At 44.4% G+C, this 55,026-nt stretch carries 64 protein-coding genes and 2 pseudogenes; 51 read left to right on the top strand and 15 right to left on the bottom strand.

Annotated elements, in window-relative coordinates:
• The first annotated feature begins 158 nt into the window (after window positions 1-158).
• Both APB76_RS09385 and motX read left to right on the top strand, forming a co-directional pair.
• Window positions 159-1,475, top strand: coding sequence for an adenylosuccinate synthase (locus APB76_RS09385; RefSeq protein ID WP_054962916.1), 1,317 nt, complete (start codon window positions 159-161; stop codon window positions 1,473-1,475).
• A 228-nt stretch (window positions 1,476-1,703) separates the two neighbouring features.
• Window positions 1,704-2,342, top strand: coding sequence for a flagellar protein MotX (motX, locus tag APB76_RS09380; RefSeq protein ID WP_049844269.1), 639 nt, complete (start codon window positions 1,704-1,706; stop codon window positions 2,340-2,342).
• Window positions 2,343-2,441: 99 nt separating this feature from the next.
• Here motX and APB76_RS09375 read toward each other — a convergent pair whose 3' ends face one another.
• On the bottom strand, window positions 2,442-3,851 hold the full coding sequence (locus APB76_RS09375; protein ID WP_054962917.1) for an amidohydrolase: 1,410 nt from the start codon (window positions 3,849-3,851) through the stop codon (window positions 2,442-2,444).
• 254 nt (window positions 3,852-4,105) lie between these two features.
• On the opposite strand from APB76_RS09375, the gene rnr reads away from it, so the two are divergent.
• The 30 genes from rnr (at window position 4,106) to rplQ (ending at window position 21,539) form a co-directional block, all read left to right on the top strand.
• The gene (gene rnr / locus APB76_RS09370) at window positions 4,106-6,559 is read left to right on the top strand and encodes a ribonuclease R (protein ID WP_054962918.1); all 2,454 of its coding nucleotides are present in this window, start codon (window positions 4,106-4,108) and stop codon (window positions 6,557-6,559) included.
• Window positions 6,560-6,580: 21 nt separating this feature from the next.
• Window positions 6,581-7,318 (top strand): 23S rRNA (guanosine(2251)-2'-O)-methyltransferase RlmB, encoded by a 738-nt coding sequence (gene rlmB / locus APB76_RS09365; RefSeq protein ID WP_054962919.1) that lies wholly within the window; start codon window positions 6,581-6,583, stop codon window positions 7,316-7,318.
• Window positions 7,319-7,880: 562 nt separating this feature from the next.
• Window positions 7,881-8,192: a 30S ribosomal protein S10 gene (gene rpsJ, locus APB76_RS09360; protein WP_004410492.1), complete on the top strand. Its 312-nt coding sequence runs from the start codon at window positions 7,881-7,883 to the stop codon at window positions 8,190-8,192.
• 14 nt (window positions 8,193-8,206) lie between these two features.
• Window positions 8,207-8,836 carry a 50S ribosomal protein L3 gene (gene rplC / locus APB76_RS09355; protein ID WP_049844273.1) on the top strand — a complete coding sequence of 210 codons (630 nt, stop codon included), beginning with the start codon at window positions 8,207-8,209 and terminating at the stop codon, window positions 8,834-8,836.
• A 17-nt stretch (window positions 8,837-8,853) separates the two neighbouring features.
• On the top strand, window positions 8,854-9,456 hold the full coding sequence (rplD, locus tag APB76_RS09350) for a 50S ribosomal protein L4 (protein ID WP_054962920.1): 603 nt from the start codon (window positions 8,854-8,856) through the stop codon (window positions 9,454-9,456).
• The gene (rplW, locus tag APB76_RS09345; protein ID WP_004398471.1) at window positions 9,453-9,755 is read left to right on the top strand and encodes a 50S ribosomal protein L23; all 303 of its coding nucleotides are present in this window, start codon (window positions 9,453-9,455) and stop codon (window positions 9,753-9,755) included. The genes rplD and rplW overlap by 4 nt, the downstream gene beginning before the upstream one ends.
• A 15-nt stretch (window positions 9,756-9,770) precedes the next feature.
• Window positions 9,771-10,595 carry a 50S ribosomal protein L2 gene (gene rplB / locus APB76_RS09340; protein WP_004410474.1) on the top strand — a complete coding sequence of 275 codons (825 nt, stop codon included), beginning with the start codon at window positions 9,771-9,773 and terminating at the stop codon, window positions 10,593-10,595.
• 21 nt (window positions 10,596-10,616) lie between these two features.
• Window positions 10,617-10,895 (top strand): 30S ribosomal protein S19, encoded by a 279-nt coding sequence (rpsS, locus tag APB76_RS09335; protein WP_004745876.1) that lies wholly within the window; start codon window positions 10,617-10,619, stop codon window positions 10,893-10,895.
• Window positions 10,896-10,905: 10 nt separating this feature from the next.
• A complete protein-coding gene (gene rplV, locus APB76_RS09330) occupies window positions 10,906-11,238 on the top strand; it encodes a 50S ribosomal protein L22 (protein WP_038175171.1) in 333 nt (110 codons plus the stop codon).
• A gap of 17 nt (window positions 11,239-11,255) precedes the next feature.
• On the top strand, window positions 11,256-11,954 hold the full coding sequence (gene rpsC / locus APB76_RS09325; RefSeq protein WP_004410461.1) for a 30S ribosomal protein S3: 699 nt from the start codon (window positions 11,256-11,258) through the stop codon (window positions 11,952-11,954).
• 11 nt (window positions 11,955-11,965) lie between these two features.
• Window positions 11,966-12,376 carry a 50S ribosomal protein L16 gene (gene rplP, locus APB76_RS09320; protein WP_004410459.1) on the top strand — a complete coding sequence of 137 codons (411 nt, stop codon included), beginning with the start codon at window positions 11,966-11,968 and terminating at the stop codon, window positions 12,374-12,376.
• Window positions 12,376-12,567 (top strand): 50S ribosomal protein L29, encoded by a 192-nt coding sequence (rpmC, locus tag APB76_RS09315; protein WP_004410456.1) that lies wholly within the window; start codon window positions 12,376-12,378, stop codon window positions 12,565-12,567. The genes rplP and rpmC overlap by 1 nt, the downstream gene beginning before the upstream one ends.
• Window positions 12,567-12,821 (top strand): 30S ribosomal protein S17, encoded by a 255-nt coding sequence (gene rpsQ / locus APB76_RS09310; RefSeq protein ID WP_006963213.1) that lies wholly within the window; start codon window positions 12,567-12,569, stop codon window positions 12,819-12,821. The genes rpmC and rpsQ overlap by 1 nt, the downstream gene beginning before the upstream one ends.
• Window positions 12,822-12,985: 164 nt before the next feature.
• On the top strand, window positions 12,986-13,357 hold the full coding sequence (rplN, locus tag APB76_RS09305; RefSeq protein WP_004745883.1) for a 50S ribosomal protein L14: 372 nt from the start codon (window positions 12,986-12,988) through the stop codon (window positions 13,355-13,357).
• 13 nt (window positions 13,358-13,370) lie between these two features.
• A complete protein-coding gene (rplX, locus tag APB76_RS09300) occupies window positions 13,371-13,688 on the top strand; it encodes a 50S ribosomal protein L24 (protein WP_004745885.1) in 318 nt (105 codons plus the stop codon).
• A gap of 23 nt (window positions 13,689-13,711) precedes the next feature.
• Window positions 13,712-14,251, top strand: coding sequence for a 50S ribosomal protein L5 (gene rplE / locus APB76_RS09295; RefSeq protein ID WP_004410443.1), 540 nt, complete (start codon window positions 13,712-13,714; stop codon window positions 14,249-14,251).
• 17 nt (window positions 14,252-14,268) lie between these two features.
• The gene (rpsN, locus tag APB76_RS09290) at window positions 14,269-14,574 is read left to right on the top strand and encodes a 30S ribosomal protein S14 (protein ID WP_004745888.1); all 306 of its coding nucleotides are present in this window, start codon (window positions 14,269-14,271) and stop codon (window positions 14,572-14,574) included.
• 29 nt (window positions 14,575-14,603) lie between these two features.
• A complete protein-coding gene (rpsH, locus tag APB76_RS09285) occupies window positions 14,604-14,996 on the top strand; it encodes a 30S ribosomal protein S8 (protein ID WP_049844274.1) in 393 nt (130 codons plus the stop codon).
• Window positions 14,997-15,008: 12 nt separating this feature from the next.
• Window positions 15,009-15,542, top strand: coding sequence for a 50S ribosomal protein L6 (gene rplF / locus APB76_RS09280; protein ID WP_049844275.1), 534 nt, complete (start codon window positions 15,009-15,011; stop codon window positions 15,540-15,542).
• Window positions 15,543-15,551: 9 nt separating this feature from the next.
• On the top strand, window positions 15,552-15,905 hold the full coding sequence (rplR, locus tag APB76_RS09275; RefSeq protein ID WP_049844276.1) for a 50S ribosomal protein L18: 354 nt from the start codon (window positions 15,552-15,554) through the stop codon (window positions 15,903-15,905).
• 14 nt (window positions 15,906-15,919) lie between these two features.
• Window positions 15,920-16,423, top strand: coding sequence for a 30S ribosomal protein S5 (gene rpsE / locus APB76_RS09270; protein ID WP_004745894.1), 504 nt, complete (start codon window positions 15,920-15,922; stop codon window positions 16,421-16,423).
• A gap of 7 nt (window positions 16,424-16,430) precedes the next feature.
• Window positions 16,431-16,607 carry a 50S ribosomal protein L30 gene (gene rpmD / locus APB76_RS09265; protein ID WP_004410429.1) on the top strand — a complete coding sequence of 59 codons (177 nt, stop codon included), beginning with the start codon at window positions 16,431-16,433 and terminating at the stop codon, window positions 16,605-16,607.
• Between the two features lie 5 nt (window positions 16,608-16,612).
• Window positions 16,613-17,047 (top strand): 50S ribosomal protein L15, encoded by a 435-nt coding sequence (gene rplO / locus APB76_RS09260; protein WP_004745896.1) that lies wholly within the window; start codon window positions 16,613-16,615, stop codon window positions 17,045-17,047.
• A 20-nt stretch (window positions 17,048-17,067) separates the two neighbouring features.
• On the top strand, window positions 17,068-18,402 hold the full coding sequence (secY, locus tag APB76_RS09255; protein WP_049844277.1) for a preprotein translocase subunit SecY: 1,335 nt from the start codon (window positions 17,068-17,070) through the stop codon (window positions 18,400-18,402).
• A gap of 39 nt (window positions 18,403-18,441) precedes the next feature.
• On the top strand, window positions 18,442-18,555 hold the full coding sequence (gene rpmJ / locus APB76_RS09250; RefSeq protein WP_000868186.1) for a 50S ribosomal protein L36: 114 nt from the start codon (window positions 18,442-18,444) through the stop codon (window positions 18,553-18,555).
• Between the two features lie 148 nt (window positions 18,556-18,703).
• Window positions 18,704-19,060 carry a 30S ribosomal protein S13 gene (rpsM, locus tag APB76_RS09245; protein ID WP_005435100.1) on the top strand — a complete coding sequence of 119 codons (357 nt, stop codon included), beginning with the start codon at window positions 18,704-18,706 and terminating at the stop codon, window positions 19,058-19,060.
• An 18-nt stretch (window positions 19,061-19,078) separates the two neighbouring features.
• Window positions 19,079-19,468, top strand: a complete 390-nt coding sequence (gene rpsK, locus APB76_RS09240) for a 30S ribosomal protein S11 (protein WP_001118870.1) — start codon at window positions 19,079-19,081, stop codon at window positions 19,466-19,468.
• A gap of 27 nt (window positions 19,469-19,495) precedes the next feature.
• Window positions 19,496-20,116 (top strand): 30S ribosomal protein S4, encoded by a 621-nt coding sequence (rpsD, locus tag APB76_RS09235; RefSeq protein WP_045974704.1) that lies wholly within the window; start codon window positions 19,496-19,498, stop codon window positions 20,114-20,116.
• Window positions 20,117-20,140: 24 nt separating this feature from the next.
• Window positions 20,141-21,133, top strand: coding sequence for a DNA-directed RNA polymerase subunit alpha (locus APB76_RS09230; protein ID WP_049844278.1), 993 nt, complete (start codon window positions 20,141-20,143; stop codon window positions 21,131-21,133).
• A 25-nt stretch (window positions 21,134-21,158) separates the two neighbouring features.
• Window positions 21,159-21,539: a 50S ribosomal protein L17 gene (rplQ, locus tag APB76_RS09225; protein WP_054962921.1), complete on the top strand. Its 381-nt coding sequence runs from the start codon at window positions 21,159-21,161 to the stop codon at window positions 21,537-21,539.
• Window positions 21,540-21,829: 290 nt separating this feature from the next.
• Here rplQ and APB76_RS09220 read toward each other — a convergent pair whose 3' ends face one another.
• Both APB76_RS09220 and APB76_RS09215 read right to left on the bottom strand, forming a co-directional pair.
• Window positions 21,830-22,327: a DUF2780 domain-containing protein gene (locus APB76_RS09220; protein WP_054962922.1), complete on the bottom strand. Its 498-nt coding sequence runs from the start codon at window positions 22,325-22,327 to the stop codon at window positions 21,830-21,832.
• Window positions 22,328-22,435: 108 nt separating this feature from the next.
• Window positions 22,436-23,056, bottom strand: a complete 621-nt coding sequence (locus APB76_RS09215) for an FKBP-type peptidyl-prolyl cis-trans isomerase (protein ID WP_049844280.1) — start codon at window positions 23,054-23,056, stop codon at window positions 22,436-22,438.
• A 228-nt stretch (window positions 23,057-23,284) separates the two neighbouring features.
• On the opposite strand from APB76_RS09215, the gene APB76_RS09210 reads away from it, so the two are divergent.
• Window positions 23,285-23,857: a LysM-like peptidoglycan-binding domain-containing protein gene (locus APB76_RS09210; RefSeq protein WP_054962923.1), complete on the top strand. Its 573-nt coding sequence runs from the start codon at window positions 23,285-23,287 to the stop codon at window positions 23,855-23,857.
• Here APB76_RS09210 and APB76_RS09205 read toward each other — a convergent pair.
• The 4 genes from APB76_RS09205 to cpdB all read right to left on the bottom strand — a co-directional run bounded on the left by APB76_RS09205 (window position 23,803) and on the right by cpdB (window position 27,868).
• Complete coding sequence (locus tag APB76_RS09205; protein ID WP_074181702.1) at window positions 23,803-24,711, bottom strand: DMT family transporter; 909 nt, start codon at window positions 24,709-24,711, stop codon at window positions 23,803-23,805. The two genes, APB76_RS09210 and APB76_RS09205, sit on opposite strands and share 55 nt — an antisense overlap.
• Before the next feature lie 2 nt (window positions 24,712-24,713).
• Entirely contained in the window at window positions 24,714-25,166 is a 453-nt protein-coding gene (locus APB76_RS09200) for a GNAT family N-acetyltransferase (protein WP_054962924.1), read from the bottom strand.
• 70 nt (window positions 25,167-25,236) lie between these two features.
• Complete coding sequence (locus APB76_RS09195) at window positions 25,237-25,800, bottom strand: Crp/Fnr family transcriptional regulator (protein WP_049844283.1); 564 nt, start codon at window positions 25,798-25,800, stop codon at window positions 25,237-25,239.
• A 106-nt stretch (window positions 25,801-25,906) separates the two neighbouring features.
• Complete coding sequence (gene cpdB, locus APB76_RS09190) at window positions 25,907-27,868, bottom strand: 2',3'-cyclic-nucleotide 2'-phosphodiesterase (protein ID WP_054962925.1); 1,962 nt, start codon at window positions 27,866-27,868, stop codon at window positions 25,907-25,909.
• A gap of 262 nt (window positions 27,869-28,130) precedes the next feature.
• On the opposite strand from cpdB, the gene cobA reads away from it, so the two are divergent.
• From cobA to cysC, 5 genes are read left to right on the top strand one after another with little or no spacing between them, the layout of a single operon-like run.
• Window positions 28,131-29,000, top strand: a complete 870-nt coding sequence (gene cobA, locus APB76_RS09185) for a uroporphyrinogen-III C-methyltransferase (protein WP_054962926.1) — start codon at window positions 28,131-28,133, stop codon at window positions 28,998-29,000.
• A gap of 54 nt (window positions 29,001-29,054) precedes the next feature.
• A complete protein-coding gene (cysD, locus tag APB76_RS09180) occupies window positions 29,055-29,963 on the top strand; it encodes a sulfate adenylyltransferase subunit CysD (RefSeq protein ID WP_049844286.1) in 909 nt (302 codons plus the stop codon).
• 20 nt (window positions 29,964-29,983) lie between these two features.
• The gene (gene cysN, locus APB76_RS09175) at window positions 29,984-31,411 is read left to right on the top strand and encodes a sulfate adenylyltransferase subunit CysN (RefSeq protein WP_054962927.1); all 1,428 of its coding nucleotides are present in this window, start codon (window positions 29,984-29,986) and stop codon (window positions 31,409-31,411) included.
• A 24-nt stretch (window positions 31,412-31,435) separates the two neighbouring features.
• The gene (locus APB76_RS09170; RefSeq protein ID WP_054962928.1) at window positions 31,436-33,160 is read left to right on the top strand and encodes an SLC13 family permease; all 1,725 of its coding nucleotides are present in this window, start codon (window positions 31,436-31,438) and stop codon (window positions 33,158-33,160) included.
• A gap of 12 nt (window positions 33,161-33,172) precedes the next feature.
• Window positions 33,173-33,790 (top strand): adenylyl-sulfate kinase, encoded by a 618-nt coding sequence (gene cysC, locus APB76_RS09165; protein WP_054962929.1) that lies wholly within the window; start codon window positions 33,173-33,175, stop codon window positions 33,788-33,790.
• Between the two features lie 62 nt (window positions 33,791-33,852).
• Here cysC and APB76_RS09160 read toward each other — a convergent pair whose 3' ends face one another.
• The 4 genes from APB76_RS09160 to APB76_RS09145 all read right to left on the bottom strand — a co-directional run bounded on the left by APB76_RS09160 (window position 33,853) and on the right by APB76_RS09145 (window position 39,631).
• Window positions 33,853-34,314 (bottom strand): chemotaxis protein CheX, encoded by a 462-nt coding sequence (locus APB76_RS09160; protein ID WP_004748296.1) that lies wholly within the window; start codon window positions 34,312-34,314, stop codon window positions 33,853-33,855.
• A gap of 17 nt (window positions 34,315-34,331) precedes the next feature.
• Window positions 34,332-34,796, bottom strand: a complete 465-nt coding sequence (gene zur, locus APB76_RS09155) for a zinc uptake transcriptional repressor Zur (protein ID WP_049844290.1) — start codon at window positions 34,794-34,796, stop codon at window positions 34,332-34,334.
• 178 nt (window positions 34,797-34,974) lie between these two features.
• Window positions 34,975-38,574, bottom strand: a complete 3,600-nt coding sequence (locus APB76_RS09150) for a response regulator (protein ID WP_054962930.1) — start codon at window positions 38,572-38,574, stop codon at window positions 34,975-34,977.
• 19 nt (window positions 38,575-38,593) lie between these two features.
• Entirely contained in the window at window positions 38,594-39,631 is a 1,038-nt protein-coding gene (locus tag APB76_RS09145; protein ID WP_049844292.1) for an HD-GYP domain-containing protein, read from the bottom strand.
• A gap of 546 nt (window positions 39,632-40,177) precedes the next feature.
• Here APB76_RS09145 and APB76_RS09140 point away from each other — a divergent pair.
• The 4 genes from APB76_RS09140 to APB76_RS09125 all read left to right on the top strand — a co-directional run bounded on the left by APB76_RS09140 (window position 40,178) and on the right by APB76_RS09125 (window position 42,470).
• Complete coding sequence (locus APB76_RS09140) at window positions 40,178-40,390, top strand: hypothetical protein (RefSeq protein WP_049844293.1); 213 nt, start codon at window positions 40,178-40,180, stop codon at window positions 40,388-40,390.
• A 49-nt stretch (window positions 40,391-40,439) separates the two neighbouring features.
• On the top strand, window positions 40,440-41,426 hold the full coding sequence (locus APB76_RS09135) for a hypothetical protein (protein ID WP_049844294.1): 987 nt from the start codon (window positions 40,440-40,442) through the stop codon (window positions 41,424-41,426).
• Between the two features lie 197 nt (window positions 41,427-41,623).
• Window positions 41,624-42,034, top strand: a complete 411-nt coding sequence (locus tag APB76_RS09130; RefSeq protein ID WP_235431314.1) for a hypothetical protein — start codon at window positions 41,624-41,626, stop codon at window positions 42,032-42,034.
• Entirely contained in the window at window positions 42,018-42,470 is a 453-nt protein-coding gene (locus APB76_RS09125; RefSeq protein ID WP_049844296.1) for a hypothetical protein, read from the top strand. Before APB76_RS09130 ends, APB76_RS09125 begins: the two co-directional genes overlap by 17 nt.
• A 103-nt stretch (window positions 42,471-42,573) precedes the next feature.
• Here APB76_RS09125 and APB76_RS09120 read toward each other — a convergent pair whose 3' ends face one another.
• Window positions 42,574-43,215: a hypothetical protein gene (locus APB76_RS09120; protein WP_237767897.1), complete on the bottom strand. Its 642-nt coding sequence runs from the start codon at window positions 43,213-43,215 to the stop codon at window positions 42,574-42,576.
• A gap of 264 nt (window positions 43,216-43,479) precedes the next feature.
• On the opposite strand from APB76_RS09120, the pseudogene APB76_RS09115 reads away from it, so the two are divergent.
• Both APB76_RS09115 and APB76_RS23265 read left to right on the top strand, forming a co-directional pair.
• A pseudogene (locus APB76_RS09115) lies at window positions 43,480-43,895 on the top strand (M15 family metallopeptidase).
• Entirely contained in the window at window positions 43,855-44,184 is a 330-nt protein-coding gene (locus tag APB76_RS23265) for a hypothetical protein (protein ID WP_235431317.1), read from the top strand. Before APB76_RS09115 ends, APB76_RS23265 begins: the two are co-directional and overlap by 41 nt.
• A gap of 313 nt (window positions 44,185-44,497) precedes the next feature.
• Here APB76_RS23265 and APB76_RS09105 read toward each other — a convergent pair whose 3' ends face one another.
• The 3 genes and pseudogenes from APB76_RS09105 to APB76_RS09095 all read right to left on the bottom strand — a co-directional run bounded on the left by APB76_RS09105 (window position 44,498) and on the right by APB76_RS09095 (window position 47,448).
• A complete protein-coding gene (locus APB76_RS09105; RefSeq protein ID WP_049844297.1) occupies window positions 44,498-45,421 on the bottom strand; it encodes a sce7725 family protein in 924 nt (307 codons plus the stop codon).
• A gap of 9 nt (window positions 45,422-45,430) precedes the next feature.
• Window positions 45,431-46,273 carry a sce7726 family protein gene (locus APB76_RS09100; protein ID WP_054962931.1) on the bottom strand — a complete coding sequence of 281 codons (843 nt, stop codon included), beginning with the start codon at window positions 46,271-46,273 and terminating at the stop codon, window positions 45,431-45,433.
• Window positions 46,274-46,377: 104 nt separating this feature from the next.
• Window positions 46,378-47,448, bottom strand: a pseudogene (locus APB76_RS09095) (site-specific integrase).
• Window positions 47,449-47,553: 105 nt separating this feature from the next.
• On the opposite strand from APB76_RS09095, the gene dusA reads away from it, so the two are divergent.
• The 7 genes from dusA to APB76_RS09060 all read left to right on the top strand — a co-directional run bounded on the left by dusA (window position 47,554) and on the right by APB76_RS09060 (window position 54,587).
• On the top strand, window positions 47,554-48,558 hold the full coding sequence (gene dusA / locus APB76_RS09090; protein WP_049844312.1) for a tRNA dihydrouridine(20/20a) synthase DusA: 1,005 nt from the start codon (window positions 47,554-47,556) through the stop codon (window positions 48,556-48,558).
• Between the two features lie 160 nt (window positions 48,559-48,718).
• The gene (pspG, locus tag APB76_RS09085) at window positions 48,719-48,928 is read left to right on the top strand and encodes an envelope stress response protein PspG (RefSeq protein ID WP_049844313.1); all 210 of its coding nucleotides are present in this window, start codon (window positions 48,719-48,721) and stop codon (window positions 48,926-48,928) included.
• 133 nt (window positions 48,929-49,061) lie between these two features.
• The gene (locus APB76_RS09080) at window positions 49,062-49,724 is read left to right on the top strand and encodes a TIGR04219 family outer membrane beta-barrel protein (RefSeq protein ID WP_054962932.1); all 663 of its coding nucleotides are present in this window, start codon (window positions 49,062-49,064) and stop codon (window positions 49,722-49,724) included.
• A gap of 147 nt (window positions 49,725-49,871) precedes the next feature.
• The gene (locus APB76_RS09075) at window positions 49,872-50,102 is read left to right on the top strand and encodes a hypothetical protein (protein WP_049844315.1); all 231 of its coding nucleotides are present in this window, start codon (window positions 49,872-49,874) and stop codon (window positions 50,100-50,102) included.
• Window positions 50,103-50,228: 126 nt separating this feature from the next.
• The gene (locus tag APB76_RS09070) at window positions 50,229-52,082 is read left to right on the top strand and encodes an assimilatory sulfite reductase (NADPH) flavoprotein subunit (protein WP_054962934.1); all 1,854 of its coding nucleotides are present in this window, start codon (window positions 50,229-50,231) and stop codon (window positions 52,080-52,082) included.
• Window positions 52,082-53,818: an assimilatory sulfite reductase (NADPH) hemoprotein subunit gene (gene cysI, locus APB76_RS09065; RefSeq protein ID WP_049844316.1), complete on the top strand. Its 1,737-nt coding sequence runs from the start codon at window positions 52,082-52,084 to the stop codon at window positions 53,816-53,818. The genes APB76_RS09070 and cysI overlap by 1 nt, the downstream gene beginning before the upstream one ends.
• Window positions 53,811-54,587: a phosphoadenylyl-sulfate reductase gene (locus tag APB76_RS09060; protein WP_049844317.1), complete on the top strand. Its 777-nt coding sequence runs from the start codon at window positions 53,811-53,813 to the stop codon at window positions 54,585-54,587. Before cysI ends, APB76_RS09060 begins: the two co-directional genes overlap by 8 nt.
• Window positions 54,588-55,026: the final 439 nt, after the last annotated feature.

Below are 55,026 nucleotides of genomic sequence, written 5' to 3'. Positions count from 1 at the left end.
ATTCTGCTAAGACTACAGTTAAGTGGCTGATATAGTTCGCTGTTGTTTAAAACCCCCTCTGATTTAAACGGTATTACACTTAGATGATTAAAAAATGACTGCAAGAAATGTGATTCGGTGCTAGAATCCATTTTTAACTAGCAACAGATACTGGAAAGATGGGAAATAACGTAGTCGTTCTGGGCACCCAATGGGGTGACGAAGGTAAAGGTAAAATTGTTGACCTTTTAACTGAAGATGCAAAGTATGTGGTTCGCTACCAAGGCGGTCACAACGCAGGTCACACTCTTGTAATTGACGGTGAAAAAACCGTTCTTCATTTAATTCCATCAGGCATCCTACGCGATAACGTAAAATGTGTTATCGGTAACGGCGTTGTATTATCGCCTGAAGCACTTCTTAAAGAAATGAAGCCTCTTGAAGAGCGTGGCATCCCGGTTCGTGAGCGTCTTTTCGTTTCTGAAGCTTGTCCTCTAATTCTTCCTTACCACATCGCTATCGACAACGCGCGTGAAATCGCTCGTGGCGCGAAAGCTATTGGTACAACCGGTCGTGGTATCGGTCCTGCTTATGAAGACAAAGTTGCCCGTCGTGGTCTACGCGTTGGCGATCTTTTCGATAAAGAGATGTTCGCTGAGAAACTAAAAGAAGTGATGGAATTCCATAACTTCCAGCTAGAGCACTTCTACAAAGCTGAAACAGTAAGCTACGATGAAGTTCTTGAGCAATGCATGGGTTACGCTGATCTACTAACTTCTATGGTTATGGACGTAACTGACGAACTAGACGCAGCACGCAAGCGCGGCGACAAGATTATGTTCGAAGGTGCTCAAGGTACGCTACTCGATATCGACCATGGTACTTACCCATACGTAACTTCTTCTAACACGACTGCTGGTGGTGTTGCTGCAGGTTCTGGTTTCGGCCCTCGCCACATCGGTTACATTCTTGGTATTACTAAGGCTTACTGTACTCGTGTTGGTTCTGGTCCGTTCCCAACTGAGCTATACGATGGTCAAGACAAGCAAGACCCTATCGGTAAGCACTTAGGTACTGTTGGCCACGAGTTTGGTGCAACAACAGGTCGCCTACGTCGTACAGGTTGGTTCGATGCCGTGGCAATGCGCCGTGCAATCCAAATCAACTCTCTAACAGGTATCTGCCTGACTAAACTAGACGTCCTTGATGGTCTAGATGAGATCAAAATCTGTACTGGCTACAAGATGAAAGACGGTTCTATCTTAGAAGTGTCTCCAATGGCGGCAGAGTCATTTGAAGAAGCGACACCAATCTACGAAACAATGCCTGGTTGGTCTGAGACTACATTTGGTGCTAAATCACTAGACGCGCTTCCAAAAGCCGCTCTTGACTACATCAAGCGTATCGAAGAGCTAACGGGTGTGCCAGTAGATATCATCTCTACAGGTCCAGACCGCAACGAAACAATTATTAAAGCTCACCCATACGAAGCTTAATCTCTGATTGTTAAAGTGTTTTAAAAAACCGGCGTTTATCGCCGGTTTTTTTATAACCAATTTTCCTTGCGATTCTCATAACTTACGGCAACAATTTGCCATAGAGCGGCAATTTTGATTAAAGAGTTAGCGCTGATTGCCGATACTAGTATCAAGCTTGCCGCGTTTGCGGCAAATCTGGTGTTGACGAAAAGTTGATACCTATGGTCGAAGTTAAGAGTGCAGAAAATGAAGCTAAGAAAATTAGCTGCTTCGATGGTGTTGGCGTTAAGTGTCTCATGGGTTCAGGCAAACGAGTTGTCTGAAATCGGTGAGCCGATACCTATATATACCGAAGCCGAATTAATTAAACTCATCAACAGCAACCAACATTTAGAGCGTGTAAAAGCCGATAACTGTCAACTTGTTGAAGATATTGTGGCGCGTGCGACTCGAATCAGCTTACCTGCGTATGAATTTCTATACGGAGATATGCTGGCATGGGGCGTGTGTGTCAATCAGGATGTAGAGCTGGGTCTTTACTATATGGAAAATGCTGCCCACCAAGGTTTGCCGGCTGCTCTTGAGCAGATTGGTCGCTATTACTCGCGTGGCACCTTGGTTCAGCAAGATAAAGAGCGTGCGATTCCTTATCTTCGTGAAGCGGCGGCTATGGGCAATATAAATGCTCGTATTCACCTAGCAGAACTGCTGCTGCGCGATTACGGTAGCCCGCTCGATTATGAAGATGCCTACCGCTGGTTGTATAACTCGGTCACCGCTGACCAGCGTGTACACAAACGCATTAGTGTTCTACGGCAAGGCCTAGAGAGGCGAATGCCACAAAATATTATCGCCAGAGCGAAAAAGCGCGATACCTTCTGGTAACTTGTTAACGTTTAAAACCAACTGGCTTCCTGCACTCGGTCGGTTGCGATAGAAACTAAAATGCCCAGCACTTGCTGGGCATTGTTATTACGAGCCTTTTTACTGAACCACTTCACCTGATTCAATTACTGTCTCACGAACGACTTTAGTGAATTCGAGTGCTTCTTTACGAATGGCCTCTTCATCAACAGTGAGTATTTCGCGATCTTGCATCAGTACTTTGCCGTCAACAATAGAGTGACGTACATTGCCTGAGTTTGCTGAGTAGACTAGCGCTGAATACGGATTATAGACTGGCACCATGTTTGGCGCTTTCGTGTCGATTACGATGATATCTGCCAGTTTTCCGATTTCAAGAGAACCGATTTTGTTTTCCATATGCAGCGCTTTGGCAGCCCCCATGGTCGCCATATCTACCACTTTGATTGGCGGCATTGCCGCGCGATCCTTGTTAACAAGTTTATGTACTTTAGCCACTTGGTTGAATTCATCAATCGTACTCAAAGTGTTGCCTGACATCGGCCCATCTGTACCTAAACCAATACGCACTTCTTCATCGTACATCTTAAGGGCAGGAGAAACGCCTTTTGCAGATTTAATGTTGGCACTCATGTTGTGTGCGACACCCATATCTGCTTCTTTTACCAGCTTGATATCTTCATCATCGACCAAGATCATATGGGCACCGACGAGATTCTTGTTCAGTGCACCAATGCTATGCATATACTGAACTGGTGACATTCCGTCAGCACGCTGAGCGATCTTCTTTTCTTCGCGGTGTGATTCCGCTAAGTGAATCATCACAGGCACATCGTGTTCAAGCGACAGCTTAGCCACTTTTTGCAGTGTTTCAGTGGTGTTTGTATATGGCGCGTGTGGTGCAAAAGCTGGCGTGATTCGCGGGTGGTCTTTGTATTCTTCGATAAAGTTAAGTGCGTACTGAATACCTTCACCTGCATTGGCAGCGTCAGCAACCGGGAATTTAATCACTGTTTCGCCCAAAATTGCTCGCATACCAATTTTATCGACGGTCTTTGCTACTTCATCTTCAAAATAGTACATGTCTGCATAAGTGGTTACACCGCCTTTGACCATCTCGACATTGCCAAGATTGGCACCTATACGCACCATATCACGTGAAACAAGCTTGGCTTCTAGTGGGAAAATATAGCGGTGGAGGCGATCAGGGACATCGTCTGCAAGAGAGCGAAATACCGTCATTGAAACGTGAGTATGGGTATTGATAAGGCCAGGCATCACAATATCGCCATCCACATCCAGTACTTTCTCCGCTTGATATTGTTTCGCCAGTGATTGATCGCCAACTGCGATGATTTGATTGCCTTTTACGACTACCGTTCCTTTTTCATACACGGTTTTGTCTTGGTTCATAGTTAGAACCATGGCATCGGTGATCATTAAATCCGCTTTCTCGGTAGCGGACGCCTGAAGCGAGAATAGACCAAGGCTAGCGATAGCCGAAGCGATTAAGGTACGTTTGATACTCATGACAACACCTGTAGTAAAAGGAACGGTAAAATTTTCCTAAATCATACCCCCTTCTTTACTGGGTGCAATCGATTGCTCGTTAAGTTGCAATGAAGTGTGATCTTTATCGTACGATGTTGTGAGTTGTGAAGAGTTGAGATAAGTGATGAAAAACAGGAGGAAAAACTGCGAAATTAAAGCGACTTACCTGTAGCTTAACTCGCTAGTCAGATATACTAGTTTTAATTCCCTTCCTTTGTTAATTAGGCGTGCCTATGTCAGACAATATCCATAATGACCCATTTGCAGCTCGTGAATCGGAAAATTATGACAATCCGATCCCAAGCCGTGAGTTTATCCTTGAGTTCCTCAGCCAAGCTGGCGTTCCGATGAACCGCAATGATCTCTTTGAAGCATTAAAGTTGAAAGGAGAAGATCATTACGAAGGCTTGCGTCGTCGACTGCGCGCGATGGAGCGTGATGGCCAGTTGGTCTTTACTCGCCGTCAATGCTACGCCCTGCCAGAGAAACTAGAAATGATCAAAGGCTATGTGATCGGTCATAAAGACGGTCATGGTTGGGTACGCCCTGAAGGAAGTGTCGGTAAAGACAATGATATCGTTCTTCCTCACCATCAGATGAAAAATATCATTCACGGTGACTATGTCTTAGTACAGCCAACTGATAACTCGAAGCGAGGCCGTAAGGAAGGGCGCTTGGTTCGTGTGCTTGAAGAACGCACGACGCAAATCGTAGGCCGCTTCTTTCTGGAGTATGGTTACTCATATGTGGTGCCAGACGATTCGCGCATCAGCCAAGATATCTTAATCCCGAATGAACTCCGTGCAGGGGCGCGTATGGGTAATGTTGTGGTGATTGAAATTACTGACCGTGGCTCTCGTTCTCGTGGCATGATGGGCAAAGTGATTGAAGTCTTGGGTGAAAATATGGCACCAGGAATGGAGACTCAAATTGCCATCCGCACTCACCAAATTCCTCATGAGTGGCCTGAAGCCGTCGATAAGCAAATCGAAGGGCTTGGGGAAGAAGTACCGGAAGAAGCAAAAGTAGGCAGGGTAGACCTGCGCGAACTGCCACTAGTGACTATCGATGGTGAAGATGCCCGCGACTTTGACGATGCTGTTTTCTGTGAGAAGAAAAAGAGCGGTGGTTGGCGATTATGGGTTGCGATTGCGGATGTGAGCTACTACGTTCGCCCTGATACCGCACTCGATAAAGAAGCGATCAACCGTGGTAACTCTGTTTACTTCCCATCGCAAGTGGTTCCAATGCTTCCGGAAGTATTATCTAACGGCTTATGTTCTCTTAACCCGCAAGTCGACCGCCTATGTATGGTGTGTGAGATGACCATCTCTGAGACGGGTAAGTTATCTGGCTACAAGCACTATGAAGCGGTGATGAACTCTCATGCTCGCCTGACCTATAATAAGGTACACCATATCCTTGAAGGGGATGAAGAGCTGCACCAAAGATACGAACCGTTAGTTCCTCACCTAGAAGAGCTGCATAAGATGTATAAAGTGCTTAAGCATGCTCGTGACAATCGTGGTGCGATTGAATTTGAAACGGTGGAAACCAAGTTCATCTTCAATGCGGAGCGCAAGATTGACAGTATTGAACCCGTGATTCGCAACGATGCGCATAAGATTATTGAAGAGTGTATGATCTTAGCCAATATCGCTTCTGCTTCTTTGGTCGAAAAAGCAAAAGAACCGGCACTCTACCGAATTCACGAATCTCCGGGTGAACTTCGTTTGCAGGGTTTCCGTGACTTCTTAGGTGAGCTTGGTCTGCATTTAAATGGTGGTTTAGAACCATCACCAACCGATTACGCTGATTTGGTTAAGCAAATTGGCGAGCGTCAAGACAAAGAGCTGATTCAAACTATGTTGTTACGTTCGATGAAGCAAGCAGTCTACAACGCAGATAACTGTGGCCACTTCGGTTTGGCATTGAAGCGTTATGCGCACTTTACCTCGCCAATTCGTCGTTACCCAGACCTGTTACTTCACCGCGCAATTAAGTACCTGATTGCGAAAGAGAATGGCACGCTAAAAGATCGCTGGACGCCAACAGGTGGTTACCATTACTCATTTGACGATATGGACTTCTACGGTGAGCAATGTTCGATGACTGAGCGCCGTGCAGATGATGCGACGCGTGAGGTGTCTGATTGGCTTAAATGTGAATACATGCAAGATCATGTTGGGGAAGAGCTGGATGGTGTGATTGCTAATGTCACTGGTTTTGGCTTCTTTGTTCGCCTGAGTGATTTACATATCGATGGTCTAGTTCATATTTCGGCTCTCGCCAATGACTACTACCAATTTGATCCGATTGGTCAAAGACTTATCGGCGAAAGTTTTGGTGCTATCTACCGACTTGGCGATGCCGTGAAAGTTAAGGTACTTTCGGTCAACCTCGATGATCGTCAAATTGACTTTGAATTAGTCGAAACAAGTCGTAAGCTACGCGGCGAAGGAAAGACGGCTAAGAAGCGCGTTGCAGAGGCGAAGAGAAAAGCCAAAGAGAAAAAACGCGCAGCGACTAAGGGTGATAGAGCAGCTAAAGCAACGGCTGAAGTTGAACCAACTAAGCGCCCAGAACCTAAAGAGGCAGCTAAGAAGCCTAAGGTCACTAAAGCTCGCAAGAAAAAGGCTGGTAATAAGCCTAAGAAAACCAAGCGCAGTAAAAAAGCAGCGCAGTGATTTAAACGAACAGGTTTTTAAATGAGTAACGAATTTATTTATGGTATCCACGCAGTCAAAGCTGTATTAGAGCGTGAACCTGAGCGCTTTATTGAAGCGTTCGTGCTAAAAGGTCGCCAAGATGACCGTCTAATGCCGATTTTGAATGACCTGCAAGTGTGTGGTGTTTCAATTCAGCAAATGACACGCAAAACGCTAGATGACAAAGCACGTGGTGCAAACCACCAAGGTATTATGGCTCGCGTGAAGCCTGCCAAACAGCTTAACGAAAACGACTTAGACGACATTCTGGCTAAGCATGAATCACCACTCTTGCTAGTACTTGATGGTGTCACCGATCCGCACAACTTGGGTGCTTGTCTACGTAACGCTGATGCGGCGGGTGTTGCTGCCGTGATTGTTCCAAAAGATAAGTCAGCCAATATTACCGCAACAGTCAGTAAAGTGGCCTGTGGCGCAGCCGAAACAGTGCCTTTGGTGCGTGTGACTAATCTCGCGCGTACTATGCGAGCTTTACAAGAGCAGGGCGTTTGGTTTGTTGGTACTGCAGGTGAAGCAACACACGATATCTATCAAGCTAAACTAACTGGCGCTTTGGCTATCGTCATGGGGGCAGAAGGTGACGGTATGCGTCGCCTCACTCGCGAAACGTGTGACGACTTAATCAAGATCCCTATGGCGGGTAGTGTTTCAAGTCTGAACGTGTCTGTAGCGTCGGGCGTATGTCTGTTTGAAGCGGTGCGTCAACGCTTGGCTTAAATAGCTGGAATATATAAAGTGAGAGCGGGCTGATGATTCAGCCCGCTCTTTTTACTCATTGACGTCGCTAAATTGAATCGATGACTTTAGTTTTGTCATTCCTTAGACCGAAGAATGAGGGAGTAGGGAATCTATCAAATACCATTTACAGCTCCCCAGCTCTCCGTAGGACGAAGTCCGTTCCTGCATCTCGCTTCCAAATTCCTCTTCTCCGTTTATTTTTCAAACAGCACTTGCAAGTGAAACTGTGATCTGTATAATGCGTCGCACTGGTTAAGCCAGTTGTGAACCAATGAGCGAAGAGGAGCTAATAAATCATCGATTTATTAGGTAATGTAAACTCAGCTTATGTTCGCGGTTAATACAATTAGCTACTTATTCTTCGGAATAACTATCCCCAGACGTGATTCTGGTATATAGGGGTAGTTAATCGAAAATTAACTGACAATACTTCCTAATCTTGGAAGTTACGGTTTCACATAAATCAATCGGCATTCTCTCGTCTTTACGAGTATGAGTGGCGATATTGTTTGTGTAATTTTTAATATTGGAGCTCTGTCTCATGCAGAACCAACGTATCCGTATCCGCCTAAAAGCTTTCGATTACAAACTAATCGATGCTTCTACAGCGGAAATCGTTGAAACAGCTAAGCGCACTGGCGCACAGGTTCGTGGTCCAATCCCACTACCTACTCGTAAAGAGCGTTTCACAGTTCTTATCTCTCCACACGTTAACAAGAAAGCTCGTGACCAGTACGAAATCCGTACTCACAAGCGTCTAATCGACATCGTTGAGCCAACAGACAAAACTGTTGATGCTCTAATGCGTCTAGACCTTGCTGCGGGCGTTGACGTTCAAATTAGCCTAGGTTAAGGGAGATTAGAAGAATGATTGGTCTAATCGGTCGTAAAGTGGGCATGACCCGCGTATTTACTGAAGAAGGCGTTTCTATCCCAGTAACTGTTGTTGAGGTTGAAGCTAACCGTGTTTCTCAAGTTAAAACACTTGATACAGACGGCTACGCAGCAATCCAGGTTACTACTGGTGCTAAGAAAGCTAACCGCGTAACTAAGCCAGAAGCTGGTCACTTTGCTAAAGCAGGTGTAGAAGCTGGTCGTGGTCTTTGGGAATTCCGTTTGGAAAACGGTGAAGAGTTTGCAGTTGGCGCTGAGCTAACAGTTGAACTATTCAACGAAACAAAGAAAGTAGACGTTACTGGTACATCTAAGGGTAAAGGCTTCCAAGGCGCTGTTAAGCGTTGGAACTTCCGCACTCAAGATATGACTCACGGTAACTCATTGTCTCACCGTGCTCCTGGTTCTATTGGCCAATGTCAAACTCCAGGTCGCGTATTTAAAGGCAAGAAAATGGCAGGTCACATGGGTGCTGAGCGTGTAACGACTCAAAACCTAGAGATCGTACGTGTTGACGCTGAGCGCAATCTGCTTCTTATTAAAGGTGCAGTCCCAGGCGCAACTGGCGGTAACGTGATCGTTAAACCAGCTGTTAAAGCATAACGTCTCAGGAGTAAGTAATGGAACTAATGGTTAAAGGTGCTGATGCACTAACTGTTTCCGAAACTACTTTCGGACGTGAGTTTAACGAAGCTCTTGTACACCAAGTAGTTGTTGCATTTGCAGCAGGTGCTCGTCAAGGTACTCGTGCTCAGAAAACACGTTCAGAAGTTTCTGGCGGTGGCGCTAAGCCATGGCGTCAAAAAGGTACTGGCCGTGCACGTGCTGGTACAATCCGTAGCCCAATCTGGCGTACAGGTGGTGTTACTTTTGCTGCGAAACCACAAGATCACAGCCAAAAAGTAAACAAAAAAATGTACCGTGGTGCTATGAAGAGCATTCTTTCTGAGCTTGTTCGTCAAGAGCGTTTAATCGTTGTTGATAACTTCTCAGTAGAAGCACCAAAGACTAAAGAACTAGTTGCTAAGCTTAAAGAGCTTGAGCTAACTGACGCTTTAATCGTGACTAGCGAAGTAGATGAGAACCTATTCTTAGCTGCTCGTAACCTATACAAAGTTGACGCACGTGACGTTGCTGGTCTTGATCCAGTATCTCTAATTGCGTTTGACAAAGTTGTAATTACTGCTGATGCAGTTAAACAAGTAGAGGAGATGCTAGCATGATCACTGAAGAGCGTATCCTAAAAGTTCTACGTGCACCGCACATCTCTGAAAAAGCAACTATGGCAGCTGAGAAAGCGAACACTATCGTTTTCAAAGTAGCGAAAGATGCAACTAAAAAAGAGATCAAAGCAGCTGTAGAAAAGCTATTTGAAGTTGAAGTTAAGTCTGTAAATACTCTTATCACTAAGGGTAAGACCAAACGTCAAGGTCTACGCCAAGGTCGCCGCAGCGACGTTAAGAAAGCGTACGTTACTTTGAAAGAAGGTCAAGATCTTGACTTCGTTGGCGGCGCGGAATAACAGGAGTAGTTAAGAATGGCTATTGTTAAATGTAAGCCGACTTCCCCTGGTCGTCGTCACGTTGTTAAAGTTGTTAACGCTGACCTACACAAGGGCAAGCCATACGCACCTCTTCTAGAGAAAAACTCTAAGAACGGTGGTCGTAACAACAACGGTCGTATCACAGTACGTCACATCGGCGGTGGTCACAAGCACCACTACCGTGTAATTGACTTCAAACGTACTAAAGACGGTATCCCAGCGAAAGTTGAGCGTCTTGAATATGATCCAAACCGTAGCGCTAACATCGCTCTAGTTCTGTACGCAGACGGTGAGCGTCGTTACATCCTAGCACCTAAAGGTGTTAACGCAGGTGATGCTATCCAGTCAGGTGTTGATGCACCAATCAAAGCTGGTAACACTCTACCAATGCGTAACATCCCAGTAGGTTCAACTGTACACAATGTTGAACTAAAACCTGGTAAAGGTGGTCAGCTAGCTCGTTCGGCTGGTGCATATGCTCAAATCGTTGCTCGCGACGGTGCATACGTAACTATCCGTCTACGTTCTGGCGAAATGCGCAAAGTACTTTCTGAAGGCCGTGCAACAATCGGTGAAGTTGGTAACTCTGAGCACATGCTACGTGAACTTGGTAAAGCTGGTGCTAACCGCTGGCGCGGTGTTCGTCCAACCGTTCGCGGTGTGGTAATGAACCCAGTAGACCACCCACACGGTGGTGGTGAAGGTCGTACTTCTGGTGGCCGTCACCCAGTTTCACCATGGGGTCAGCCAACTAAAGGCTTCAAGACTCGTAAGAACAAACGCACTGACAAGTACATCGTACGTCGTCGTAACAAGTAATCTATATAAAGAGGAATCGCCATGCCACGTTCTCTCAAGAAAGGTCCATTTATTGACCTACACTTGCTGAAGAAGGTAGAGAAAGCGGTGGAAAGCGGAGACAAAAAGCCTATTAAGACTTGGTCCCGTCGTTCAATGATCATCCCTACGATGATCGGTTTGACCATCGCTGTCCATAATGGTCGTCAGCACGTACCAGTATTTGTAACTGAAGAAATGATCGGTCACAAACTGGGCGAATTCGCACCAACACGTACTTACCGCGGCCATGTCGTGGATAAGAAAGCTAAGAAGCGTTAAGGAGTAGATGATGGAAGCATTAGCTAAACATAACTTTGCTCGCATTTCGCCTCAGAAAGCTCGCTTAGTTGCGGATCAAATTCGTGGTAAATCTGTAGACCAGGCTCTAGAAATTCTAACGTTCAGCAACAAAAAAGCTGCTGATCTGATCAAGAAAGTTCTTGAGTCAGCTATCGCTAACGCGGAGCACAATGAAGGCGCAGATATTGACGATCTAAATGTCGCAAAAATCTTCGTAGATGAAGGCCCTATCATGAAGCGTATTATGCCTCGTGCTAAAGGTCGTGCGGATCGTATCTTGAAGCGTTCAAGCCACATCACTGTTGTTGTAGCAGACGCTTGAGACTAGGAGAGTAAGCAATGGGTCAAAAAGTACATCCTAATGGTATTCGTCTAGGCATCGTTAAGCCTTGGAATGCTACATGGTTTGCTAACACCAAAGATTTCGCTGACAACCTAGACGGCGACTTCAAGGTACGTCAGTTCCTTACAAGTGAACTGAAAAAAGCATCTCTTTCACGCATCGTTATCGAGCGTCCTGCTAAGAGCATCCGTGTGACTATTCACACTGCTCGTCCAGGCGTAGTTATCGGTAAGAAAGGTGAAGACGTAGAAAAACTACGCACAGCTGTAGCTAAAATTGCAGGTGTACCAGCGCAAATTAACATCGCTGAAGTACGTAAGCCTGAACTTGATGCACAGCTTGTAGGTGATAGCATCGCGTCTCAGCTAGAGCGTCGTGTTATGTTCCGTCGTGCTATGAAGCGCGCGGTACAAAACGCTATGCGTCTAGGCGCTAAAGGTATCAAAGTAGAAGTAAGCGGTCGTCTAGGCGGCGCTGAAATTGCACGTTCTGAGTGGTACCGTGAAGGCCGTGTGCCTCTACACACTCTACGTGCTGACATTGATTACGCAACTTCTTCGGCTCACACTCAATACGGTGTGATCGGCATTAAGACTTGGATCTTCAAAGGTGAGATTCTTGGCGGTATGCCTGCAGCTAACGCTGTAGAGCCTAAAGGCGACAAGCCTAAGAAGCAGCGTAAAGGCCGTAAGTAAGGAGTCGACAGATGCTACAACCTAAACGTACTAAGTTCCGTAAGGTTCAGACAGGTCGTAACCGTGGTCTAGCTAAAGGTACTGATGTAAGCTTCGGCGAATTCGGTCTTAAAGCTACTGGCCGTGGCCGTCTAACTGCTCGTCAAATCGAAGCGGCACGTCGTGCAATGACACGTCACGTTAAGCGTCAAGGTAAAATCTGGATCCGTGTGTTCCCAGACAAACCTATCACAGAAAAACCACTAGAAGTTCGTCAAGGTAAGGGTAAAGGTAACGTTGAGTACTGGGTAGCCCAAATCCAACCTGGTAAGGTTATGTACGAAATGGGTGGTGTACCTGAAGAATTGGCTCGTGAAGCGTTCCGTCTAGCGGCGCGTAAACTGCCATTCAAAACTACATTTGTAACTAAGCAGGTGATGTGATGAAAGCACAAGATCTACGCGAAAAAAGCGTTGAAGAGCTTAACGCTGAGCTTTTGAATTTGCTACGTGAACAGTTCAACTTGCGCATGCAAGCTGCAACTGGTCAACTACAGCAAACTCATACTCTGAAAGCTGTACGTCGTGATATCGCACGTGTGAAAACCGTATTGACTGAGAAGGCAGGCGCATAATGAGCGACAAAATTCGTACTTCATTTGGTCGTGTAGTTAGCAACAAGGCTGACAAGTCTATCACTGTTGCTATCGAGCGCATGGTTAAACACCCAATTTACGGCAAGTTCGTAAAGCGCACGACTAAAGTACACGCACATGACGAGAACAACGAGTGTGGCCTAGGCGATACTGTTGAAATTCGTGAGTGTCGTCCACTGTCTAAGACTAAGTCTTGGACTTTGGTAAAAGTTGTAGAAAAAGCGAAAGGTTAATCCCTAGCTAGTTCTATGATATTAAACGGCTCCAAAATTATTTTGGGGCCGTTTATTTTTTGACTACCCAATCACAAAAAAGGGTGGTACAATTCGCGTCCCTTTTAAAGAGGCAGCCCGACCCGTGATGGGTCTAGTTATTAATATTTAGCGGAGCACTAACAATGATCCAAATGCAAAGTACACTTGACGCAGCTGATAACTCAGGCGCGCGCAAGGTAATGTGTATTAAGGTCCTGGGTGGCTCACACCGCCGTTATGCACATATCGGTGACGTCATCAAAGTTACTGTTAAGGAAGCAATTCCTCGCGGTAAAGTTAAGAAAGGTGATGTTCTGAAGGCGGTTGTCGTGCGCACTCGCAAAGGCGTTCGTCGTCCAGACGGTTCTGTCATTCGCTTCGACCGTAATGCTTGTGTATTGCTTAATGACAATACTGAGCAACCAATCGGTACACGTATCTTTGGCCCTGTGACGCGTGAACTTCGTGGCGATAAGTTCATGAAGATCGTTTCACTGGCTCCAGAAGTTCTGTAAGGAGCACGTAGAAATGGCAGCTAAAATCCGTCGTAATGACGAAGTAATCGTTCTTGCTGGTAAAGACAAAGGCAAGAAAGGTAAAGTAACTAAGGTTCTAGCAACCGGTAAAGTTATCGTTGAAGGTATCAACCTTGTTAAGAAGCACCAAAAGCCGGTTCCGGCTCTAGGTCAACAAGGTGGCATCGTTGAACAAGAAGCAGCTATTGATGCTTCTAACGTTGCAATCTTTAACGCAGCTACTGGTAAAGCTGACCGTATCGGTTTCCGTTTTGAAGATGGTAAGAAAGTACGTTTCTTTAAATCTAACAACGAAATCGTTTCTAACTAATAGAAGTAATTTGGAGTTCTACTATGGCGAAACTGCATGATTACTACAAGTCGTCTGTAGTCGCTGAACTGACCAAACAGTTTAGCTACACAAGCGTCATGCAAGTCCCTAGAATCGAGAAAATCACCCTTAACATGGGTGTTGGTGAAGCAATCAACGATAAGAAACTGCTAGAAAACGCAGCTGCTGATATGGCAACGATTTCTGGTCAAAAGCCACTTATCACTAAAGCGCGTAAATCTGTTGCAGGTTTCAAAATCCGCGAAGGCTACCCTATCGGTTGTAAAGTAACCTTGCGTGGCGAACGTATGTGGGATTTTCTTGAGCGTTTAATTAACATCGCTCTTCCACGAGTACGTGACTTCCGTGGCGTTAGCGCTAAGTCTTTTGACGGACGCGGTAACTACAGCATGGGCGTTCGCGAGCAAATCATCTTCCCGGAAATCGACTTTGATAAAGTTGATAAAGTACGCGGTCTAGACATCACTATTACGACGTCTGCTGGTACTGATGAGGAAGGCCGTGCTCTGCTGGCTGCCTTTAACTTCCCATTCCGTAAGTAAGGTGAAGGGTTACTGTTATGGCTAAAAATTCAATGAAAGCACGTGAAGCAAAACGTGCGAAGCTAGTAGCTAAGTTCGCTGAGAAGCGTTCTGCGCTTAAAGCTATCATTAGCGATGTAAACGCATCAGAAGAAGATCGTTGGAATGCGGTTCTTAAACTGCAATCTCTTCCACGTGATTCAAGTGCATCACGTCAGCGCAACCGTTGCAACCAAACTGGTCGTCCACACGGTTACCTACGTAAGTTCGGTCTAAGCCGTATTAAGGTTCGTGAAGCTTGCATGAAAGGCGAGATTCCGGGTCTTCGTAAGGCTAGCTGGTAATTGCCACTTAATCATTTGGAGTAAATCATATGAGCATGCAAGATCCGATTTCGGATATGCTGACCCGCGTTCGTAACGGTCAGGCAGCAAACAAAGTTGCTGTTAAAATGCCTTCTTCAAAGCTTAAAGTTGCAATTGCTGCACTACTAAAAGCTGAAGGTTACATCACTGATTTCGCTGTTGAAGGCGAAGTTAAACCTGAGCTAGAAGTTACACTTAAGTACTTCCAAGCTAAACCGGTAATCGAGCAACTTAAACGTGTTTCTCGTCCAGGTCTACGTGTTTACAAGAAGAAAGATCAACTTCCTTCTGTAATGGGTGGTCTTGGTGTTGCTATCGTTTCTACTTCCAAGGGTCTTATGTCAGACCGCGCTGCACGTAAAGCAGGTCTTGGTGGTGAAATCATCTGCTACGTAGCTTAATAGGAGTAGACTATGTCTCGTGTTGCTAAAGCACCTGTCGCTATTCCAGCTGGCGTAGAGGTGAAACTAAACGGCCAAGAAATCACTGTAAAAGGTGCTAAAGGCGAACTATCACGCGTTCTTAACGCTGCGGTAGTTGTTGCTCAGGAAGAAAACAATCTTACTTTCGGTCCACGCGAAGGTGTTGCTAACGCATGGGCACAAGCAGGTACTGCTCGCGCTCTAGTTAACAACATGGTTGTTGGCGTTACTGAAGGCTTTACTAAGAAGCTAACCCTTAAGGGTGTTGGCTACCGTGCTGCTATGAAAGGCAACGCTGTAGGCCTAACTCTTGGCTTCTCTCACCCAGTTGAGCATGAATTGCCAGCGGGTATTAAAGCTGAGTGTCCAAGCCAAACTGAAATCGTGATCACTGGTTGTGACAAACAACTTGTTGGTCAGGTTGCGGCTGACATTCGTTCTTACCGTGAGCCTGAGCCTTATAAAGGCAAAGGTGTTCGTTACGCAGATGAAAATGTGCGTACTAAAGAAGCTAAGAAGAAGTAAGGTAACACTATGGATAAGAAAGCATCTCGCATCCGTCGTGCTACACGCGCACGTCGTAAGATTGCAGAACTGGGTGCAACTCGCCTAGTAGTACACCGTACTCCTCGTCACGTGTACGCTCAGGTTATCGCATCAAACGGCTCTGAGGTTATCGCATCAGCTTCTACTGTAGAAAAAGCGATCCGTGAGCAAATTAAGAACACTGGTAACATCGATGCAGCTAAAGCAGTAGGTAAAGCTGTTGCTGAGCGCGCTCTTGAAAAAGGCGTTGAGTCAGTTGCATTTGATCGTTCTGGTTTCCAATACCACGGTCGAGTGGCGGCGCTAGCAGAATCTGCTCGCGAAGCCGGTCTGAAATTCTAAGGTAGGGTTGGAAGATGGCTAAAGAACAACAAGTTCAAGCGAATGATTTGCAAGAAAAGCTAATCGCAGTTAACCGTGTATCTAAGACGGTTAAAGGTGGTCGAATCATGAGCTTCACTGCACTAACAGTAGTTGGTGACGGTAACGGTCGTGTAGGTTTCGGTTACGGCAAAGCTCGTGAAGTACCTGCAGCGATCCAGAAAGCAATGGAAAAAGCGCGTCGTAACATGACTACGATCGCTCTAAACGAAGGCACTCTTCACCACCCGGTGAAAGGTCGTCATTCGGGCTCTAAAGTTTACATGCAGCCTGCTGCGGAAGGTACTGGTGTTATCGCAGGTGGTGCGATGCGTGCAGTACTAGAAGTTGCTGGTGTACACAACGTACTATCTAAAGCATACGGTTCTACGAACCCTATCAACATCGTTCGTGCAACGATCGATGCACTAGGTAGCATGAAGTCGCCAGAAATGGTTGCTGCTAAACGTGGTCTAACTGTTGAATCTATTTCGGAGTAAGAACACCATGGCAACTATTAAAGTAACTCAAACTAAAAGCTCAATTGGTCGTCTACCTAAGCACAAAGCGTGTCTTAAAGGTCTAGGCCTTCGTAAAATCAACCACACAGTAGAACTTGAAGATACTCCGTGCGTGCGCGGTATGATCAACAAGGTTTACTACATGGTTAAAGTTGAGGAGTAATCAGAATGCGTTTGAATACTCTATCACCAGCTGCTGGTGCTAAGACTGCTGCTAAGCGCGTAGGTCGTGGTATCGGTTCTGGCCTAGGTAAGACTGGTGGCCGCGGCCACAAAGGTCAAAAGTCACGTTCTGGCGGTTCAGTTCGTCCAGGTTTTGAAGGCGGTCAGATGCCTCTAAAACAACGTCTACCAAAATTCGGTTTCACTTCTCGTAAGAGCCTAGTGTCTGCTGAAGTTCGCCTAGCTGAGCTAGCGAAAGTAACTGGTGACGTAGTAGATCTAAACAGCCTTAAAGCTGCTAACGTTATCACTAAGAACATCGAATTTGTAAAAGTTGTTCTATCTGGTGAGCTTAACAAAGCAGTGACTGTAAAAGGTCTACGTGTGACTAAAGGCGCTAAAGCTGCAATCGAAGCTGCAGGCGGTAAAATCGAGGAATAATCTCGAGGAACGAGGTACAGATGGCTAAGAAACCAGGACAAGATTTTCGTAGTGCTCAGAGCGGCTTAAGTGAACTAAAGTCGCGCTTGTTATTCGTAGTGGGTGCACTTTTAGTATTCCGAGCCGGCTCTTTTGTGCCGATTCCTGGTATTGACGCTGCTGTACTTGCCGAATTGTTCGAACAGCAAAAAGGTACCATCGTAGAAATGTTTAACATGTTCTCCGGTGGTGCTCTTGAGCGTGCATCTATATTAGCGTTGGGCATCATGCCGTATATTTCGGCATCTATTGTTGTCCAACTGCTAACTGTAGTTCATCCAGCGTTAGCTGAACTCAAAAAAGAGGGTGAAGCAGGCCGTCGTAAGATCAGCCAATATACACGCTACGGCACGCTTGTACTTGCAACATTCCAAGCTATTGGTATTGCAACAGGCTTACCAAACATGGTCGATAATCTGGTTGTTATCAACCAAACCATGTTTACGCTTATTGCTACCGTAAGTTTAGTAACCGGTACCATGTTCCTTATGTGGTTAGGTGAACAAATTACAGAGCGTGGAATTGGTAACGGTATTTCGTTACTAATCTTTGCAGGTATTGTTGCTGGATTGCCTTCTGCAATCGGTCAAACAATCGAGCAAGCGCGTCAAGGTGAATTGCATGTACTTCTTCTGCTGCTGATTGGTGTACTTGCTTTTGCAGTTATTTACTTCGTTGTTTTCATGGAGCGTGGTCAGCGTCGAATCGTTGTTAACTACGCAAAGCGTCAACAAGGTCGTAAGGTATTTGCTGCGCAAAGCACTCACTTGCCACTTAAAATTAATATGGCAGGTGTTATTCCAGCAATCTTTGCATCGAGCATTATCTTGTTCCCAGGAACATTGGCTCAGTGGTTTGGTCAGAATGGTGAGAGCAGCGCGTTCGGTTGGTTAACTGACGTGTCTTTGGCTCTTAGCCCAGGTCAGCCTCTGTATGTAATGCTATATGCAGCAGCGATTATATTTTTCTGTTTCTTCTACACGGCGTTGGTTTTCAACCCGCGTGAAACAGCAGATAACTTGAAGAAGTCCGGTGCATTCGTACCCGGCATCCGCCCAGGTGAGCAGACAGCTAAGTATATTGATAAAGTAATGACGCGTTTAACCCTAGCAGGTGCGCTATACATTACCTTTATCTGTCTGATTCCGGAGTTCATGATGGTCGCGTGGAACGTACGTTTCTACTTCGGCGGTACATCTCTACTAATCGTAGTAGTTGTTATCATGGACTTTATGGCACAGGTACAGACTCATATGATGTCTCAACAGTATGATTCTGTGTTGAAGAAAGCGAATCTGAAAGGCTATGGCCGTTAATCCGGCGGTAGACTCAGATTTCATTTACGGAGTTTAGCAATGAAAGTTCGTGCTTCCGTTAAAAAAATCTGCCGTAACTGTAAAGTTATCAAGCGTAACGGTGTCGTTCGCGTGATTTGCAGTGAGCCAAAGCACAAACAGCGCCAAGGCTAATTAAGCAGAAATTTTTACTTGAAATATAAGGTAGTGTCGAGTATATTCCTCGGCCTACCTTTTGCGTGCAAAAGAAGTAGTATTCCGCAGCGTATCCTAGACGGGCTTTGCTGCGGCTAATTCTTTTATGAAACACTAGGAGTGAATAATGGCCCGTATTGCAGGCATTAACATTCCTGATCAAAAACATGCTGTGATTGCGCTAACGTCAATCTACGGCATCGGTAAAACTCGCTCTCAAGCTATTCTAGCTGAAGTGGGTATTGCTGAAGATGTTAAGATCAGTGAACTAACTGAAGAGCAGATCGATCAACTGCGTGATGGTGTAGCTAAGTACACTGTAGAAGGTGATCTACGTCGTGAAGTATCAATGAACATCAAGCGTCTTATGGACCTTGGTTGTTACCGTGGTCTTCGTCATCGTCGCAGTCTACCACTACGTGGACAGCGTACTAAAACCAATGCTCGCACCCGTAAGGGTCCGCGTAAGCCGATCAAGAAATAATCGGGAAGGTAGAGTACAATGGCTAAACAACCAACTCGCGCTCGTAAGCGCGTACGCAAGCAAGTTGCAGATGGCGTAGCGCACATCCATGCATCTTTCAATAACACAATCGTAACCATCACTGACCGTCAAGGTAATGCTCTTGCATGGGCTACTGCAGGTGGTTCAGGTTTCCGTGGTTCTCGTAAGTCTACTCCGTTCGCTGCACAGGTTGCTGCTGAGCGTTGTGCTGAAATGGCTAAAGAATACGGTCTAAAGAACTTGGAAGTTATGGTTAAGGGTCCAGGTCCAGGTCGTGAATCTACTGTTCGCGCACTGAACGCTGCTGGTTTCCGCATCACAAACATTGTTGATGCTACACCAATCCCTCATAACGGTTGTCGTCCACCTAAGAAACGTCGCGTATAACGTTTTTTAGATTACTGGAGAAAGATCATGGCAAGATATTTGGGTCCTAAGCTGAAGCTTAGCCGTCGCGAAGGTACTGACTTATTCCTTAAGTCTGGTGTACGCGCGATCGATACCAAGTGTAAAATTGATAACGCACCAGGTGTACACGGCGCTCGTCGCGGTCGTCTATCTGAGTATGGCGTTCAGCTTCGTGAGAAGCAAAAAGTTCGTCGTATGTACGGCGTTCTAGAAAAACAATTCCGTAACTACTACAAAGATGCTGCTCGCCTAAAAGGCAACACTGGTGAAAACCTACTTCAGCTTCTTGAAGGTCGTCTTGATAACGTAGTTTACCGCATGGGCTTTGGTGCAACTCGCGCAGAAGCACGCCAGCTAGTTAGCCACAAAGCTATCCTAGTTAACGGTAAAGTTGTAAACGTTCCTTCTTTCAAAGTTGCGGCTAACGACGTTGTTTCTATCCGCGAGAAAGCTAAACAGCAATCTCGTATCAAGGCTGCTCTAGAAGTTGCTGAACAACGTGAAAAACCAACTTGGATTGAAGTAGATGGTGGTAAGATGGAAGGTACGTTCAAGCGTATGCCTGAACGTTCAGATCTATCTGCTGACATCAACGAACAATTGATCGTCGAGCTTTACTCTAAGTAAGGTTTAAACTAAAGAGAGGACACAATGCAGGGTTCTGTAACAGAATTTCTTAAGCCACGTCTTGTTGACATCGAACAGGTTAGCACGACTCACGCAAAAGTAACTCTTGAGCCATTAGAGCGTGGTTTTGGCCATACTCTTGGTAATGCACTTCGCCGTATTCTTCTATCTTCTATGCCAGGTTGTGCTGTAACAGAAGTAGAAATCGAAGGCGTACTTCATGAGTACAGCACTAAAGAAGGCGTTCAAGAAGATATTCTTGAAATCCTACTTAACCTTAAAGGTTTAGCTGTACGCGTTGCCGAAGGCAAAGATGAAGTGTTCATTACTTTGAACAAATCAGGCTCGGGCCCTGTGGTTGCAGGTGACATCACCCATGATGGTGATGTAGAGATCGCTAACCCTGAACACGTTGTTTGTCACCTAACAGATGACAACGCTGAGATCGCAATGCGTATCAAAGTTGAACGTGGTCGTGGTTATGTTCCAGCTTCGGCTCGTATCCATACTGAAGAAGATGAGCGTCCAATTGGTCGCCTACTGGTTGACGCTACGTACAGTCCAGTAGACAAGATTGCTTACTCTGTTGAAGCAGCTCGTGTAGAGCAGCGTACAGACTTAGACAAGCTTGTTATCGATATGGAAACGAACGGTACTCTAGACCCTGAGGAAGCAATCCGTCGTGCAGCTACTATCCTAGCTGAGCAATTGGATGCGTTCGTAGATCTTCGTGATGTACGTGTACCTGAGGAGAAGGAAGAGAAGCCAGAATTCGATCCGATCCTACTGCGTCCTGTAGACGATCTTGAACTAACAGTTCGCTCTGCTAACTGTCTGAAAGCAGAAGCGATTCACTACATCGGTGATCTTGTACAGCGTACTGAGGTTGAGCTACTTAAAACGCCTAACCTTGGTAAAAAATCTCTTACAGAGATCAAAGACGTACTTGCATCACGTGGTCTGTCTCTGGGCATGCGCCTAGAAAACTGGCCACCAGCGTCTATCGCTGAAGATTAATCGATAAAGTTAGAAGGATTAGGTCATGCGCCATCGTAAGAGTGGTCGTCAACTCAACCGCAACAGCTCACATCGTAAAGCGATGTTTAGCAACATGGCTAGCTCTCTAGTACGTCATGAAGTTATCAAGACTACATTGCCTAAAGCAAAAGAGCTACGTCGCGTAGTTGAGCCTTTGATTACACTAGCTAAGACTGACAGCGTTGCTAACCGTCGTCTAGCATTTGCACGTACTCGTGACAACGAAGTAGTTGCAAAACTATTTAACGAACTAGGTCCACGTTTTGCTGCTCGTCAGGGCGGTTACACTCGTATCCTAAAAGCTGGTTTCCGTACTGGTGATAAAGCTCCAATGGCTTACATTGAGCTTGTAGATCGCCCAGTTGCTGAAGAAGCTGCTGAGTAATCAGGTTCGTAAGAACGAAAAAGCCGAGCATTAGCTCGGCTTTTTTGCGTTTGGATATAGGGAAAGAACGGGCTATGCCCTGCGAGAATTTAGAACGCTTCGCTTCGAGAACGGACTTCGTCCTTCGAGAGGCGTATAGCTAATGAGCAGACATCTGGTTCAGAGTTTTTGTTAGGGACTTCTTCTAAAACGCAGAAAAAAGGTTGATGCTTTAACGTCAATCTTCCAAGATTTTCTCGCTTCTCGCTTCTCGCTTCTCGCTTCTCGCTTCTCGCTTCTCGCTTCTCGCTTTACTGCCAGACTGTACCCAAGCTACCCAACAACCCGCTGCTTGCGCCTTGGCTTTGCAATGCACTTAAGATGATAGGAGTGAAGGTTGATATTAGAGACGGGTCCATTCCTAATGCTGAAAAAGCGCTCTTAACGGATTCGTTGTTGGCAATCATGGTGCTTAAACCACTCGATTGCAGAGAGTCAAACCCCGGGATAAGACTTGCCATTTCACTGCTTTCGCTGCCACTCAAAGAGTTCTGCGCTAAGGCTAACATTGAGCCGAGTCCGCCCACCGCTTGTTCAGAGGATACATTGGCATTGCTTTGTAGCGCTGAAACTAAATCTGTATCTGCCGCTCCTTGTGAAGACCATGCTTGTACCGCTCCCATTAAAGCTGCATTGGCGATTGTGCCATAATTGCTTTCAGTCGCACTTGCCTGATCATCGCTCGAAGTATTTTGGCATCCTACTAAAGCAAGACTTGCTAAAGTTGCTAGCGCTAATTTCTTGTACATTGTCTCTCCTTGTTTCAATAGTACCAATACGTGTTGTTTTGATAAGTATCATACATAAAAAACGGCGACACAATGGTCGCCGTTATACATGCTTTAATTTCTTAAAAATTAAAGGATGTCTAGAAGTTCTACTTCAAATACTAGAGCAGCAAATGGAGGGATAGCAGCACCTGCGCCACGCTCACCGTATGCTAGGTCTTGTGGGATGTATAGTTTCCACTTAGAACCTACAGGCATTAGTTGAAGTGCTTCAACCCAACCTTTGATTACGCCAGTTACTGGGAATTCAGCTGGTTGACCACGAGATACAGAGCTGTCGAATACAGTGCCGTCAGTTAGCTCACCGTGGTAGTGAACGCGAACTTGCTTGTCTGAAGTTGGGATTTCGCCAGTACCTTCGGTGATGATTTCGTACTGTAGGCCAGACTCAAGAACAGTCACTTCTGGACGTAGAGCATTGTCTGTTAGGAATGCTTCGCCGTCAGCTGCTGCAACTTTAGCTGCTTCTTGACGTGCTGCTTCAACGCGAGTGTGTAGCTCTTGTAGTGCGTTGTTGATTTCGTCGATTTCGATAGCTGGTTGCTCACCAACTAGTGCCGTTGCGATACCAGCAGCGATAGCGTCAACGTTTAGACCTTCAAGACCAGAACCAGCAAGTTGCTGACCCATTTGTAGACCGATACCGTAGCTAGCTTTCTGCTCTACAGTCTCAAATTTAACTTCAGACATGGTGTCTCTCTTTATATGGTGTATAAAGGCTAAAGGATACCAGTTATAGCCTTGTTATGAAACGGTTGACCTTAGATAGTCTCTGGCTACGTTGTGCGATTGAGATCGCCTTTTGACGACTTTTTGTCGAAATTTGACCGGGTTATTACCTTCAATGTCGAAAAATCCTATACTCATATGCGCTTGGTTTTTATACTTGTAGCGAAGGACGTTTGGAGACAAGATGCGATGAATCGCAGAAAGAAAAAGAAACAGCAGCGGGTGGATTACGTTGAACTAGCAAAAGTGAAGTTCAACCAAATTGATTGGCAGCAAATTAAACAGACCATTTTAGCTAAGTGGAATTTGTTACCTAAGCTGCATCAACGTGCGCTTATTATCATCACTCCATTGTTATTAGTGTTGCTTGTGATCCCAGTTCCTGAGACACAAACCGATACTCAGCCAGTCGTTTCGACTAACTCGCAGCGGGTCCAAGTTGATATCAATACACGTAGCCTTAGTGAGCAAAAAAGCGCCGAGCAGGATTCGCTCGTCTCTAAAGCTTGGAATGAGTATGAGGTCAAAAGTGGTGATACATTGGCTCAAGTCTTTCGTAGTAACGGCTTGGCTATGGCTGACCTTAATGCTTTGGTAAAGGTTGAAGGTTCGGATAAGCCTTTGAGCAGAATTAACAAAGGTCAACTTGTGCGATTTAAACTAGCCGAAAACGGCCAGCTTGATATCTTACAGCTTGAAAAAAGCGATCAGTCAGTGATGTTCTTCCGACTATCAGATGGTGGATTTGGTCGTAGCAAGTAATTGACTCTGAATAGTTTCAGCACCGCTTTCCATGGCATTAGGGGGAGGATAATCATCAATATCCCTAATGCTGTCAGCCAATCTGGCACTTCATCAAACCACATCACACCAAATAACGCGACAAACACTAACCCAGAATTTTCTGCCACTGCGATAGAGCTGGCTGGCGACTGTTGGTAGGCCATCACCGCAAAACCATTGTAGGTCAAGATCAAGGCGGCACTAGCCAAGATTAGCAGTAAGTGGTTATTTGATATCGGCTGCCAGTAAAATAACGCCAGTATGGCTGATATAGGCAGTGAAAGGACTGATGTCCAAAATAAGGTACTGACGACAGTTTGTTGGCTAGGTAGCTTTCGTGCGCTCAAGTTAAACAGGGCAAGAGTAAAGGTTGTTCCGAGTGCAAATAGCGCTGCCCAGTGAAACTCCGATGGCCGTAGCACCACCATTACACCGGCAAAACCGAAAATTGTTGCAGCACTACGCTGAAGTGTTGGTTTCTCTCCAAGCAACACAATCGCTAACGGCAGCATGAGTAGGGGGGCTGCGTAGAAAACTGCATTTGCCGTCGCCAAAGTTAAATGGGTGATAGCGACGACCATGCATCCGCTGCCAATTAGAATCAGATGCGCTCTGAGCAAATTTAACTTGGGGCTGTACATCTGTCGTTGTGACTGAGATTGTTTCCACCACAAAGGGAAAATAACCATAGCTGAAAGTAATTGGCGGATGAAGATGTACTGAAAGGTCGATACCTCACCATCAAGCAGCTTCACAGCTACATCGGAAAGAGAAGCTGCGAAGTTACCAATCACTAGCAGTATTATAGCGACGTAGGTTGCAGAGAGAGCCAAGGCTACTTTTCCAATTTCATATCAATGTGTGGGATGTCATCTTCTAAATACATAGCTGATGTTTGAACAAAACCGTGTCGTTGATAAAAAGAGGCTAAATGTTCCTGTGCGCCAATTTCAATCGACTCACTTGGCCATAATGATTCACAGTCGGCTAATGCTTGTTGCAATAGTTTATGACCTAAACCACCACCTCGATGACTTTCTTTGGTGGCAACGCGACCAATGCTAACTGACGGATAACTGGTTCCTTTCGGTAACAAACGTGCGCAAGCTATGAGCTCATCACCTTGATAACCGAGCAGGTGGAAAACGCCTAACTGGTGGTCTTTATCATCCAACTCTGGGTAAGGACAAGTTTGCTCGACGACGAAGACGTCGACTCTAAGCTTAAGCAGAGTATACAGTTGCTCAGTGGTGAGGTCGGAAAAAGGTTTAAGTTGCCAAGTAATCATTGTTTATCTGTCTTGCTGTTATTGATATCGCCAATGTAGCAAGACAGTTTTCGTTCAGCATTAACAATTGTTAACTTTGGCTGCGCTTTTTGATTCGACTTAGGCTAATTGGAGTAATACCAAGATACGCTGCGATTTGATAATCGTTGAGGCGTTCAAGTAGATTTGGATAGTGTTGGCAGAACAGCTCATAGCGCTCTTCTGGGCTATAAAGCAACATAAAACGCTCTTTGTTTTCTTTGTACATAAGCTGAGTTTCAAGCAGCTTGAGGTAAATACTGTGTTTTTGCTCGCGCCACACCCGCAAGGTGTCAATAGGGAGAGAAAGTAAGGTGCACTGGGTCAAAGACTCGAGCAAGTAAGGGGAGGGTTGTTGATTGACCAAGCTTTCAAAACCTATGATCCAGTCATTCTCCCAATAGAACTCTTTGCTGAACTCTTTGCCTTTATCGGTTAGATACGCAGAGTGGCACATTCCGTTTAACAAAAAGAAAATTTCTTCAGCGATTTCCCCTTGATGTAACAGAATATGGCGAGTTGGCAGCTCAATCAGTTGTGCTGATTGGCTGAGTTGTTCTATTTCAGGCTGAGTGAATCCGTTTTGTGACAGTTGCTGATGGAAAGCGTCAAACATAGTGGCAGAAATCTTACTTAGATGAAGTAGTGTCATTTTAAGATAAATGTTAACTAATAAAAAAGCCGCAATTTTTATTGCGGCTTTCAGCTAGTTTAATGAAGTGTTACTTCTGCAGGTCGATTTGGTAAACACCAAAACCAACATCATCCGTTGCGACACGTTTCATTGGGTATTGACCTTTTTCTTCAATGAACTTCGCCGCTTTTTCACTTGGTGATGTTTCAAAGCGAATATCAAGTTTCTTATCTGACTTGATTGACGCGAATGACCAGTTGTTATCTGCGCTTGGTGTTACTTCACCTTTTTCTTGGCTAACGCGAGTGATGTAAGCTGCGATAACCGAGCGGTTTTCATCTGGTGAATCAAAGGCAATAAACTCTGAACCTGTACCTGGGAACTTATTGCTGTAGGCGCGATAGTTGTTGGTAGCGATGAGGAAATCTTGCTTCACATCAATTGGCTTACCTTGGTAAGTTAGGCCAACAATACGCTCGGCACCTTGATTAACTACTTTACAGTTACCATCGTATTTCGCTGGTTGAGTGACGTCGATTTGGTAGTTTACACCGTCGATAACATCGAAGTTGTAAGTACGGAAACCATCCCAGTCGATAAGTTGCTGTGGTGCTGTGCTGTTTACGTCGATTTGCTTAAACTGCCCAGCGGTACACTCTAGCCACTCCTTAACTTCTTTACCTGTTACCTTCATCGCTACTAGTGTATTCGGATACAGGTAAAGGTCTGCGGCGTTACGGAACGTTAGCTGACCAGATTCAACTTCCGTGAAGTTTGCTGGGTCATTCTTACGACCACCCGCTTTGAATGGCGCTGCTGCAGAAAGTACCGGAATGTCAGAGAGATCAGGGTCGCCTTGAATGAAACGTTCTACGTAATCTTTTTGCGCTAAGTTAACGATTTGAACCGTTGGGTCATCTTGTACAAGTGCCAGGAAGCTGTACATTACGTCATTCGCTTTGCCAATCGGTTGGTTGACGAAATCGCGAGTCCCTTTGTGGTCAGCTTCAAGTGCCTTAACCATATCCGCATCGGCATCAGCAAGTGACTTCTTGCTCTTTTTGTCGAAGATAGGACGTGCTTGTGATTGACCATCAACGACAACCCACTTGCCGTCTTTTTCTTTAAGCTCTAGGTCAATAACACCGACGTGGCTACCCCAGCGACCAGGCATGACTGATGCTACACCGTTGATAGTGCCTTTTTGGTTATCAACGCCTTGAATGTTGTCAAAGCCTTTACCTGGGAATACGGCGTGCGAGTGACCAAATGCAATTGCGTCAATACCTTCAACTTCAGCTAAGTAGTATGTAGAGTTTTCAGCGCCATGCTTGTATGGGTCTGCTGCTACACCTGAGTGAGGAATCGCTACGATAACGTCCGCACCCTCTTTTTTCATCTGTGGAACCAGCTCTTCTGCTGTTTCCTTGATGTCTTTAGTGAACACCTTACCTTCTAGGTTCTTCTTATCCCAAACCATGATTTGTGGTGGAACAAACCCGATATAGCCCACTTTGACTTCATGCTCAGCGCCATCAACGTCTTTGAATTTGTGAGACTTAATGATGTAAGGCTTAAAGTAGTGCTCACCGGTTTTTTTATCAAACACGTTGGCGCTGATGTAAGGGAAGTCCGCATCGTTGATGGTTTCTGCTAGGAACTCTAAACCGTAGTTGAATTCGTGGTTACCAATGTTACCTACATCGTAGTTTAGTTGGTTCATCGCTTTGTACACTGGGTGAACTTCACCTACTTTGATGCCTTTCGCCGCCATGTAGTCCCCCATAGGGCTACCTTGGATTAAGTCACCGTTATCAACCAATACGCTGTTTTCAACTTCAGCGCGAGCTTGCTTTACCAAAGTAGCAGCACGAGTCAGACCAATTTTTTGTGATGGTTTGTCTTTGTAGTAGTCATAATCCATGACATTGGTGTGAATATCAGTGGTTTCTACGATACGTAGTTTGATCGTATCTGCCATTGCTGGGCCAGCCATGGCTAACATGCCACCTAGGACAGCAAGAGATAGGGGGTTCACTGCTACTTTCATTTTTGATGCTCCGATAGCGTTTGGGAAGACGCTGCATAATGTAACAAAATGAAATGAAACAATGATTTCATTGAAAGATAAAGTGTGATGTTGAGCAATTACTTTATAGCGTTCTGCTGTGAGTATCTCAAAATCGAGCAAGGGTTGAACAACCGTTGATTAACCGCTTATCAGGAATTGATATAAAAAATGAAATTTTAGAATTTCCGGTAATATAACAGGGGAGCCATAATGCCTTCATAGATTAGGTAAGGGTGACATTATGGCGAGCAAGGATAAGATTTCTCAATTTCCTCTGAGCAATCAGCACGCACAGCGCAGTACACAAACAGACCTCAATACCGTGGGTCAGAGTGTTTTAAGTCAAGGCGAAGTTGCACTCGTCGGTGCAGGACCTGGTGATGTTGAATTACTGACCCTGAAAGCGATTCGCTTTTTACAGCAAGCAGATGTCGTGCTTTATGACTATTTAGTATCAGATGACATCATGTCTTTGGTGCCAAGTGACACCATTTTGGTCTGTGTTGGCAAACGTGCTGGTCACCACAGTGTGCCCCAAGAAAAAACCAATCAACTACTACTCGACTTCGCTCTGCAAGGTCATCGTGTTGTACGCATAAAAGGAGGCGATCCTTTTATCTTCGGCCGCGGTGGGGAAGAGCTAGAAGTACTTGCAGAGGCAGGTATCTCCTTTCATGTCGTGCCAGGTATTACTGCCGCCGCAGGGGCGACAGCTTATGCGGGAATTCCTCTTACTCATCGTGACTATGCGCAATCGGCGATGTTTATCACGGGTCATCTTAAAGCGGAGCGTGATGAACTGGACTGGTCAACGTTAGCGCGTGGTAACCAGACATTGGTTATTTATATGGGATTGATTAAGTCGGAATACATCCAAAGTCAGCTGATTGAGCATGGTCGTCAGCCTGAAACGCCAATCGCGATTATCGAACGTGGCACACATAGCACACAGAGAGTATTTAAAGGTCAGCTTGGCGAGCTTGCTGATCTTGCCAAAGACGCTCAATCACCCTCGCTCATTGTTGTGGGGGAAGTGGTCGCCCTGTCAGAAAAACTTGCGTGGTTTGAGCCGCAAGTAGAACAAGGCACTACTCAGCGTCAATCAGCCTAACGCCATTATTTAGATTAGCCATAGGCTCAATGAGCCATAAAGGAAGCAACTAACATGGATCAAGAACGTTTAACCCATCTTAAGCAGCTTGAAGCGGAAAGTATTCACATCATTCGTGAAGTCGCTGCTGAGTTCGATAACCCAGTGATGATGTACTCAATTGGTAAGGATTCATCGGTCATGCTGCATTTGGCACGCAAGGCTTTTTACCCAGGTAAAATCCCTTTCCCGCTATTGCATGTCGATACCGACTGGAAGTTTAAGGAAATGATTAAATTCCGTGACCGTACCGCTGAGAAGTATGGCTTTGAGCTTTTGGTACATAAGAACCCTGAAGGTCTCGCTATGGGGTGCAGTCCATTTGTCCACGGCTCTTCAAAGCACACCGACATAATGAAGACACAGGGCCTGAAGCAGGCACTCAACAAGTATGGTTTTGATGCTGCCTTTGGTGGTGCGCGCCGCGATGAAGAAAAGTCTCGTGCGAAAGAGCGTGTTTATTCGTTTCGTGACAAGAACCATACTTGGGACCCGAAGAATCAGCGCCCTGAGCTATGGCGTACATACAACGGCCAAGTCAACAAGGGTGAGAGCATTCGTGTCTTCCCACTTTCAAACTGGACTGAGCTAGATATTTGGCAATACATCTACTTGGAAAACATTGAGATTGTACCGCTTTACCTTGCGGACAAACGCCCTGTCGTTGAGCGTGATGGCATGCTGATCATGGTTGACGATGACCGTATGGAGCTTCAACCAGGTGAGAAGATCGAAGAGAAAAGCGTTCGCTTCAGAACACTTGGTTGTTACCCACTGACTGGTGCCATTGAGTCTGAAGCCAATACGCTCACTGGCATTATTGAAGAGATGTTGGTTGCGACATCTAGTGAACGACAAGGCAGAGCGATCGACCACGATCAGTCTGGATCGATGGAACTTAAGAAACGCCAAGGTTACTTCTAATTAGGATCTAAGGAAAGAACATGAATAGCGCAGTTGAAGCTCAGCTTGAAGAGCTTGGTATTGAAGGATACCTAAAACAACACCAATACAAATCACTACTTAGATTCCTAACTTGTGGTTCAGTCGATGACGGTAAAAGTACCTTGATCGGTCGCTTACTGCATGACTCTAAGCAAATTTATGAAGATCAGTTGGCTGCGGTACACAACGATAGCCAACGTGTGGGAACAACTGGAGAACGCCCAGACCTTGCTTTGCTTGTTGATGGACTTCAGGCAGAGCGAGAACAAGGGATCACTATCGATGTGGCTTACCGTTACTTCTCAACTCAGAAACGTAAGTTCATCATTGCAGATACTCCGGGGCATGAGCAGTACACGCGCAATATGGCGACAGGGGCATCGACCTGTGATCTTGCTGTGATCTTGATTGATGCACGTAAAGGCGTACTGGATCAAACTCGCCGTCACTCATTTATCTCCAACCTACTTGGTCTTAAGCACTTTGTGGTTGCGGTAAACAAAATGGATCTTGTTGACTATTCACAGCAGCGTTTTGAACAGATTCGCGATGAGTATCTTGAGTTCTCCAAAAACCTGCAAGGCGAAACCGATATTCAAATCATCCCGCTTTCTGCACTTGAGGGGGATAACGTTGTTGAGCCTAGCCCGAAAATGGCTTGGTTCGAAGGTTCGCCGTTACTTGAGATTCTAGAAAACGTGGATGTTGACCAAGACAAAGAAATTGGTGAGTTCCGTTTCCCTGTCCAATACGTTAACCGTCCGAACCTAGATTTCCGGGGCTTTGCTGGCACGATTGCTTCCGGTAGCGTCAAAGTGGGTGATGAGGTTAAGGCATTGCCTTCTGGGAAAACCTCAAAAGTTGCACGTATTGTGACTTTTGACGGTGACCTTGAACAAGCTCAGGCTGGACTAGCCGTCACCGTAACGCTCGAGGATGAGATTGATATCAGCCGTGGTGATTTGATTGTGCTAAAAAATGCACAGGTTGAGTCGAGCAACCATTTACTGGCTGACGTTGTTTGGATGACTGAGCAGCCACTTCAGCCTGGTCGCGATTATGATGTAAAAATTGCTGGAAAGAAAACGGTCGGCCATGTCGAGGCGATTCGTCACCAGTATGACATCAACAATCTATCAACGCACAGCGCAGTTGAGCTACCTCTTAATGGTATTGGTCTATGTGAGTGGACTTTAACAGAGTCGGTGGCGCTTGATGATTACCTTGCCAGCCAAGATACCGGTGGTTTTATTATCATCGATCGCCTAACTAATGTAACAGTTGGTGCAGGTCTTGTGCGCGAAAGCTTATCTCATGTAGAAACTAAGGCCTCTGATATCTCTGCATTTGAACTAGAGCTGAATGCATTAGTTCGCAAGCACTTCCCACACTGGGAAGCAAAAGATATTAGTCAGCTACTCAAATAGCTGATTAGCGAGTAGGGAAGCGTTATGTGGCAGCAAGGATTTGTGTTGGCAATTTTACTCGGCATCGTTGCATGCTTGATCACAACACGAATTAAACCAAGTTATATCTTCGCCGGAGCAGCATTTGTTGCTTTCCTTGGTGGCATGATAGAGCTAGGTGAAGTGGCTACTAATTTCACCAACTCTTCGCTACTCACTTTAGTGCTGCTGATCTTAGCATCAGCAGCACTAGAAAAGACTCGCCTGATTAGCTGGGTGAGCCGCTCACTTTCAACCGGAAGGTTGGGTACTGTTGTTGCCAAGCTTGGTGTATCAACCGCATTGCTTTCTTCTTTCACCAATAATACAGCAGTGGTCGTTTCACTTATTGGTGCGATTAAACGTAATCAGCAACATGCCCCTTCAAAGCTATTGATCCCGCTCTCTTACGCAGCGATCTTAGGTGGCACACTGACCTTGATCGGTACGTCGACCAACTTGATCATTAACAGCTTTGTTGAAGATGCAGGGCTACCGAGTCTTGGTTTTTTTGCACCAACCATGATCGGTTTGTCTGTACTGCTTGGGGGGATGTTGATCCTGATCCCGCTGAGTTACCTACTACCTAACTATGATGATCAAAACCAAGATGAGTTACCTTACTTTCTAGAAGCGAGGGTTGAACCGGGGTCTCCTTTGGTCGGACGTAGCATTAGCGAGAATAATCTACGAGCTTTGCGTAAGTTGTTCTTGGCTGAAGTGGTTCGTGACGGCGAAACCATGCCGTCTGTTGAGCCTGACTTTGTGCTTCAGGCTCGCGACCGATTGTTGTTTTGTGGTGATATTGAAAGTGTGGCGACTCTGCAAGAGATCCAAGGCCTTACTTTGTTTGGTCAGCATCACCTCAATGGGCAAGGCTTTGTTGAAGTGGTTGTCAGTTCTTCGGCGAGCTTTTGTAATAAGACCCTTAAATCGAGTCACTTTCGTGATCGATTTGATGCTGTTGTGGTAGCAATACGCCGAGGGCATGAACGTTTGCAAGGTGGTTTAGGTAACATCACGCTTAATGCGGGGGATACCTTAGTGCTTGTACCCGGCAAGCGTTTTGAGCAAGAACGTCGTGCTCACCGTAAAGAGTTCGTACTGGTCAACGATTTAGATTCAAGTGCGCGCTTAGATGCGAATAAATCAGCTCTGGTTTTAATCGGTTTTGCTAGTGTTATTGCTCTTGCATTGTTAGAGGTGGTACCACTAATTAAAGGGCTGTCGGTTTTTCTTTTAGCTGCGCTATTTTTTGGCGTTGTTCAACTGGGTGAGCTGCGCAGACGTTTTCCGGTCGATATTGTAGTGATTGTTGGCTCGGCACTCTCTATCGCTCAATTGATGTTGTCGACTGGCCTGTCCGTTAGCTTAGGTCAGATGTTTATTGAAGGTTTCAATGGTTGGGGTGTGTTTGGCGCACTGGTTGCGACTTACCTTTTGACCCTTATTCTGACAGAACTCGTGACCAATAACGCTGCCGCAGCGTTGTCATTTCCTATCGGCTACAGTATGGCGATTGGCTACGGAGTGGATCCTATGCCTTTTATCATGGCGGTACTTTTTGGTGCTAGCGCAAGTTTTATTTCCCCCTACGGTTACCAAACGAATCTCTTGGTTTATAGCGTAGGTAATTACAAATTAAAAGATTATGTTCGAGTGGGAATTCCTCTATCTATTGTTTACTCCGTATTGGTGTTAACGCTCATTCCACTCTTCTTTCCGTTTTAAAAGGACTGAATTATGACTACGGAAACGCCAACTAAAGATGAAAATGTTGTCTGGCACGAACACTCAATTGATAGGGCTTTCCGCTCACAGCTAAAGAAGCAAAAGCCTGTGGTACTTTGGTTCACAGGGCTTTCTGGTGCGGGTAAATCGACAGTGGCAGGCGCCTTAGAAACTCGCCTTGCACAAGCTGGCTATCATACCTACTTACTTGATGGCGATAATGTTCGTCACGGATTATGTAGTGACCTTGGCTTTTCAGAGCAAGATCGCAGAGAGAATATTCGACGTATAGGTGAACTGGCTAAGCTGATGGCAGACGCAGGCTTGATTGTCTTGTCGGCGTTTATCTCTCCGCATCGAGTGGAAAGGCAACTGGTTAGAGAAATGCTACCAGAGGGCGAGTTCCTTGAAGTATACGTTAATACTTCACTAGAAGTTTGTGAGCAGCGTGACCCCAAAGGCTTGTACAAAAAAGCTAGAGCAGGAGAGATTGCCAATTTTACGGGTATTGATTCTGAGTACGAAGCGCCTATCGATCCAGAAATAGATTTACGAGCTGGCGAAAAAACGATTAAAGCCCTGGTAGAAGATTGTCTTCAAGCGCTAAAAGCAAGGCAAGTTATTGCTTAAACTAAAAAAACGCTTCCGAGAGAAGCGTTTTTTAATTCAACCTATCGATGTTGCTTGAGCGATTACTCGAAACAAATCTCGATAAAGGCATTACCCCATTGAGAAGTGAAAGGCATGATGATGATAGAGCCTTCACACTTGTGACGAATGGTGTGACCTTTACCTGAAACTACGACTGGCGTCGCCATATCAAAATCAAAGCCACTTTCTGCAAGAATACGTTTTGCACCACCTGTCACCATGTTGGTGATTTCACCCACCATGTCAGTGACTTCGTCGTTCAGGCCATTCGGGCGCTCACCAAGCATGTTTTGCATAATTTCTAACGCGAGGCTTTCATCAAAGGTAATAGACATAGAGCCTCGGCTTTGTGTGCCAACCATCCCTATTAAACCTGATACATCCCCACGTGCGATTTCATCTTTCTTCACACGAGGCTTCTGTGGCTTCAATTCCAGCGAAGCCATCGTTTTTAATACGTTCATCAATGAAGCTAAAAACGGGTTTACAAATTCAGCGCGCATAATCTTCTTCTATATCGTTAATTCACATTGTCAGTGGAACATGTCTGACAAATACCGTGTGACTCAATTACGTGATTATTGATGGTAAAGCCATGTGTTTCCGCATTGTTAGCCAGTAAGGCTACCAAACTATTATCTTGGAGTTCAATAACGCTGCCACATTTATCGCAAATCAATAGGTGCGAGAAATGCTTGTGAGCATTGCATGAAACGCATTGAATGTAGCTATTGGTTGACTCCACTCTATGAATAAAGCCCTGTTCAAGTAAAAAATCCAACGCTCTATACACAGTTGGCGGTTTTGCCTGAGGTTCACTCTGTTTCAACTCTTCTAAAAGCTCGTAAGCACTTGATGCCTTTGAGCTTGCGCATATCAGCTCGAATACACGCTTGCGTTGAGTTGTAAGGCGTACACCTCGTGCAGAGCATATGTCTTCAATTTGCTTCACTAAATGCTGATCCAAACCTATCACCATTACCATTGGACATTTTAATAATATACCATTTCTTGCGGTTTATCGTCGCTTAGTAGGTAATATCTTATAGCTTTGTCAGTAAGTTACTTATTCATAATGTGAATAAAGTCTAACTTAACGAAAGCGCTATAACTTACCTTATCTACATAAAAAACGATACCAATAACAGCGTTTTAGCCATTTCTTATCGCTGAGCTGTGTCCAAGATCTGCAATCCGCGCTCAAAATCGAACTCTTCAACCACTCTGGAAAGCTCAGACAGCTGAGCGCTGGTTAAGCCGATTTGCTTGCCTGAGTCAATGTCACTGATGATGGTTACTGCCTCGGTATCGCTTTGTTCTATTGCCGAATAGAGTTTTTCGTACGTCACTTGATCGTAGTGTTGAGTCGGCGTATCCGAAGCTTCAATGACGGTTTGTGAAGTTGCAAGCGCTTCTTCTATGTTGTTAATTAACTGCTCAAGCTGTTGGAGTAGTTGGCTTCGTACAGTGTCGTTGTCTAGGTCTTGTTCCAGTGAAGCGCTGAGCTGGTGGACTTCGCTAGCACCAATGTTACCAGAGACTCCTTTGAGAGAATGAATGTTACGTTTTCTCACCTCTTTATCTTGGTCCGAAAGCGCCAATGCCACGGCGCCCGTCTCGCGGTATGTGGTAGCAAAACGCTGCAACAGCTTCTGGTACAAGTCACTGTTGCCACTAGAGCGAATGAGACCAGCCTGGGTGCCAATACCTTCAATTAGCGGAATATTGATGTTGTGTTGCGCGGATTGAGCAACAAACTGCTGAGGGTGTTTTGGTGTAATCCATTTGGCCAGCGTGCTGAACATCGTACCAACGTCAATGGGTTTAGCGATAATGTCATTCATACCAGAGTTGGTGGCTTTAATTTTGTCACGTTCCATGACATTGGCAGTCATAGCAATAATCGGGATTGAGTGGTCTTTGAGTTGAGTTCGAATAAATTGAGTGGCTTCATAGCCATCCATGATTGGCATTTGGCAGTCCATCAGAATGCCATCGAATTCATTCGTCTTATACAGATCGATAGCGACCTGCCCGTTTTCAGCTACGGTGACATGAATTTGCTGTCCTTCAAGAAGCTCGATAGCTAACTCTTGGTTAATTTCATTATCCTCAACTAAAAGAATTTGAGCCCCAGCTAGTTGCTGAACATTAGCTAACTGGTGCTGTTCTTCAGCTTCGCTGCGGCTTAATCGTGAATGGCTAACACCATAGAGAGAAACAATGGCATCGAACAAGTGAGAGGCAGTGATCGGCTTATCTAATATACTTGGAACCGCAATCTCTCTGTGTTCGATGATCTCAGTTAACTCTTCTCGTCCAAAAGCGGTCAACATCAGGGACTTTGGTTGCTGGGACTGAGAAATCTGAGTACTTATCATCTCTAGTAAATCAATGCCATCCTTGCCCGGCATCTGCCAGTCTGTCACAAGCAAGTCATAAGGTTGATTATTGCCGATAGCTTGCTTGAGTTCGTTAAGGGCATCATCCGCATTATTCACGCTATGCGCGTCAAAGGTTAATGATTCAAGAATATCTTCGACGATGATTCTAGCGCTGGCATTATCATCCACGATTAGGACTTTGAGCCTGCCTAGCTCGACAGGTAAAGTAATTTCTTCTTGTTTCAGTGCATGGCTGACTGTAGAGGCGACGGTAAAGGTAAAACATGAGCCTTTGCCCGCCTCACTTTCTACACGAATATCCCCGCCCATTAGCTGGCTCAGCTCTTTGCTGATCGCCAAGCCTAAACCTGTACCACCATATTTACGAGTGGTAGAGCTATCTGCTTGAGTGAACTTACCAAATAACTTAGCCGTTTGTTCAGTGGTCATCCCAATACCACTGTCTTCAACACTAAACTCAAGTACAAGATTGTCACCATGACGTTCTGCGACTCGGATTGATATTTTGATCTCTCCCTTTTCGGTGAACTTCACTGCGTTGTTGGCAAGATTAATTAGAATCTGCCCCAGACGAAGCGGATCGCCAACTAAGGTTGTTGGTACGTCACGTTCAATATGGATCAATAGCTCAAGGCCGCGGTCGGAAGCGCGCAAGCCAACTAAATTGGAAATATTATCGAGCACATTTTCTAAATGAAAGTCGACGTTTTCGATATCTAGCTTGCCCGCTTCAATTTTAGAAAAGTCGAGGATGTCGTTGATAAGGCCAAGCAGAGAGTCAGCAGACAGCTTCACTTTATGAATATAATTGCGTTGCGCTTTGGTTAGATCCGTTTTTAGAGCCAAGTAACTCATCCCAATAATCGCATTCATTGGCGTACGTATCTCATGGCTCATATTGGCTAGAAAATCCGATTTAGCACTGTTCGCAGAATCTGCTTCATCACGAGCTATGGCAAGCTTTTCAGCGAAACGCTCTAACGCAGAGTGAGATTTGTTGGCTAAGAAACCAAGTAGTAACAAGGTCACTAAGAAGATAGCACCACCAATCGCTAGATTACGTGCGATGCTCGCAGAGTCCTCTACGGTGGCTAGCTGAGCTTCATATCCTGGTAGAATTAAATCGATGATGGCTTGATGTTGCTGCTCAAGAGTTTGGATTTGACGGCTCTTGTTGCTACGCAATTCAGTCAGCTTATTAAACAGATCTAGGTAGTTCTGCGTTGCTCCTTGCAGAGCACTGATTTGAATTTGTTCATCCTCAGTGACGACTTGTTCATAGAGGTTTTCTAACAACACTATCGCTGCATTGAGGTTATTCTCAACTTCTGTTTTCAGTTGCAGTTGTCGCTCAATATGTTGCGTAATGGCATAGTCTTTGTCGCTTTGCTGAGCATTACTAATTTCTGTATGCAAAACCAATAAATTAGTACTGATGGAAAGTTTATCACTGATAGATAGTTGAACACTGGTAACCGCTTGTTGGGCAATCTTAAGGCGCTGTTGGAGGTGTGAGCGTAGTTCGATTGAAACCCGAGTTAGCTCTGTTACTGACCTTTCTATCTGAGATGAAATATTGGCTTGGAGAGGTTTAGATAACTTTGTCCAACTACGCAGTTGCACCAATGCGGAATGGTAACGGTTTTTCGCATTCTTGATTAAGGCAATTGTCTGTTGGCTCTGAGTGTCTGTTGTTTCACGTTCAAGCTTGTTGATTATTTGCTCTGCTTTCTTCAGCTCAAACTGCGCAAGGTTTAGCGACTCTTGCTGGCTGGTAACGAGATAGTTTTTTTGCTCAGCTTGAGAGTTGGCGATCAAACTGACTAACCAGTGCGCTTGAATTGCAAGATCGGATTCGCGATCGACTTTGTCTCGGAGTTCATCAATGGAAACAATACCTGATTCAATAAACTGCTCGTGCTCAAGTTGAATCTCTTGCACTAAGCTTTCGACATTATCGCCGGTTTCAGATAGCTGTGTGCGTGCTTTCCCCGATTTTTCACTTAGTTCGACGTAATGTTCAAATTGTTGGTGATAGTGGGCAAGTGTGCTTTGAATTTGAGAGTCTGCGCCATTACTAATGGAGTCACTAGCGAGCAATTGAGCTTTACTCACCGCGCTAGATAGTTGATCGTGTAATCTGTCACTAGGTTGACGAATGTAGCTTTGTTCAATGACCTTAATTCCATCAAGGGTAGAGAGTAATTGCGCGTTGTTTGCGTATTGGTTAACGGTATTGAACCGTTCATTTAAGCTAATCCAGCCAGTAACGCCTGCGATAAGTAGCAAGATTGAGGCGATGACAAAGCCGATAAGGATGCGTTTAGAATCGAGCGCGTAGTTTTTTACAGAGTCCATTCAAGCCTCAGAAGTGAAATTAGAATTCATCTTTAAAAGATTCTTTTATTTTTAAGATTTCGTCGAGTTGCTGAATAAAAAGAGGGACTAACGCAGGATCAAAATGGGCTCCTGCTTCCTCTTCTAGTAATGAGATGGCTTTCTCTATAGGCCAAGCTTTTTTATAGGGTCGTTCACTGGTTAAGGCATCAAATACATCAGCAATCGCGACAACTCTAGCGCTGAGGGGAATTGCTTCACTGGCTAATCCATGTGGATAGCCGCTGCCATCCCATTTTTCATGGTGGTAAAGCGCGATCTCTTGTGCCATTTGCATGAGTTGTGAGTCACTATCAGCGATGATATCAGCACCAATTTTTACGTGGGTCTGCATCACTTTCCATTCGTCTGTATCCAGTTTGCCGGGTTTACGCAGAATGGCGTCGGGAATGCCTATCTTGCCGATGTCATGCATGGGGGAGGCTTGAAACACTAACTCAATCCAACGATCACTGACATCCAGTTGCTGGGCAAGGATTTTCGAATAGTGACTCATACGGATAACGTGCATCCCTGTCTCGTTATCTTTGTATTCAGCTGCTCGACCAAGGCGCTGAATCACCTCAAGGCGTGTTTTTTCTAGCAGCGCAGTGCGTTCTTTGACTTTGTTTGCCAAAGAGAGGTTTTGATCATAAAGCGCAATATGAGTTTTCACCCGAGCTTGAACTATTGGTGGGCTGACAGGTTTGGTAATGTAATCTACGGCACCCATCGCAAATCCTTTTTGCTCATCGATGACTTCTGCCTTAGCCGTAACGAAAATGATCGGTATCTCTGATGTGATAGGGTTACTTTTTAGTTTTTCACATACCTGATAGCCGTCCATTCCTGGCATCATAATATCGAGCAGGATTAAATGTGGATAGGGCTTCGTACTGGCAATTTGTAGTGCTTTAGTACCGTTAGTTGCGGCTTTTATTCGGAAGTCTTCTGAAAGAATCCCAGACAAGGTATGTATGTTGTCGGGGATATCATCGACAACTAGGATCACAGGTTTTTCATACTGTTCAATTGGCATTGCGGTAAATCCTTTACTGCAGAATCATTGACTTATTAACCCATAGAATAGTTATTTTTTATCAATATTGGCACTCTATAATTGAGTGGACGTATAACTAGTCCTAGATAACGTGACCTACGTTTGAATAATCCTTGCTGGCAATGAACTTCATTTATTCTGACTCTTTGCCAACAGCGGTGTATAATCGCGCGATTATTTTTTTTATGCCGCGTTGGAAATAAGGATGTTATTTGAAAGCGGTACTGACTGTGTAGAGGTAGCTTCGTGTCCAACACTGAAACGAGACAACAATTTCCAATGCAGCGCTTTTCCATTGCGCCCATGCTCGATTGGATTGACTAACCTTTATTGTCAATTGGTTAGTTGTTTCGAGGGGGTCTATAGGGAACCTTGTCGTTAGTATTAAAGTAAACTCTTGTAAGGTGTGATAGCAAGCAGGACTTGATGCTATTTTACACATAAATGATTTACAAATGGCCAACTATCGTATAATTATTACGTGTAGACGTATCATAATCAGCATACTACCAAGGAGGGATACAAATGACAGATACTGTACATTCAGCAGCTATCGATACTGTTGAACTTCTTCGAAAAGAGTACGATCAGTATATACAGCAAAAGAAAGCTTTGTTTATTAAGGCAACCTATTCAAGCAATAGTGTCTTAGATGTTGATGTTTCCTCTTTAGTCGATAGTTACAAAGTCAAGGCACAGCTCAAAGCTGCCTCTGAAACGGCTGATAACAGCGAATAACACTAACAAATGGAATTAAAGCACTACACGTTAGTGCTTTTTTGTATGTATGATTAAACCTACTATTTTCCTATTTTTTGTTTTTGGTATAGCTGGCTATGCATTTCTTCGCCAGTATCATGGCACCCTTCATAGCTTAAACCGAAGTAATGGATATCATACCTTTTTCGTGGCCTCGGCTGTTGGTATTGTGCTCTTTTCTATTTCAGCTCTCATTTACTTTTTTCTTTATCGTGCTGGCCTGTATTTAGGAGTAACGTTCGATTTAGGGCGTTGGATTCTAACGGATGTTTTCTTTAAGGATGATGTAAAGCAAGATCAAGTTGCACTGATTGATATTTCGATGCTGAGTGTTGCACTTGGGGCCTTGTTGCCCAATATTACATACCTTTTTGGCACGCCAACGAGTCGGTGGAGAAGGCGTTCTGAGCCTGGGGTTCTGAGGTTTATTTTTTTCATCTTAGTTAAGCGGCCGATCAAATTACTCATTCTAGAGCCCTTTGAACGTTTTCTTGAAAAACGAAGAGAAAGTATTTCTAAATCCTATTTGAAAGACTCAGAAAGCACGGAGTTAAGTCGCCTATTGGCTATGTCCCTAGAGCATCGCCTACCTATACTTTTTACGATGTCTGATAATAAAGTATTTATTGGTTACCCGTTGTTTATCCCTGTTAAGCCTCACAATGATATTTACATTTTACCAGTGGTGAGTGGGTATCGATGTAAAGATACTAGAGCTTTTTCAAAGGTTACTGATTACACACCTGTCGTGGAGCTATTGGTAGAGAAAGAAAAAGAAAAGTTTAAAAGAGCAATGACTACAAAAGGTGTGTCTGCTGAAGATGTAGAAGCATTTATGGAGAGCGATGAACGTTTGTTTACGAAAGAAGAGCAATGGAAAAAGTTTACGGTAGCGCTTCCATGTCGAGAAATCGTTCATGCTCATTTACATGACTTAGAGTTAGAAAGTATCTTCCACCAGCAAGAGTCTGAAAGGTTGGGGAATTCAGATGTGGAGAAGTATTTCCCCATATAGTCTCGAACAGAGTATGCTCGATTGGACTCACTTTTAAGCTATACCTAAACTCGCAAGCCCTCCATACGTACTTTTTTAATACTCCCACGCTTAATACCATATTAATACTTGCTCTGATTTTCGTTAGTGACTTTGAGGTTTCTGATAGTCAATTTGCAAGTTGTCACATTTATTGGCTGATCGTCACGGTTTGACGGATGACAGAGTTGATCTCTAACGGTATAACCAGCACAAGATTTTATGCAACTAGAATGGTATCAGTGATGGCGAGTATTGGCGTTTGTGAAATAAGAAACATGCAGCTCAGTAAAAGAAGTAAAAGAGATGTAGCGGATATAAAATCCATCATGGAGTCCGGTAATCTTTTGTCAGGAGTCCTAGCAGCTACGCCGTTTTACTTTATTTTTGGGACGCCAAGTGTGACCAAAAGTCCATTTGAAACGATGATTACTATCCGGGAAAATGACTGGAATACCTTTGGTAAGGCCATGCTAGGGTCGTCTTCATATACTCGAAGTGCAATTTTAAAAATCGCTATGGAGCGCGAAATCTTTACTAATGGGGAAGAGCAAAAATTTTGGGGGTGTGTCGTTGAACTATCGAAGTAAAGTCTTAATCGCTATCACGTTATTGTCTGGTTGCGCTTCTAGCCAAGCCAGTATCGATCAACTGGAAAAACAATGGCTAGATCGTATCGACTTTTGTGTGGATTTAGCCCGCAGTAATGAAGTGCCTTTTCCCAAATCAGATTGGTTTGAATCGTTATCGCTTGAAGATCAAAAGAATGTGGCAGGCTATCTAGCGAACTACAACGATAGGCAGTGTTCTAAAGCCGAAACTGACGCTTTACTGGAAGCTATTGATGAGGAAAATGCAAAAGAGGTGTATGAAAGACATGCTGTCGATCTAATACCACTTGAAGAGCAGGCTGCTGAAAGAATGAAAAATATTGATATGGTCAAACTCATGGACTTGCAGAAGCGCTTTAGTGAACCATTTAGTCTTCGGTATGTTATTGAAGAGCAGGACTGGTATCCCCAATAATAGCTAGAGTGAAATAAACCTAACATATAGAAAAACCACCAGATGGTGGTTTTTTAGTAAGTAAAGGGAGCATTTGAGCTATGTTCTATAAAGCTGAATTGTACTAATTCAGACCTCTTCGTTTTGCTTTTTTACCGATGGCGAAAATCTTACCTCTAGGATTTGTTATAACTACGTATGTATGTTTATTGTTCGATTCGATCGCTTTTATCTGTTTCGCAGTCAACTCATAGCTAACTGGTTCAAAGCAGTTCAAAACTCCATGTTTTCCAGTCACTAGCGTTTTATGTGGAAGTTTTCCTCTTTTCCCAAAAATGACGTTCTGTAATGTTGTTTTGAATGTAAGGTCAAGGAACCAGATTTCGTAAAAGTGTTCATTCTGCATACCTTCATTGCAGAGCTCCAGTTTCCATTTTTCCTGTCCATTGAGCTTCTTTATTTTGATCTGATACGTCACGTATCGCCTTAGCTCACTTAGTTTCATTCCGACGTTGTAGGTTAAGGCAATACTTGCAATGAGCAACATGACAAATGGAAATAGATAAGGAATTGACGAGATAAGAGAAGAAGAACGTTTTTCCTCCTTATCTGTAACTTTTTTTAACAAACACCTTATCTCTCTTAGCTCTTTCGTTATGGGGGCCGTTATGTTTTCCAGACTCGTATAGTGGCAGTCTGAGTTCCAAGAGAGCATTGAATTCCATTTTGTACCTGCTTGCTGATCGAGGTGTAAAATATAAAACATCCCCCCAACCAATAGCATTGAATAGAATGTTGTGAACATCCCTCTAACAAAAGATTCTACTCTTGGAGAGTAACTGAACTCCCTAAATACTCGTCTTATAAACAACCACCACTTGTATATAAGTATTTTTAAACTCAACAATTACTTCAAATCCTTTGTCCTGACCAAACTACTTCCCCAATTACCTGGAAGTCTTTGTATTCTATATCGTTCTTTTTTATGTGCCAAGACTCATAGGTTAGGTTGTCACTTGTGGCTTGTATTATTCTTAGTAAGAATTGCAGCGGCTTTGCGCTTTCAGTGCGCAGTGAAACCAAACTGATTGGTGTGCATCACGATTTGAAAAATGTGGTGCGCCGCGCGCTTGAGCTCAGTCCCTTTGATTTTGGTATCACCTCGGGAAAACGCTCTGCAGAAGAGCAGTATGAGCTGTTTCGACAAAAGGCCAGCCAACTCGATGGCTACTCGCGGATTAGCCGTCATCAAACCGGTCACGCGATTGATTACGTGGTGTATGACGAAGACGGCAGGTGACTTGGGGCTTTAGTTACTACGAACAAGTCAGTTGGGCGTTCAAGCAAGCGGCGAGGGAGTTGGGTACACCCATTAAATGGGGTGGGGACTGGACGTCTTTCAAAGATGGCCCTCATATCGAACTCGATAGAGCGGTGTATCCATGATTGGTGCTTTATTCAATCTGGCGATGAAAAGGCAGCGAACCTGGACGAAGTCTCGATTCGAGAGCGAGGCCTAAAAGACGAGTTCATTATGTTGGTGGTGTTCATCCCGATAATCTTGTCTTTCATTCCTGACTATGCCGGTTACGTCCAGGATGGATTCAAAGCGCTCGAGTTCGTGCCGGAATACTATTGGTACATCGTCGGGGCGGTAGTCATTGATACCTTTGGCTTTCGCTCTATGGTGCGCTACCTGCTGGAGTTTTTTTCATTCAGATTTAGGGGGAAATAATGGGGTTAGTGGAAGCACTGGTCATTTCCCTAGTGACAGGTCTGGTCTCGAGTGCCGGTACGATTGCGGCGCTGAAAACGGACATCAATTGGATTAAGAAAGTCCAACAAGACCAGGAACAACGGATCCGAAAACTGGAAGATGGTCATGGCTAGACGACGCAAGCGCAAGCAAGTGCTGTAAATGCAAAGGGCGTAAGCCTAATGGGCGACTCAAAAAAGGCTACACGATCAAAAATAAAAGGGTTGTTAAGGTAAGGTGACTAGGAAGGCTAGGTTAAGGCTGACTCTGATATGACTCAGCCTTTAGGTAGTTAAATGTTCTTAGCTATGGTCTCGATATGGTGCATTATTGAGTTTTCTTTAGCTGGTCCAAGGTTAGGGTAATGTCTTCTTTGGTGAAGGCTCAAAAACTCTTCAAACCCTACTGTAGTTTGGTCAACATCTGGAGTACTTGCGGCGAATTGTACCAGAAGACCAAGGGCTTCTATAAATTTAGCGGCAGTGTTACCAGTAGTTCCACTATCTATTGTAGATACGCAATGCTTAATGAACATGAAGTGGTTGTGGTTTGAATTGAAGTAGGTGATATGGAGCGCAACCGCGCGCGCTGGTCCCCCAGTGTCTGAGAACGGTTCGCCCACAATTTGGTAATCACCAAAACCTACTGCATTGGGTAAATTTCTATAGGTCAAATGAGCGTCAGTGTACACATATGGTTGTGTTGGATAGTCTGCATTTCGTTCTTGTGGCTGGAAACAGTCCTTAATTTTTACCAGGTTAGGCAGGCCAGAAATGAAGTGTTCTGTTGAGTTGTCAGTTGACCGTACTGAGTTTATGTATGCATTTTGAGTAATCTGAGATACATCTACAGTTGGTTCATCTTTGAAGTAGGTAGCGTAAACAACATCGTCAGTAGCGAGCTGATGAGCCAATTGCACAGCCGTTTGAATGTTCTGGTGGCTAAATGCAATACATGGAATAAAATTCAGCGACTCATTCTGGAGAGTGGTAAAAATGTCTGTAGTGTTACCTCTTAGCTCTCCTTCAAGAGGGTTTATAATAACTACTGGAGTCTGTTGATTGCTGTTCAACTCATTAACAGTTCTGACGAGTGTGTTGGTATTGCGTTTTACAGGCTCAATAATTGGACGAAATTTCTCTGGGTTGAGTCGCGACGCTGTTTTTCTGAGAGCTGAAAGTTCGTGTTTCTTTCCTCTCAAAAATGGAAAATACATATTTAACTCCTAGCATATAGATGTGTTATTCATCAGCGAGCATAAGAGATTGTTTTTTTCCTGTCTGCTAAATTGGTAGCTAATACCTATGTTTTTTAGGGATTTAGGGAGTGAGTTGATGAATTTGTGATCGTTGGCACGAAAGAGCTTTAAGCTTTCCTTAAAAAGATCATTCGCTGTTTCAGGGCTGAGAGACTGATACACTTCTTTACAGTGCTCATAGACTTGAGAATTAGGCATCTCTGGAAGTTTGCCAGCTATTTTCTCTGCAATATGTACATATTCCGGTTTGCGGAGTGTATCAAATGTAATTTCTGGGTCGAAGTCACCACTAATTGGAGCTGTGATTATCGGTTTCAAACTATTCCGCTTTGTTAGCTCAATAACTCCAAAGCGAGGGATTTGAGCATGTAATGCCAACACTTCTTCTAAATGGTTAGCATGAGTGACGATATAAGTCTTGTCATACGCTTTCAAATAGGAGCTAAGCTGATCGTGAAATCTCACAAGAGAATCAAATTCTGTCTTGATTTCATAGCAAGTAGAATGACCGTTAAGAATTACGCAGTCAGCTATATTCTTTCCTGTCCTAAGTTCACTCATCATTGCTGTTGTTTTCATTGAGTGGCGACCAAGAAGTATCTTGTTTGCAATCTCATTTTTAACAACATATTCGTTGCGATAGTGCTTTAATAAAAGCCTATATGCTGTGTCATAAAACTCTGGGATAGAACTAGCTGAGTCAAATTCAGAGAACACTTCCCCCACGCGGTTGAAGATCTTGAGGTCTCCTGCTGCGATTTTTTTGAGTTCTGAGCTACTAAAAAGCTTCGCTAGTAATCTATATTCCATAGCCAATTATATAACACTATTTTTAAGTTTTAGCTTAGGGGGAAGTCACGAGACACGAATCCTAGAGAGAAATCGATTCAATCTCAAGTAATCATTTCAAAAGTTTAGAGCGTTTTCTTATGCAATGAGTGAGGAAATAATTGAGTATAAACTTGCCACAATACATTTAGGTTTTTGTGACCGGTTACTTGTGCTACCTCTTCAATTGAATATCCTTTTTCAAAAAATCGGCTTGCTCCTTCACGCCTCAAATCATGATAGCGTAAGTTTTCGATGCAAAGCTCATTTCGAACCCTTTGAAAGCCAGCAGTGACACTTCGAGAATTGTAAGGAAAGATTCGTTTTCCTTTCATCGGTTGCCGCACTGCTATATCAAAAGAATCTCCGAGCAGTGGAACGAGCATATGATTACCAGATTTTTTTCCGAGGGTCTCTTCTATCTCTTACTATTACAATTTTGTTTCCTTGATCTAAATCTTCCCACCTTATTGAGCAGACTTCACCAATTCGCATACAAGTTAGGATGCTAAAATCTAGGATATCAATAAATGGAATACGGGTAGGGCCATTAGGCCGAAAGCTTTCCCTTTTTAGAAGCCCAGTTCGTAACCTATTTAGTTCTTCTGATGTAGGGCGACGTGTACGTTGTTGGCTTTTACCGACCAGTTGCATTTCTGTTAGTACGGGTACGGCTTCATCAAAGATCTGAAAGTTTGGCGCAATGTTGAATACAGGTTTTGCTTTTTTCATCACTGCTCTTAAGTACGCAATATCATGATAGATAGTTGAGAGGCCAGCTCCTGCAGCACGCCTTATTCTACAGTGCTCTATCAAGTCACTTGTTTGTAATGAATTGGACTCGATGTTTGCGATGTCACAATCTCTAAGAAATTTAATAACATAACGTTTGGTACGTCCTGTGTTGTTCCATCAATCTCTGTCATGCATGTAGAGGTCAGGAAGAACTCCAAGGGATACTGACTTCAATTTGTTTAGCACACCTTCAGTTTCTAGCTCTGATACACGTTTCATTCCGTATGAATTAGCAAGAGCTTTCTTTTTTAGAGTTTTGCTTTCCCTGTGTATAATGCGCGAATCTTTTTTACGACTACTGTTACCTTGAACCTGAGTTCACCGTTTCTAAGCTTGCGTGTTTCGATGTTATAGCTTGCCATTTGTCCTACTCCTGAGGGGGACTATAGGGGGACTGACGGAAGTAATTCCATATAATTCTAGGTAGTTTGCTGTGTATTTGTACAGCATTTATTAAAGGCTAAGTCATGACAAACATTGATAAAACCAATAAATACGCGGCAAACCGCTTTTCCATTGCGCCCATGCTCGATTGGACAGATCGCCATTGTCGATACTTCCATCGTTTACTAACCAGTGAAACTCTGCTGTACACCGAAATGGTGACAACAGGTGCGATCATTCATGGCAAAGGGGATTTCTTAGCCTATAACCAGCAAGAGCATCCGCTAGCGCTTCAGCTTGGTGGTTCGAACCCTCAGGATTTGGCTACGTGTGCTAAGTTAGCCGCAGAGCGTGGTTATGATGAGATAAACCTTAATGTGGGCTGTCCTTCCGACCGAGTGCAAAATGGTCGTTTTGGTGCGTGCTTAATGGCAGAGCCAGAGCTGGTGGCTGAATGTATTTCTGCAATGCGCGATGTGGTTGATGTGCCTGTAACGGTGAAAACGCGTATTGGTATCGATGACCAAGATTCGTATGAGTTTCTGACCGACTTTGTTTCTATCGTTTCTGAGAAAGGCGGCTGTGAGCAATTCACTATTCATGCTCGTAAAGCTTGGCTATCTGGCTTAAGCCCGAAAGAAAACCGTGAAATCCCACCATTAGACTACCCACGTGCCTATCAGCTAAAGCAAGATTTCTCTCACTTAACGATTGCCATCAATGGTGGTGTGAAAACGTTAGCAGAGAGCAAAGAACACCTACAGCACCTAGATGGTGTGATGGTCGGTCGTGAAGCGTATCAGAACCCATATATTCTTGCTGAAGTCGATCAGCAAATCTTTGGTTTAGATAAGCCAGTTAAAAAGCGTACTCAAGTGGTTGAAGAAATGTACCCATACATTGAACAACAACTGTCGAGCGGGGCTTACTTAGGTCATATCACTCGACATATGCTTGGTTTGTTCCAAAACATGCCAGGGGCGCGCCAATGGCGTCGTTACATCAGCGAAAATGCGCATAAACCAGGTTCGGGTATTGAAGTGGTTGAAGCGGCATTAGCAAAAATCCCCAAAGAATTGAATGTGTAAAAAATACCTACATGCTTGGTTAATTTTACCTCATTGACAAATTAAAAAGAGCGCTCAAATTGAGCGCTCTTTTTAATTTGTTGTTTTTCAATGCTTTAAGTGGCTATGAGTATTTGGCACGTATTGTGATAGATAGTTTATATAAACTAAGGAGAATCATATGTTTGAACTGATTTTTATTATGGTATTTGCTGCGACACTGTTGGTTACAGGAGTGACTATGGTGACGGTACTCGCAGGCGTTGCGTTTTCGTTGGTGGTTATGGTGTTACTCGGCATGGTAGGTGCGGTATTCAAGTTGTTGCCTTGGCTTATCGTAATTGCAATTGGTATTTGGTTCTTTAAATCCTATGTGGCTCAACCTAGGTAATTGCAATCTAAAGCGAAATACTTAATGGCTAGTCGCACAAATATGCTTTAGTATTTGTCGCATACCACTGTTATCTATGCTGAGGCAGCAAAGTGGTCGGCTGCCTATCGCTAATACTCGGAGAGTCACATTCATGGGTTTAAAAACCGCAATTGCACTGGCAGCTGTTGTTTCTACGTCTGCATTGGCAGAGTCATCTTTAACCACTAAGTTTGGTGCTGAAATGTGGTTCCCAAACACCGAGGTGAATGAGGTTAGCCGGGAAAGTGATACCACACCGAGCTTCTATGTCGCGCTAGAGCATGATGTGAGCTATGTTCCTGATGCGCGAGTTCGCTATTCAACCGTCGATGCCGATTATATGGCGTTTAATAAGTTGGACCTTACTTTGTATTACCGCATTCTTGAACATGATTTAATGCACTTTGATGCGGGTATGACATTTAGTGACTTGAGTAATACTAAATACGTGAATGCAGATACCAATGCAGTTAAGAGCTTTGATGAAATGATTTGGGCCTGGTATGGCTATGCAGAGTTAACCGTACCGAACACTAACCTTGATGTTATTGGTGAGATGAACTTTGGTAACAATAGTGGCATTAAGAGTACTGACCTGATGGCAGGTTTGCAGTATCGATTACCGCTTGGCAGTAGCACTCTTGCGTTGCGAGGGGGTTATCGAGTCATTGATCTTGAAGCTGAAGAGATTTTTAAGCCAGGTGAAGATTCAAAACTTGGTAAGCCATTTATTTTCGCCAATGGTTTCTTTGTTGGGGCCGATTTCTCATTCTAAGCTAACCAGAAAGCTTTTTAAAACGTCGCCTTATAACGCGGCGTTTTTTTATACCTATTACTTATATTTAGACTTTTCATTTAGCACTTTCTTGTCGATTGACCATGCTTAACAAGGAATATTGTTTTAGCCAGAGAAAGGAATCTCATGACTATCAATGAACTTAGACATCTTTATCGAGAGCAGCAACTGATTGAAGCCATCATAGAGCCATCAGCTCAAGAAGGCTGTTGGATCGTTGAGTTTCGTCATGCGCGTGGAGGCTTCGTTTTGTTAACGGACTCTCATGGTGAAGAGTGTCACTATATGAACTTAGACCTTGCGTCAAAGTCTGCAATGGCGGTAGGTTTCAAGCAAGTCCGAGTAGAAGCTAAATAATAGAGTTAGGCCAATTCTTCTCCTTTCTTTAATTCTAAAAGTTATAAAACATTCACTTCTATTCTTTCTTGTTATTAAGGAGAGTGGTTAATCTATCATCACGCAATGAATAGGGATGTCGAGACCATGTCTTTGAACAAGAACGTGTCCTCTCAAGGAAACACACCACAAGAATTACCATCAATCGCTGCTCCTCTTAACGATCAACAGCTTAGCTCACTGCAACAGACAGTAACAGATCTGTCAGCGCAGCAGTTGGCTTGGGTGAGCGGTTATTTCTGGGGTTTAGCTCAAGCTCAACCAGCTGCAGCTTCTGCTCCAATTAATCAAGCGGCTGCCGCAGTAGCAGCAAAACCTGCTGGAAAACTATCAATTATTTTCGCGTCGCAAACTGGTAACGCCAAAGGTGTCGCTGAAACGCTAGAGCAACAAGCAAAAGCGCAGGGCATCGCGGTAGAGCTATTCGATGCTAGCGACTACAAAGGCAAAAACCTCGCTAAAGAGACGCATGTTATTTTCGTAGCGTCCACAAATGGTGAAGGTGAAGCGCCAGATAATGCTATTGAGCTACATGAATTCTTACAGTCGAAGAAAGCGCCAAAACTGCCGAACCTCAAATATGGAGTGATTGGTTTAGGGGATTCGAGTTATGAATTCTTCTGTCAAACGGGCAAAGATTTTGATGCTTTCTTGTCTAAACTAGGCGCGACTCCGTTTATCGATCGTGTTGATCTTGATGTTGATTATGATGCGCCAGCAGCAGAGTGGCGTGCGTCAGCACTCGAAAAAGTAAAAGAGGCGCTATCTTCTGGTGCAGAAGCTGAGGTGGTACAACTTCCAGTAGGCCAAGCGGCACCAGGACATTCTCCTTATAACAAGCAAAACCCTTATACAGCGACGCTGCTGACGAGCCAAAAAATAACAGGCCGTGATTCAGGTAAAGATGTTCGCCACGTAGAGATCGATCTCGAAGAGTCAGGTTTAACTTACCAACCGGGTGATGCGCTAGGCGTATGGTTTGAAAACAGCAGCGATCTCGCTAATGCCATTTTAGCTAAAACGGGCCTATCAGGTGTAGAAAGCATTGAAGTTGATGGGGAGAGCCTATCGATTCATAGCGCACTGGTTAGCAAATTTGAGATCACAGCGGCTAACCCTCAGCTAGTGACTAAGTTTGCAGAACTATCTGGCAGTAAAAAGCTACAAAAGCTGGTGGAAGATAAAGACAAATTACGTGAGTACGCAGGTAACACGCAGGTTGTTGATGTACTCGCAGAGAAGAAATCTAAGCTATCGGCAGAAGAGCTTATCAGCTTATTACGTCGTCTAACTCCACGTCTGTACTCTATTGCATCTAGTCAAAGTGAAGTGGATGAAGAAGTTCACCTAACAGTGGGTTTAGTTGAATACGACAAGGGAGATGAAAAGCGTTACGGAGGCGCATCGAGCTTCTTATCACAGCGCTTGGAAGAAGGTGGCGAGGTGAAAGTCTTTGTTGAGAACAACAATAACTTCAAGCTACCTCAAGATGACAACACCCCCTTAATCATGATTGGCCCAGGTACAGGTATTGCGCCTTTCCGCAGCTTTATTCAAGAGCGTGACAACCGAGATGCAGAAGGTAAAAATTGGTTGTTCTTCGGTGATCGTACCTTTACTCAAGATTTCCTCTACCAAGTGGAGTGGCAGAAGTACCTTAAGTCTGGATTGCTAAATCGCCTTGATGTGGCGTTCAGCCGTGATCAAGCAGAGAAAGTCTATGTCCAACACCGCATTCTAGAAAATGCCGAGCAAGTTTGGCAGTGGATTGAAGAAGGTGCCTACATCTATGTCTGTGGTGATGCCACTCGCATGGCGAAAGATGTCCATGAAGCCTTGATTCACGTTACCGAGCAACAAGGCAAACTGTCACGCGATGATGCGGAAGAATTTATTAACGAACTACGTAAAGCGAAACGTTATCAAAGGGATGTGTACTAATGACTTTTTCTACTGAGAATAATAAGCAGCTTGTACTAGGTGAAGAGTTAGGAAAGCTTTCTGATAACGAACGTCTAAAAACGCAAAGTAACTTCCTGCGCGGTACGATTGAACAAGATCTGCAAGATAGAATTACTGGTGGTTTCACGGCCGACAACTTTCAGTTAATTCGTTTCCACGGTATGTATCAGCAAGATGACCGTGATATTCGCAATGAACGTACTAAGCAAAAACTGGAGCCGCTACACAATGTCATGCTGCGTGCGCGTATGCCAGGTGGCATTATCAGTCCAGAGCAGTGGCTAGCGATCGACAAGTTTGCAACAGACCACTCACTATATGGCAGTATTCGTCTTACGACGCGTCAAACCTTCCAGTTTCACGGGGTTCTTAAGCCGAATATTAAGTTAATGCACCAAACCCTCAATAGCATTGGTATTGATTCAATTGCAACTGCGGGTGACGTTAACCGTAACGTCCTGTGTACGACTAACCCAATCGAATCAGAGCTGCATCAGGAAGCTTACCAGTGGGCGAAGAAAATCAGTGAGCACTTGCTACCTAAGACGAAGGCATACGCAGAAATTTGGCTGGATGGCGAGAAAGTTGAGACAACTGAGGGTGATGAGCCAATCCTAGGCAAGACCTATCTTCCACGTAAATTTAAAACCACGGTAGTGATTCCGCCGCAAAATGATGTTGATGTTCATGCCAATGATCTTAATTTCGTTGCGATTGGTGAGAATGGCAAGCTGGTGGGCTTTAACGTCCTTGTCGGTGGTGGATTGGCAATGACTCACGGTGATACTTCTACCTATGCACGCCGTGCTGATGATTTCGGTTTTGTTCCCTTAGAGAAAACACTTGATGTTGCAGCCGCAGTAGTAACAACTCAGCGTGATTGGGGTAACCGTTCAAACCGTAAGAATGCTAAAACCAAATACACACTAGACCGTGTTGGTATTGATGTATTTAAAGCAGAAGTGGAAAAACGCGCTGATGTTAAGTTTGCTGAAAGTCGACCATACGAGTTTACTGATCGTGGCGATCGCATTGGTTGGGTAGAAGGTATTGATGGCAAGCATCATTTAGCTCTATTTATAGAGAATGGTCGTTTACTGGATTTCCCGGGTAAACCACTTAAAACTGGCGTTGCGGAAATTGCCAAGATTCATAAAGGTGATTTCCGTATGACTGCCAACCAAAACTTAATTGTAGCGGGTGTCTCGAAAAGTCAAAAATCCAAGATTGAGAAGATCGCACGCGAACATGGCTTGATCGATGATAGCGTGAGCGAGCAACGCAAGAACTCTATGGCGTGTGTTGCTTTCCCTACCTGCCCACTTGCGATGGCTGAAGCCGAACGTTTCCTTCCTCAGTTTGTTACTGATGTAGAAGCTATCCTTGAAAAGCATGCTTTACCGGAAGAAGACAATATTATCTTACGTGTGACTGGCTGTCCGAACGGTTGTGGTCGCGCGATGTTGGCCGAAATTGGTCTAGTGGGTAAAGCTCCTGGTCGTTATAACCTTCATTTAGGAGGTAACCGAGCCGGAACGCGTATACCAAAGATGTATAAAGAGAACATCACCGATAAGCAGATACTTGAAGAGATCGATCAACTGGTTGGTCGCTGGGCACAAGAACGTGAAACAGGTGAAGGGTTTGGTGATTTCACTATCCGTGCTGGAATTATCTCAGAGGTAAAAGTATCGAAGAGGGACTTACATGCTTGATTCTGTGGCTTCTAAACCAAAGTTAGCGCAGCTACTCTCATTAACTAAGACGGAACAAATACTCCAGCTTGGTCAAATCAATGCAGAGTTAGAAGTACTAACCGCACAGCAAAGAGTTGCTTGGGCGCTTGAAAACCTTGAAGGCCAGTTTGCGGTTTCTTCTAGTTTCGGTATTCAGGCTGCCGTTACGTTGCACCTCGTTACTGAGCAAAAACCAGATATTCCTGTCATCTTGACTGATACGGGTTATCTGTTCCCGGAAACATACCGCTTTATTGATCAACTTAGTGAACAATTGACATTAAACCTCAAAGTCTATCGCGCTAAAGAAAGTGCCAACTGGCAAGAAGCGCGTTATGGGAAACTGTGGGAACAAGGTATAGAGGGAATAGAGAAATACAACAAACTAAATAAAGTCGAGCCGATGAGGCGAGCGTTAGATGAACTAGAAGTTGGAACTTGGTTCTCAGGCTTACGCCGCGAGCAATCAAAATCAAGAGCAAATCTACCAATCTTATCGATTCAAAATGGTGTGTTTAAATTTCTGCCTGTTATCGACTGGACAAATAAGGATGTTCACTACTACCTAGAGCAGAATGGCCTTTCTTACCATCCACTGCGTGATGAAGGATATCTATCTGTTGGTGATACTCACACGAGTAAAAAATGGCAACCGGGTATGAGTGAAGAAGAAACCCGCTTTTTCGGCTTGAAGCGTGAATGTGGTCTTCATGAAGATGATAGTGAACAAGATGGCTCTGGAATTTAGTTTCTCCCTCTATATATAGATAGAAAGGTCGCGTTTGCGGCCTTTTCTTTTTGTATGAAAAGTGGCAAGTGTGGATAACTCTGTGAATATATTGTTTGCTCTTGTTGGGTAAAGTTGGATAAATAAGGCTTTGGGCGAAAGTTAGCCTGTTAATCGTTATTTTTGCAATTTTTTCAAAATAACGCTTGCCAATGTGAGCGCGATCTCTATAATGCCTCCTCGTCGACAGGGCAAGGGCTCGCAAGGGTTCAAGCGAAATCGACAGGCTAACTAGCTAAGCGGAAACGCTTGAAAAAAACTTTTAATAAAGTGGTTGACACTGAAGTTTAAAACGCTAGAATGGCCGCCTCTTCCGAAGTGATGCGAATCACAAAGAAGAGAAGCTCTTTAAAAATATAGACCTATCAATCTGTGTGGGCACTCGTTGATGATAATCCAA

It is taken from the genome of Vibrio bivalvicida (genome assembly GCF_001399455.2).
Taxonomy (GTDB): domain Bacteria; phylum Pseudomonadota; class Gammaproteobacteria; order Enterobacterales; family Vibrionaceae; genus Vibrio; species Vibrio bivalvicida.
This window is presented reverse-complemented; position numbering and strand designations above follow the sequence as displayed.

Bases quoted from the DNA above. Each gene is read 5' to 3' on its own strand.
- APB76_RS09385 (WP_054962916.1), top strand. From the start codon at position 159: ATGGGAAATAACGTAGTCGTTCTGGGCACCCAATGGGGTGACGAAGGT.
- motX (WP_049844269.1), top strand. From the start codon at position 1,704: ATGAAGCTAAGAAAATTAGCTGCTTCGATGGTGTTGGCGTTAAGTGTC.
- APB76_RS09375 (WP_054962917.1), bottom strand. From the start codon at position 3,851: ATGAGTATCAAACGTACCTTAATCGCTTCGGCTATCGCTAGCCTTGGT.
- rnr (WP_054962918.1), top strand. From the start codon at position 4,106: ATGTCAGACAATATCCATAATGACCCATTTGCAGCTCGTGAATCGGAA.
- rlmB (WP_054962919.1), top strand. From the start codon at position 6,581: ATGAGTAACGAATTTATTTATGGTATCCACGCAGTCAAAGCTGTATTA.
- rpsJ (WP_004410492.1), top strand. From the start codon at position 7,881: ATGCAGAACCAACGTATCCGTATCCGCCTAAAAGCTTTCGATTACAAA.
- rplC (WP_049844273.1), top strand. From the start codon at position 8,207: ATGATTGGTCTAATCGGTCGTAAAGTGGGCATGACCCGCGTATTTACT.
- rplD (WP_054962920.1), top strand. From the start codon at position 8,854: ATGGAACTAATGGTTAAAGGTGCTGATGCACTAACTGTTTCCGAAACT.
- rplW (WP_004398471.1), top strand. From the start codon at position 9,453: ATGATCACTGAAGAGCGTATCCTAAAAGTTCTACGTGCACCGCACATC.
- rplB (WP_004410474.1), top strand. From the start codon at position 9,771: ATGGCTATTGTTAAATGTAAGCCGACTTCCCCTGGTCGTCGTCACGTT.
- rpsS (WP_004745876.1), top strand. From the start codon at position 10,617: ATGCCACGTTCTCTCAAGAAAGGTCCATTTATTGACCTACACTTGCTG.
- rplV (WP_038175171.1), top strand. From the start codon at position 10,906: ATGGAAGCATTAGCTAAACATAACTTTGCTCGCATTTCGCCTCAGAAA.
- rpsC (WP_004410461.1), top strand. From the start codon at position 11,256: ATGGGTCAAAAAGTACATCCTAATGGTATTCGTCTAGGCATCGTTAAG.
- rplP (WP_004410459.1), top strand. From the start codon at position 11,966: ATGCTACAACCTAAACGTACTAAGTTCCGTAAGGTTCAGACAGGTCGT.
- rpmC (WP_004410456.1), top strand. From the start codon at position 12,376: ATGAAAGCACAAGATCTACGCGAAAAAAGCGTTGAAGAGCTTAACGCT.
- rpsQ (WP_006963213.1), top strand. From the start codon at position 12,567: ATGAGCGACAAAATTCGTACTTCATTTGGTCGTGTAGTTAGCAACAAG.
- rplN (WP_004745883.1), top strand. From the start codon at position 12,986: ATGATCCAAATGCAAAGTACACTTGACGCAGCTGATAACTCAGGCGCG.
- rplX (WP_004745885.1), top strand. From the start codon at position 13,371: ATGGCAGCTAAAATCCGTCGTAATGACGAAGTAATCGTTCTTGCTGGT.
- rplE (WP_004410443.1), top strand. From the start codon at position 13,712: ATGGCGAAACTGCATGATTACTACAAGTCGTCTGTAGTCGCTGAACTG.
- rpsN (WP_004745888.1), top strand. From the start codon at position 14,269: ATGGCTAAAAATTCAATGAAAGCACGTGAAGCAAAACGTGCGAAGCTA.
- rpsH (WP_049844274.1), top strand. From the start codon at position 14,604: ATGAGCATGCAAGATCCGATTTCGGATATGCTGACCCGCGTTCGTAAC.
- rplF (WP_049844275.1), top strand. From the start codon at position 15,009: ATGTCTCGTGTTGCTAAAGCACCTGTCGCTATTCCAGCTGGCGTAGAG.
- rplR (WP_049844276.1), top strand. From the start codon at position 15,552: ATGGATAAGAAAGCATCTCGCATCCGTCGTGCTACACGCGCACGTCGT.
- rpsE (WP_004745894.1), top strand. From the start codon at position 15,920: ATGGCTAAAGAACAACAAGTTCAAGCGAATGATTTGCAAGAAAAGCTA.
- rpmD (WP_004410429.1), top strand. From the start codon at position 16,431: ATGGCAACTATTAAAGTAACTCAAACTAAAAGCTCAATTGGTCGTCTA.
- rplO (WP_004745896.1), top strand. From the start codon at position 16,613: ATGCGTTTGAATACTCTATCACCAGCTGCTGGTGCTAAGACTGCTGCT.
- secY (WP_049844277.1), top strand. From the start codon at position 17,068: ATGGCTAAGAAACCAGGACAAGATTTTCGTAGTGCTCAGAGCGGCTTA.
- rpmJ (WP_000868186.1), top strand. From the start codon at position 18,442: ATGAAAGTTCGTGCTTCCGTTAAAAAAATCTGCCGTAACTGTAAAGTT.
- rpsM (WP_005435100.1), top strand. From the start codon at position 18,704: ATGGCCCGTATTGCAGGCATTAACATTCCTGATCAAAAACATGCTGTG.
- rpsK (WP_001118870.1), top strand. From the start codon at position 19,079: ATGGCTAAACAACCAACTCGCGCTCGTAAGCGCGTACGCAAGCAAGTT.
- rpsD (WP_045974704.1), top strand. From the start codon at position 19,496: ATGGCAAGATATTTGGGTCCTAAGCTGAAGCTTAGCCGTCGCGAAGGT.
- APB76_RS09230 (WP_049844278.1), top strand. From the start codon at position 20,141: ATGCAGGGTTCTGTAACAGAATTTCTTAAGCCACGTCTTGTTGACATC.
- rplQ (WP_054962921.1), top strand. From the start codon at position 21,159: ATGCGCCATCGTAAGAGTGGTCGTCAACTCAACCGCAACAGCTCACAT.
- APB76_RS09220 (WP_054962922.1), bottom strand. From the start codon at position 22,327: ATGTACAAGAAATTAGCGCTAGCAACTTTAGCAAGTCTTGCTTTAGTA.
- APB76_RS09215 (WP_049844280.1), bottom strand. From the start codon at position 23,056: ATGTCTGAAGTTAAATTTGAGACTGTAGAGCAGAAAGCTAGCTACGGT.
- APB76_RS09210 (WP_054962923.1), top strand. From the start codon at position 23,285: ATGAATCGCAGAAAGAAAAAGAAACAGCAGCGGGTGGATTACGTTGAA.
- APB76_RS09200 (WP_054962924.1), bottom strand. From the start codon at position 25,166: ATGATTACTTGGCAACTTAAACCTTTTTCCGACCTCACCACTGAGCAA.
- APB76_RS09195 (WP_049844283.1), bottom strand. From the start codon at position 25,800: ATGTTTGACGCTTTCCATCAGCAACTGTCACAAAACGGATTCACTCAG.
- cpdB (WP_054962925.1), bottom strand. From the start codon at position 27,868: ATGAAAGTAGCAGTGAACCCCCTATCTCTTGCTGTCCTAGGTGGCATG.
- cobA (WP_054962926.1), top strand. From the start codon at position 28,131: ATGGCGAGCAAGGATAAGATTTCTCAATTTCCTCTGAGCAATCAGCAC.
- cysD (WP_049844286.1), top strand. From the start codon at position 29,055: ATGGATCAAGAACGTTTAACCCATCTTAAGCAGCTTGAAGCGGAAAGT.
- cysN (WP_054962927.1), top strand. From the start codon at position 29,984: ATGAATAGCGCAGTTGAAGCTCAGCTTGAAGAGCTTGGTATTGAAGGA.
- APB76_RS09170 (WP_054962928.1), top strand. From the start codon at position 31,436: ATGTGGCAGCAAGGATTTGTGTTGGCAATTTTACTCGGCATCGTTGCA.
- cysC (WP_054962929.1), top strand. From the start codon at position 33,173: ATGACTACGGAAACGCCAACTAAAGATGAAAATGTTGTCTGGCACGAA.
- APB76_RS09160 (WP_004748296.1), bottom strand. From the start codon at position 34,314: ATGCGCGCTGAATTTGTAAACCCGTTTTTAGCTTCATTGATGAACGTA.
- zur (WP_049844290.1), bottom strand. From the start codon at position 34,796: ATGGTAATGGTGATAGGTTTGGATCAGCATTTAGTGAAGCAAATTGAA.
- APB76_RS09150 (WP_054962930.1), bottom strand. From the start codon at position 38,574: ATGGACTCTGTAAAAAACTACGCGCTCGATTCTAAACGCATCCTTATC.
- APB76_RS09145 (WP_049844292.1), bottom strand. From the start codon at position 39,631: ATGCCAATTGAACAGTATGAAAAACCTGTGATCCTAGTTGTCGATGAT.
- APB76_RS09140 (WP_049844293.1), top strand. From the start codon at position 40,178: ATGACAGATACTGTACATTCAGCAGCTATCGATACTGTTGAACTTCTT.
- APB76_RS09135 (WP_049844294.1), top strand. From the start codon at position 40,440: ATGATTAAACCTACTATTTTCCTATTTTTTGTTTTTGGTATAGCTGGC.
- APB76_RS09130 (WP_235431314.1), top strand. From the start codon at position 41,624: ATGACAGAGTTGATCTCTAACGGTATAACCAGCACAAGATTTTATGCA.
- APB76_RS09120 (WP_237767897.1), bottom strand. From the start codon at position 43,215: ATGTTTTATATTTTACACCTCGATCAGCAAGCAGGTACAAAATGGAAT.
- APB76_RS23265 (WP_235431317.1), top strand. From the start codon at position 43,855: ATGGCCCTCATATCGAACTCGATAGAGCGGTGTATCCATGATTGGTGC.
- APB76_RS09105 (WP_049844297.1), bottom strand. From the start codon at position 45,421: ATGTATTTTCCATTTTTGAGAGGAAAGAAACACGAACTTTCAGCTCTC.
- APB76_RS09100 (WP_054962931.1), bottom strand. From the start codon at position 46,273: ATGGAATATAGATTACTAGCGAAGCTTTTTAGTAGCTCAGAACTCAAA.
- dusA (WP_049844312.1), top strand. From the start codon at position 47,554: ATGACAAACATTGATAAAACCAATAAATACGCGGCAAACCGCTTTTCC.
- pspG (WP_049844313.1), top strand. From the start codon at position 48,719: ATGTTTGAACTGATTTTTATTATGGTATTTGCTGCGACACTGTTGGTT.
- APB76_RS09080 (WP_054962932.1), top strand. From the start codon at position 49,062: ATGGGTTTAAAAACCGCAATTGCACTGGCAGCTGTTGTTTCTACGTCT.
- APB76_RS09075 (WP_049844315.1), top strand. From the start codon at position 49,872: ATGACTATCAATGAACTTAGACATCTTTATCGAGAGCAGCAACTGATT.
- APB76_RS09070 (WP_054962934.1), top strand. From the start codon at position 50,229: ATGTCTTTGAACAAGAACGTGTCCTCTCAAGGAAACACACCACAAGAA.
- cysI (WP_049844316.1), top strand. From the start codon at position 52,082: ATGACTTTTTCTACTGAGAATAATAAGCAGCTTGTACTAGGTGAAGAG.
- APB76_RS09060 (WP_049844317.1), top strand. From the start codon at position 53,811: ATGCTTGATTCTGTGGCTTCTAAACCAAAGTTAGCGCAGCTACTCTCA.